General features: G+C 34.7%; 38 protein-coding genes, 1 tRNA gene, 1 pseudogene and 1 riboswitch (1 of these 41 running past the window's edge). Of the genes and pseudogenes, 29 read left to right on the forward strand and 11 right to left on the reverse strand.

The window, feature by feature from the left end; all coding sequences use genetic code 11:
* On the reverse strand, positions 1 to 258 hold the beginning of the coding sequence (locus JOC59_RS03260) for an ECF transporter S component (RefSeq protein ID WP_205143373.1). It extends 300 nt beyond the left edge of the window; only the first 258 of its 558 coding nucleotides appear in the window; it begins with the start codon at positions 256 to 258; its stop codon lies off the left edge, out of view.
* Positions 259 to 375: 117 nt separating this feature from the next.
* Positions 376 to 464: riboswitch (TPP riboswitch) on the reverse strand.
* 144 nt (positions 465 to 608) lie between these two features.
* On the opposite strand from JOC59_RS03260, the gene JOC59_RS03265 reads away from it, so the two are divergent.
* From JOC59_RS03265 to JOC59_RS03305, 9 genes are all read left to right on the forward strand, one after another.
* Complete coding sequence (locus tag JOC59_RS03265) at positions 609 to 1,511, forward strand: RluA family pseudouridine synthase (RefSeq protein ID WP_205143374.1); 903 nt, start codon at positions 609 to 611, stop codon at positions 1,509 to 1,511.
* The gene (trxA, locus tag JOC59_RS03270; protein ID WP_375792763.1) at positions 1,512 to 1,838 is read left to right on the forward strand and encodes a thioredoxin; all 327 of its coding nucleotides are present in this window, start codon (positions 1,512 to 1,514) and stop codon (positions 1,836 to 1,838) included.
* Positions 1,839 to 1,933: 95 nt separating this feature from the next.
* The gene (locus JOC59_RS03275) at positions 1,934 to 2,716 is read left to right on the forward strand and encodes an AzlC family ABC transporter permease (protein WP_205143376.1); all 783 of its coding nucleotides are present in this window, start codon (positions 1,934 to 1,936) and stop codon (positions 2,714 to 2,716) included.
* A 16-nt stretch (positions 2,717 to 2,732) separates the two neighbouring features.
* Positions 2,733 to 3,077 (forward strand): AzlD domain-containing protein, encoded by a 345-nt coding sequence (locus JOC59_RS03280; RefSeq protein ID WP_205143377.1) that lies wholly within the window; start codon positions 2,733 to 2,735, stop codon positions 3,075 to 3,077.
* A gap of 293 nt (positions 3,078 to 3,370) precedes the next feature.
* Complete coding sequence (locus JOC59_RS03285; RefSeq protein ID WP_205143378.1) at positions 3,371 to 4,072, forward strand: 2,3-diphosphoglycerate-dependent phosphoglycerate mutase; 702 nt, start codon at positions 3,371 to 3,373, stop codon at positions 4,070 to 4,072.
* A 295-nt stretch (positions 4,073 to 4,367) separates the two neighbouring features.
* Entirely contained in the window at positions 4,368 to 5,423 is a 1,056-nt protein-coding gene (gene adhP / locus JOC59_RS03290) for an alcohol dehydrogenase AdhP (protein WP_205143379.1), read from the forward strand.
* Between the two features lie 138 nt (positions 5,424 to 5,561).
* Positions 5,562 to 6,797, forward strand: a complete 1,236-nt coding sequence (locus JOC59_RS03295; RefSeq protein ID WP_239517003.1) for a hydroxymethylglutaryl-CoA reductase, degradative — start codon at positions 5,562 to 5,564, stop codon at positions 6,795 to 6,797.
* Positions 6,798 to 7,778 (forward strand): IpaB/EvcA family protein, encoded by a 981-nt coding sequence (locus JOC59_RS03300; RefSeq protein ID WP_205143380.1) that lies wholly within the window; start codon positions 6,798 to 6,800, stop codon positions 7,776 to 7,778. It abuts the gene before it with no gap.
* 20 nt (positions 7,779 to 7,798) lie between these two features.
* Complete coding sequence (locus tag JOC59_RS03305; protein ID WP_205143381.1) at positions 7,799 to 8,500, forward strand: NAD-dependent protein deacylase; 702 nt, start codon at positions 7,799 to 7,801, stop codon at positions 8,498 to 8,500.
* Positions 8,501 to 8,651: 151 nt separating this feature from the next.
* Here JOC59_RS03305 and JOC59_RS03310 read toward each other — a convergent pair whose 3' ends face one another.
* Positions 8,652 to 9,269, reverse strand: a complete 618-nt coding sequence (locus JOC59_RS03310) for a TetR/AcrR family transcriptional regulator (protein ID WP_205143382.1) — start codon at positions 9,267 to 9,269, stop codon at positions 8,652 to 8,654.
* A 112-nt stretch (positions 9,270 to 9,381) separates the two neighbouring features.
* Between JOC59_RS03310 and JOC59_RS03315 the strand changes: the two genes are divergently transcribed.
* From JOC59_RS03315 to JOC59_RS03335, 5 genes are all read left to right on the forward strand, one after another.
* Positions 9,382 to 12,468, forward strand: a complete 3,087-nt coding sequence (locus JOC59_RS03315; RefSeq protein ID WP_205143383.1) for a YhgE/Pip domain-containing protein — start codon at positions 9,382 to 9,384, stop codon at positions 12,466 to 12,468.
* A 156-nt stretch (positions 12,469 to 12,624) separates the two neighbouring features.
* Positions 12,625 to 13,749, forward strand: a complete 1,125-nt coding sequence (locus JOC59_RS03320; protein WP_205143384.1) for an AI-2E family transporter — start codon at positions 12,625 to 12,627, stop codon at positions 13,747 to 13,749.
* Between the two features lie 105 nt (positions 13,750 to 13,854).
* Complete coding sequence (locus JOC59_RS03325; RefSeq protein ID WP_205143385.1) at positions 13,855 to 15,039, forward strand: pyridoxal phosphate-dependent aminotransferase; 1,185 nt, start codon at positions 13,855 to 13,857, stop codon at positions 15,037 to 15,039.
* Positions 15,040 to 15,301: 262 nt separating this feature from the next.
* Positions 15,302 to 15,616 carry a hypothetical protein gene (locus tag JOC59_RS03330; protein WP_205143386.1) on the forward strand — a complete coding sequence of 105 codons (315 nt, stop codon included), beginning with the start codon at positions 15,302 to 15,304 and terminating at the stop codon, positions 15,614 to 15,616.
* A gap of 349 nt (positions 15,617 to 15,965) precedes the next feature.
* Entirely contained in the window at positions 15,966 to 20,828 is a 4,863-nt protein-coding gene (locus JOC59_RS03335) for a glycoside hydrolase family 70 protein (RefSeq protein WP_205143387.1), read from the forward strand.
* A gap of 124 nt (positions 20,829 to 20,952) precedes the next feature.
* Here JOC59_RS03335 and yidA read toward each other — a convergent pair whose 3' ends face one another.
* The 3 genes from yidA to JOC59_RS03350 are packed head-to-tail and all read right to left on the reverse strand — an operon-like array spanning position 20,953 to position 23,961.
* Complete coding sequence (gene yidA / locus JOC59_RS03340; protein ID WP_205143388.1) at positions 20,953 to 21,759, reverse strand: sugar-phosphatase; 807 nt, start codon at positions 21,757 to 21,759, stop codon at positions 20,953 to 20,955.
* Between the two features lie 16 nt (positions 21,760 to 21,775).
* A complete protein-coding gene (locus tag JOC59_RS03345) occupies positions 21,776 to 23,140 on the reverse strand; it encodes an HD domain-containing protein (protein WP_205143389.1) in 1,365 nt (454 codons plus the stop codon).
* Entirely contained in the window at positions 23,137 to 23,961 is an 825-nt protein-coding gene (locus JOC59_RS03350) for a lipoate--protein ligase family protein (protein WP_205143390.1), read from the reverse strand. The genes JOC59_RS03345 and JOC59_RS03350 overlap by 4 nt, the downstream gene beginning before the upstream one ends.
* A gap of 121 nt (positions 23,962 to 24,082) precedes the next feature.
* Here JOC59_RS03350 and JOC59_RS03355 point away from each other — a divergent pair, with 121 nt between their 5' ends.
* The 5 genes from JOC59_RS03355 to JOC59_RS03375 all read left to right on the forward strand — a co-directional run bounded on the left by JOC59_RS03355 (position 24,083) and on the right by JOC59_RS03375 (position 28,969).
* Positions 24,083 to 24,523 carry a YwiB family protein gene (locus tag JOC59_RS03355; protein WP_205143391.1) on the forward strand — a complete coding sequence of 147 codons (441 nt, stop codon included), beginning with the start codon at positions 24,083 to 24,085 and terminating at the stop codon, positions 24,521 to 24,523.
* A 46-nt stretch (positions 24,524 to 24,569) separates the two neighbouring features.
* A complete protein-coding gene (gene rpoE / locus JOC59_RS03360) occupies positions 24,570 to 25,175 on the forward strand; it encodes a DNA-directed RNA polymerase subunit delta (RefSeq protein WP_205143392.1) in 606 nt (201 codons plus the stop codon).
* A 195-nt stretch (positions 25,176 to 25,370) separates the two neighbouring features.
* Positions 25,371 to 26,981: a CTP synthase gene (locus JOC59_RS03365; protein WP_205143393.1), complete on the forward strand. Its 1,611-nt coding sequence runs from the start codon at positions 25,371 to 25,373 to the stop codon at positions 26,979 to 26,981.
* Positions 26,982 to 27,333: 352 nt separating this feature from the next.
* The gene (locus JOC59_RS03370; RefSeq protein WP_205143394.1) at positions 27,334 to 28,608 is read left to right on the forward strand and encodes a UDP-N-acetylglucosamine 1-carboxyvinyltransferase; all 1,275 of its coding nucleotides are present in this window, start codon (positions 27,334 to 27,336) and stop codon (positions 28,606 to 28,608) included.
* 118 nt (positions 28,609 to 28,726) lie between these two features.
* On the forward strand, positions 28,727 to 28,969 hold the full coding sequence (locus tag JOC59_RS03375) for a type B 50S ribosomal protein L31 (protein ID WP_205143395.1): 243 nt from the start codon (positions 28,727 to 28,729) through the stop codon (positions 28,967 to 28,969).
* 176 nt (positions 28,970 to 29,145) lie between these two features.
* Here the strand turns inward: JOC59_RS03375 and JOC59_RS03380 are convergent, their stop codons facing one another.
* A complete protein-coding gene (locus tag JOC59_RS03380) occupies positions 29,146 to 29,991 on the reverse strand; it encodes a MurR/RpiR family transcriptional regulator (protein ID WP_205143396.1) in 846 nt (281 codons plus the stop codon).
* A gap of 180 nt (positions 29,992 to 30,171) precedes the next feature.
* Here JOC59_RS03380 and gnd point away from each other — a divergent pair, with 180 nt between their 5' ends.
* On the forward strand, positions 30,172 to 31,080 hold the full coding sequence (gene gnd, locus JOC59_RS03385) for a phosphogluconate dehydrogenase (NAD(+)-dependent, decarboxylating) (RefSeq protein WP_205143397.1): 909 nt from the start codon (positions 30,172 to 30,174) through the stop codon (positions 31,078 to 31,080).
* Positions 31,081 to 31,570: 490 nt separating this feature from the next.
* On the opposite strand, the gene JOC59_RS03390 is transcribed toward gnd, so the two are convergent.
* From JOC59_RS03390 to JOC59_RS03405, 4 genes and pseudogenes are all read right to left on the reverse strand, one after another.
* On the reverse strand, positions 31,571 to 32,923 hold the full coding sequence (locus tag JOC59_RS03390; protein WP_205143398.1) for a hemolysin family protein: 1,353 nt from the start codon (positions 32,921 to 32,923) through the stop codon (positions 31,571 to 31,573).
* A 215-nt stretch (positions 32,924 to 33,138) separates the two neighbouring features.
* Positions 33,139 to 33,954: pseudogene (locus JOC59_RS03395) on the reverse strand (NAD(P)-dependent oxidoreductase); the annotation flags it as partial.
* A gap of 62 nt (positions 33,955 to 34,016) precedes the next feature.
* Positions 34,017 to 35,702 (reverse strand): adenine deaminase, encoded by a 1,686-nt coding sequence (gene ade / locus JOC59_RS03400; RefSeq protein ID WP_205143399.1) that lies wholly within the window; start codon positions 35,700 to 35,702, stop codon positions 34,017 to 34,019.
* Positions 35,703 to 35,778: 76 nt separating this feature from the next.
* Entirely contained in the window at positions 35,779 to 36,213 is a 435-nt protein-coding gene (locus JOC59_RS03405) for a GNAT family N-acetyltransferase (protein WP_205143400.1), read from the reverse strand.
* A gap of 95 nt (positions 36,214 to 36,308) precedes the next feature.
* Here JOC59_RS03405 and JOC59_RS03410 point away from each other — a divergent pair, with 95 nt between their 5' ends.
* The 4 genes from JOC59_RS03410 (at position 36,309) to JOC59_RS03425 (ending at position 41,204) form a co-directional block, all read left to right on the forward strand.
* A complete protein-coding gene (locus JOC59_RS03410; protein WP_205143401.1) occupies positions 36,309 to 38,474 on the forward strand; it encodes an LTA synthase family protein in 2,166 nt (721 codons plus the stop codon).
* 31 nt (positions 38,475 to 38,505) lie between these two features.
* Positions 38,506 to 40,617: a Tex-like N-terminal domain-containing protein gene (locus JOC59_RS03415; RefSeq protein WP_205143402.1), complete on the forward strand. Its 2,112-nt coding sequence runs from the start codon at positions 38,506 to 38,508 to the stop codon at positions 40,615 to 40,617.
* The gene (locus JOC59_RS03420; protein ID WP_205143403.1) at positions 40,617 to 41,051 is read left to right on the forward strand and encodes a SprT family protein; all 435 of its coding nucleotides are present in this window, start codon (positions 40,617 to 40,619) and stop codon (positions 41,049 to 41,051) included. The genes JOC59_RS03415 and JOC59_RS03420 overlap by 1 nt, the downstream gene beginning before the upstream one ends.
* Positions 41,052 to 41,120: 69 nt before the next feature.
* Positions 41,121 to 41,204: transfer RNA gene (locus tag JOC59_RS03425), tRNA-Leu, on the forward strand.
* Positions 41,205 to 41,311: 107 nt separating this feature from the next.
* Here JOC59_RS03425 and codA read toward each other — a convergent pair.
* Positions 41,312 to 42,556, reverse strand: coding sequence for a cytosine deaminase (gene codA, locus JOC59_RS03430; protein WP_205143404.1), 1,245 nt, complete (start codon positions 42,554 to 42,556; stop codon positions 41,312 to 41,314).
* Positions 42,557 to 42,675: 119 nt separating this feature from the next.
* Between codA and JOC59_RS03435 the strand changes: the two genes are divergently transcribed.
* The 5 genes from JOC59_RS03435 (at position 42,676) to JOC59_RS03455 (ending at position 47,165) form a co-directional block, all read left to right on the forward strand.
* Complete coding sequence (locus tag JOC59_RS03435; protein WP_205143405.1) at positions 42,676 to 43,902, forward strand: ABC transporter permease; 1,227 nt, start codon at positions 42,676 to 42,678, stop codon at positions 43,900 to 43,902.
* A gap of 19 nt (positions 43,903 to 43,921) precedes the next feature.
* A complete protein-coding gene (locus JOC59_RS03440) occupies positions 43,922 to 44,533 on the forward strand; it encodes an ATP-binding cassette domain-containing protein (RefSeq protein WP_205143406.1) in 612 nt (203 codons plus the stop codon).
* Between the two features lie 24 nt (positions 44,534 to 44,557).
* A complete protein-coding gene (locus JOC59_RS03445; protein ID WP_205143407.1) occupies positions 44,558 to 45,250 on the forward strand; it encodes a response regulator transcription factor in 693 nt (230 codons plus the stop codon).
* Positions 45,243 to 46,532: a sensor histidine kinase gene (locus JOC59_RS03450; protein ID WP_205143408.1), complete on the forward strand. Its 1,290-nt coding sequence runs from the start codon at positions 45,243 to 45,245 to the stop codon at positions 46,530 to 46,532. Before JOC59_RS03445 ends, JOC59_RS03450 begins: the two co-directional genes overlap by 8 nt.
* A 90-nt stretch (positions 46,533 to 46,622) precedes the next feature.
* Positions 46,623 to 47,165, forward strand: a complete 543-nt coding sequence (locus JOC59_RS03455) for a phosphatidylglycerophosphatase A family protein (protein ID WP_205143409.1) — start codon at positions 46,623 to 46,625, stop codon at positions 47,163 to 47,165.
* The last annotated feature ends 164 nt before the right edge of the window (positions 47,166 to 47,329 follow it).

Genomic DNA, 47,329 nt, shown 5'->3' on the forward strand with positions numbered 1-47,329 from the left:
CGCCATCTCGGCAACCGCAGCAAAAACTTCGCCTAATGTTGTTGCACCTGCTTTGCGGAGTAAAAAGCCAGCCATTGGACCAGCCATTAGCCAAGCGCCAATCGTTATGTCATTAGCAAAGGGTTTTAGTGGAGTTGCAGCAATTGCATTATAGACAAATGCCCAAGCCCAAAAAATGAAACCAAAGAAGATCCCGATTAACGTGAGTAAGATGACGTCACGTAAGCGCCATCCCCCTGGTTTTGATGTTGTTTGCATATTTAAAGCCTCCTATTATGATGTATGAATTAACAGTCAGTTTATTGGAATAAAAAAGCCGCCACTTCAGTTGAATACAATTGAAGAGGACGGCTAGCATATTATAAATTGCTAAATAAAAAAAGTGTCGTATCTCCCTTCGCTAGTATTAGCTAGATCAGGTTCAATGGGTAATATCTCAGCAAAAAGCACCCCAGATAACTTGGCTATTATTTCTAATGTATGATAGCAATATTGCTACAAAGTCAGTATAAACTAAAAAGTTATTTTTGTATAGAAATTTTTTTTATTATTAACTTTTTAAAAGTATGCTAAAATTTATAAGAATAATGAAAGAGATGGCGTTTTTAATGAATGAGTGGATATATAAAGTTGTACTACCAAAGAACCAAGCAGCAATATCAATTAAAAATCAATTAATTGCTTGGTATATACCGCGGCGCTTACGCGGCAGTTTACGTATGCGTAAAGCGATTCGCTTAAATGGTATTAATCAACCGGTATCAACAATTTTACAGCCCAATGATCAATTGGAACTTTTATTCATAGAAAGTGATTTTAAAGTACCTATATCTAACTATGTTATTGATAATGCCGTTAAAGTAGATGTTTTGTATGAAAATAACGATTTATTAGTAATTAATAAACCAGCCGGGTATAAAACACATCCTAATTTTACTGGTGAAACAGGGACAGTGATGAATTTTGTTGCCGCTTATTTAGCCCATAAACAGCAGGTACCCTACATGGTTCATCGGCTAGATTTGCCGACCTCGGGAGCCTTAATTGTGGCTAAAAATCCGATTGTTGTTCCAATTTTGAATCAAATGATTGCGGCTAAAATTATTGAAAGAACATACCTGGCATGGGTTAATGGGGTGGTTCGGGCCCCTAGCGGAGTATTAAGCCAACCAATTGGTCATGATCCAGCTGATCAAAGAAAACGTAAAGTGAATGGCGTTGATGCCCAACCAGCTATTACCTATTGGTATCAGGTGCAACAAACATATCAAAAAACCTTATTACGGTTGCAATTAGCAACGGGACGGACCCATCAATTACGAGTCCATTTACAAAATTGGGGTCATCCAATTATCGGCGATCCACTATATGAAAAAACCCTTAGTTATCAAAGAATGCTGTTGCATAGTGTAACAGTTAAACTTTATATACCATTTTCAAACAATCTACAATTTGTTAGCGCACCATTACCACACGACTTTCCAATAAATATATCGGTTAAACTGGAGTGAATCATGAAAATTATTAATGATACAAATTTAAATTCAAGCGTTGCAGAGGGGTTGACTCTAGTTGATTTTTGGGCTGATTGGTGTGCACCATGTAAAATGATGAATCCGATTTTAGAACAATTAGCAAAAGACTATGATGGACAAATTAATTTTGGTAAAATTGATGTTGAGAAATATCCACATTTGGCAGAAAATTATAAAGTAATGAGTATTCCATCACTTGTGTTATTTAAAGATGGTCACGCTTTGGAAAAGGTGTCAGGTGTATATCCAAAAGGCAAACTGACACAATATCTAAATAAAAAATTGGCTGAGTATCAAAATTAAAATAATAAATAATATTTTAAGCTTATTTGCATGTAAATGATGTGTTACAATTATAGTGCTGTTTTTAATAACGAAATGGAGTTTTTTACTGAAAAATGAAGGAACAAAAGAATGAACCGAGATGGTTCACGGTTATGAAGGTTACAGCCCCATTAATGCTTAGCTATTTACCTATTGGAATTGCGGCGGGGATCTTATTAAAATCCGGTGGTTTTGCTATTTGGATGATTGTTTTATTATCAATTGCTGTTTTTTCAGGGGGCGCTCAGTTCATGATTGCATCAATGCTCATGACATCTACCCCCGTATGGACAATAACGATAATGCTATTTTTCCTAGAATTACGGTATGTGCTCTTAGGTACGAGTTTGTCGAAATACTTAAAGAAAGCAAAGCAACCATTTATTTTACAGTTTTCGGCATCAATGAATGATGAAAACTATGCGGTGAATTATTTGAAATTCTCAACCGATAAATATTGGACACCAAAAGATGCCCTCGGTGTTGAGTACTATTCCTTAGCTGCATGGACAATTGGTAATATTATTGGTGGTATATTAGGTTCAACAATTACAATTGACTTACCGATTGTGCATTTTGCATTAACTGCAATGTTTTTATACATGGTGACAATGCAAATTAAGCGCAGAATTTTATTCTTCCCAGTTATTATTTCAGCAATTTTATCAATTACGATAGTAGTTGCCTTAAAGAGTACGTTGGGCTTGATTATTGCAACCCTTTTAGCTGCCACAGCCGGCTACATGTTAGAAAAAAGTATCAAAAAACGTAATGTTAAAAGCCCGATGTTATCAAAAATTAAAGGGCCTAAAAATACACATGAGAAATTACATTCTGTAAAGAACGTTAAGGACTAATTGAGGAATTTTTAAAATGGATACAGAGTTAAAACGGCATTTAATGATAGTTGGTTTTGGGGCAATTGCAGCGTTTATTCCGCGCTATTTTCCAATGCTATTTTTTACGACACGAAAAGTACCAGCATGGTTTAATGAATGGATGAATTTTGTGCCAGTTTCGTTGTTTACAGCTTTAATTGCAAAAGATATTTTTGTAACTCATGATTATCAAATGACTTTTAGCAACTTTAATATGATGTTAGCAGCCATAATTGTGGTGATTGTCGCGTACTATACCCATTCAATGCTATTATCTGTTTTGTCAGGTTTAGTTAGTGTTTGGGGTTTTGCCCTGTTATTAGCAACATTTGGGCTTTAAACAGTTAGTAAGTGCTGATGGATGGCTTTTTAGCCAATAGGATGGCCGAATACGTTTAAGTGAAAATAAATTTAAAAATAACTATCACTAATCGAATTTAGGGGTAGTTATTTTTTGCTAGCGACAAAAATTGATGATAATTGCTTGCATAAATTAGGTATTGGTTACTGCTAGAGATGGTAGCGTAATGCTATGTTGTTTTATTCTCTTTTTATTTTGATGTGCGTAATTGTCAAAAATTATGTATAATGAAGAAGAATAAATCTATCAAAATAAAAGAGGTAATTATCCGCATGGCTAAATTAGTGTTAATTCGTCACGGTCAAAGTGAATGGAACTTAGAAAACTTGTTTACTGGTTGGGTTGATGTTAACTTATCAGAAAAAGGTGTTGAAGAAGCAAAGAATGCTGGTCGGTCATTAAAGGCTGAAGGGCTAGAATTTGATTACGCATATACTTCAGTATTGAAGCGTGCCATCAAGACTTTGCATTTTGCATTGGAAGAATCTGACCAACTTTGGGTACCAGAAACTAAAACATGGCGTTTAAATGAACGGCACTATGGTGCATTGCAAGGCCAAAATAAAGCTGAAGCTGCTGAAAAATGGGGTGCTGATCAAGTTCATATCTGGCGTCGTTCATACGATGTGTTACCTCCTCTTCAAGCCGCTGATGCAGAAGGTTCGATTGCTAATGATCGACGCTATGCTGATTTGGATGCACGGACTGTACCAGCTGGTGAAAACCTAAAGGTGACATTAGAACGGGTAATTCCATTTTGGCAAGACGAAGTTGCACCTAAGTTAAAAGATGGTAAAAACATTGTGATTGCGGCGCACGGAAACTCATTGCGGGCCCTAAGCAAGTATATTGAAAATATTTCAGATGATGATATTTTAAATCTTGAAATGGCTACTGGGGAACCAGTTGTGTATACATTCAATGAAGCACTAGAAGTGACTGATAAAAAGATTCTTACAAAAAATAAGGATTAATAATAACGTAACAATAATGCGTTATTATTAATTGAGCCATAGTTAATTTATAGCTAGCCAAGGTAATTTATTGGGTAGAATTATAGATTGATTATGGCTTTTTATGTCATATTGAGTTATTTTAGGGCCCTTTTATTCATATTATGTGAATAAAAAAATAATAAAAATGTTATTAAATCAAAGTAGTTACTTAAAAAAAAGTAAAATTGTGATAAATTGAGCTTTATTTTTTTGATAAAGTGGCATACAATTAAGCGTGTTAAGAAAAATACTTAAATAATGTGAGGAATTTAAAATGAAAGCAGCTGTTGTTCGTGAAACTCCAGATGGATATGTAGACTTAATTGATGATTGGAAGCCAGCTACATTAGGCTTTGGTGATGCCCTTGTCGATGTTGAATACTGTGGTCTTTGTCACACTGATTTACATTGTGCTAATGGTGATTTTGGTAATCCTAACGAGATGGGAACACGTAATGGGGCTTTCCGCCGCGTAATTGGTCATGAAGGAGTAGGTCGCGTTGCTAAACTAGGTGAAGGTGCATCTGACTATCTAAAAGTTGGTGATCGCGTTTCAATCGCTTGGTTCTATGATGCTTGTGGTGTTTGTGATTTCTGTGTATCAGGTAATGAAACATTTTGTCGTAAAGTACGTAATGCAGGATATACTGTCGATGGTGCAATGGCTCAACAAGTGATTGTTAACTCAAAATATGCAGTTAAAGTACCAGAAGATTTAGATCCTGTTGAAGCATCTTCAATTACTTGTGCTGGTGTCACAATGTATAAATCATTGAAGACTGGGGAAGCGAAACCAGGTGAATGGGTATCTGTACATGGTGCTGGTGGTTTAGGTAACCTAGCTGTTCAATATGCACACAACGTTTTTGGTGCCCATGTGGCTGTTATTGATGGTAATGATGATAAATTAGCTGCTGCTAAGGCTAATGGTGCTGAAGTTTTAATTAACCGTAAAAAAGTTGATGATGTAGCTGCTGAAGTGCAAAAAGCCACTGGTGGTGTACATACTGCGCAAGTTACAGCAGTTAACGCAGCGGCTTTCAATCAAGCGGTAAATTCACTTCGCCCAATGGGTAAATTGGTTGCTGTAGCGCTACCACAAGGTGATATGGCGTTAAATATTGCTAAAACGGTACTTGATGGAATTGAAGTGCGTGGATCATTAGTTGGAACACGTGCTGACCTTAAAGAAGCATTCCAATTTGGAGCTGAAGGTAAAGTTAAGCCAATTGTTGAAACAGTACAATTAACTGACATTAATGATGTGATTGACGAAATGAAAGCCGGTAAAATTACTGGTCGTAAAGTTTTTGATTTTACAACTCTTTAAGATTAATAATAAGCGTATCGTTAAAAAAGAGTCTCGGCTAAATGTTCGAGACTCTTTTTTGGGTTCAAAAAGACAGTTTTTGCTTATCGAAAATAGTATGCTAAAATTAACTTGAATAGAGAGAATGGAAGGATAATTATGAAATTTCATCAATTGACTAGTCATGAACGGCTAGCCCAGTTAGTAGATAAGCATTTAATCGATGAAAATGATGCGACATTATTAAATACTAGTTACAGTTCAATTCATGAAAAAATGATTGAAAATTATATTGGTAACTACGCGATTCCTTTAGGTCTATTACCTAAAATAACTGTTAATGGAACGGATTATGTTATCCCGATGGCGACAGAAGAACCTTCCGTGATTGCAGCAGCAGCAAATGGAGCCAGAATGTTTAGCTATGGCACAGTTACAGCTCAAGCGATAAATCGCGAAATGATTGGCCAAGTATTAATGCATGATATCGAATTTGTGGAATTTGAACAGTATGTCATTAAACACGAATCATTACTAATTGCATTGGGGAATGCAGCCCATCCAAGCATGCAAAAGCGCGGTGGGGGGCTTAAAAAAATTACCGTTCGTAATTTAGGTGATAAAATGGTTTCGTTGGACCTACTTGTTGATGCACAAGAAGCGATGGGTGCTAATACGGTTAATACCATGGCTGAAGCGATCGCCGTCTACTTACGGGATAACGGGTTTAGCCAACAAGTTGATTTAGCAATTCTATCTAATTTAGCGACACAAGCGTTAGTTGAAGTTCGAGTTTCATTACCATTTAACGCCGTAGAAAAAGTCGGATTTAGGAATGTAGAAATTGCGCAAAAAATTGCTCAAGCTAACTTATATAGTCATATTGATCCATATCGAGCGACAACCGAAAATAAAGGAATTATGAATGGAATTGATGCAGTGGTGATGGCATCAGGTAATGACTGGCGTGCGATTGCGGCTGGTGCCCATGCATATGCGAGTTATGATGGTAAATATACTAGCTTAAGTAAGTGGCAAGTGATCGATGATCGGCTAGAGGGTAGTTTAACAATACCATTGCCGGTTGGAATTGTAGGTGGTTCGATTGGAATCGTTCCGTTAGCTAAGGTTAATCAAAAATTATTAAAAGTTACTACAGCTAAAGAACTAGCCTGTGTGATTGCAACGGTTGGGTTAGCACAAAATTTAGCAGCGCTTAGAGCATTAGTAACAAATGGTATCCAAGCAGGGCATATGCAATTACAATTAAAGTCGTTAGCCTTGGCTGTGGGGGCAAAACCGACCGAAGTAACTGAATTAGTACAAAGGTTAGCCAAAATGCCCTTAAGAAATACAGAAACAGCGCTAAAATTATTAAAAGAAATGAGAAATTAAATGAGTGATATTCGATTAGGGACAGCAGCTAAAGAACTATTAGATCAAATTAATCAAATGTATCCAGGGGAAGTTTTAGTGCGCTTTGGAGATACAAAAAGTGGCTATGTACGCCACGATCAAGCGACTAGAGATGCTCTTGGTTCAAGGATAGTAGTGCAAGTTACCGATGTGACGGCACCAGATTATACGGCGACGCATGAATTAATGCATATCTTATTGCCTTTAGTGGGCTTTCCGCAAATCTTTTTCCACGGTTCATTTGGAGATGAAAAACTGGATGAACAATTAATGATTATGACTACAAGTTTGTATAATGTTATTGCACATGAAGTTGTGGTTACTGAACAACGTAGGCATCATTTAATTAATGAAACAGTAGCAAAACAGTATGCATTAGGCGTAGCGACAACATTAACTAAAGAAGATAACGGAAATGATGATGAAGCAGCCTTACGGTTATTGATATTACTAGATGCGTTGGTTTTTTATGCTGATGATATGCATAAAACTAAATATTTAAAACAATTTAAAAATGATTATCCGATTGCGTTTAAGGCAGCTACGGCAATTTATAAAGATGTCTTAGGGAGCACAATTGATTCACCATTTACGATGCACCGCGCAATTGTCAAATTATTTAAGGCCTTTGATAAGCAAATGCTAGAATGGGACATGCCTAAATTACACAGTACTGAATTTGTTACGGTTTCAAGTGTGCTTTCACAAAGACAGCTACGGATGCAAGTCCGGCAAATATTTGAAGTATTCCACTCAGAAATGCTTGATAAGCAAACGGGTGAACGAGCATATGTTGGTTTAAATCGAACAACCCGGCAAAACTCATTTGTATTATCAGTTCCAGATGAAGCAACTGGGGGCTCGACTGAATGGTTTAAGCAACTATATGATATGTCGGTTGAAGAATTATTTGATAGTTTGGCATTACCATATACGATCCGGGAAGTAGCAGAAAGTTAACGCAAGGGAGTTTAGTTAAGATGATAAATGATACGGTACAAAGTTTATTTGATAATGCTAAAAAGATAGTATTTTTAACAGGTGCAGGTGTGTCAACTGCATCGGGAATTCCTGATTATCGATCAAAAGGTGGTTTATACGATCAGAAAGTCCGGCCAGAGTATTTACTAAGTACCGAGGCACTAGCTAATGAACCAGCTAAAATGTATCAATTCATCATGACAAATATGTACTATCCAGAGGCCAAACCCAATGTTATTCACGAAAAAATGGCTGCTTTAACTAAGCAAAAACGTGCTAAAATTATTACGCAAAATATTGATGGATTACACCAAAAGGCCGGTGTTTCACCGACCGATTTAATTGAATTTCATGGCAATATCTATGATTTGTATACGATCAAAAGTCATCAGAAAGTTGATTATAAAACATATCAACAGAGTATGGTTAGTCAAAATGGTGAATTAATTAGGCCTAATATTACTTTGTACGGTGAGATTCCGTTTATGGTTGAAAGCGCCATAAAAGTAATGCAAACAGCGGACTTAGTGGTTATCGTAGGAACGAGCTTTGTAGTCTATCCATTTGCCGGTTTAATAGATTATGTGAAGGGAGATGTGCCCATTATGGCAATTAATCAAGAATACATTACGACTGCACATCATATCGAACAAATTATTGGAGATGCTAGTCAATTTTTTACGGAATTAAAAATTAAGTAAGTAATTATATTTTCAATATTAAAAAAAGAGGGTGTTCCATACCAAGCTAAGTAAAGCTGGTATGAAATGCTCTCTTTTTAAAGCAGTTTGGTGGTATTAAATGCCTTAATTAAGAGGCCGTTCAATATATATTACATGTGTCTAAAATTTATTAAAAGTTATGATTAACAATCAAATCTTTGGGAGCTAAAAGCCGACTTTTAGCGATAATTATTGCGACCTCTTCAGGTGATTCAGGATTTTCCTTTTTAACCCAATGAATTACGATACTAAATAAGCAATCAACTAATAATTGAATGGTATAGTCCGTCGGAAGTGCGTTATTAAATTGACCATGGTTGGCCGTGATGGTAGTAATAAAGACATTTTCAACTAATTTTTTAATTTTAGCTAACAATTCAGGGTTTTCAGAACTTAGGATTAGAACCCGAATAGTTCGAATATTTTGATAAATATAGTTAAGGACATTTGAAAATGACAAATAAACATTATCAAGGGAATCACTTTTAAAAAATATTTCATTGTAAATAGAAGTATCACTAATTTTACTTTGAAAATCATTCAGGATATTAGTATACAGTTCAGTTTCAATTTCAACTAATAACGCATTTAAGTCTTTATAGTTAATATAAAAAGTTCCACGACTCAAATTAGCATGTTTAACTAATTGGCTAATTGATACATTCTTAAGGCCATTTTCCTCAATTAATGTGATAAAAGAATTTTTTAATTTTTGCTTAGTTTCTAGAACCCGTTCACTTTGTTTCATAAAAATAGCTCCTCGTTAAAAAAATAAACACATTGTTCAATAATATATATTGCGTTCATTAAATAAATATTATAAACTATTTTATAGATTAATCAAAGGATGGCAGAGCGAAATGGGAATGATTAAAAGCGAATTTAGATCAATTAAGTCTAATCGCATAATCATGATGTCATTATTAGCAATTGCGTTTATTCCCTTTTTATATAGTATTTTCTTCCTAAAGTCAGTTTGGGATCCATATGGAAGTACTGGGGATTTACCAGTTGCGGTAGTGAATAATGATAAGAGTGTAAAGTTTAACGGTAAAGAAATTACAGCTGGTAAAGATTTAGTTAAGCAATTAAAAACAAATAATAAATTGGATTGGCATTTTGTATCAGCAGCAAAAGCTAAGCAAGGCATTGAGAATAAAAAGTATTACGCGGTGATTACAATTCCAAGTAACTTTTCAAAAAATGCGGCAACAGTTTTAGACAAAACGCCTAAGAAAATGTCGTTAGATTACAAAACCAATGATTCTTTAAATTATATTGGTAGTGTTATTTCGCAATCTGCAGCTAAAGAGGTTAATACACGAGTTAGAGCAGCGATTACTAAGTCGTATGCGAAAGTAATGTTTGCTCAAATTGAAACTGCTGGTAAGGGATTTGATACGGCCGCTAAAGGTTCGAAAAAGTTAAATAAAGGTTCAAATAAGTTAACAACGGGCTTAAAAACATATACAGCTGGCGTTTCGAAGGTAAATAAAGGTGTGATAACTTTATCGGCTGGTGTGAAACCATTGAGTACGGGTGTTGCAAAACTTTCAAATGGTTCAGTCCAATTAACGAATGGTCTCGCGACGTTAAATCAAAGTACGGGAACTTTAGCAACTGGGGTAAACAAATTAGCAACTGGCTCAAGTACACTAAGTAGTGGAGTAAAAACGTATACTAATGGTGTAGCAAGCGCTAATACGGGAGCACAACAATTAAATAGTGGTTTATCAACCCTAAACCAAAGTACCGGGACATTGGCAACCGGCGTTAATAAATTAACAAGTGGTTCAAACACATTAAGTAGCGGGGTAAAAACGTATACTAATGGTGTAGCAAGCGCTAATACGGGAGCACAACAATTAAATAGTGGTTTATCAACCCTAAACCAAAGTACCGGGACGTTGGCAACTGGCGTTAATAAATTAACAAGTGGTTCAAACACATTAAGTAGCGGGGTAAAAACGTACACTAATGGTGTAGCAAGTGCTTATAAAGGAAGCCAACAATTAAATGCCGGATTACAAAAAATGCAAGCCGCAGTACAAGCTAGTGACACTAAAGATAAAAAGAGTCAATTAGCACAATTACAAGCTGGGGCAAAACAAATAGATACTGGATTAAGTACCTTGAAAACTGAAGTTGCTGGTGGAAATGCTGAAGTTACAGCTAAGCTGACTGATATTGGGACAGAACTTGAAAGTATTAAAAGCGATTTGACAGATGTGCAAACTAAGATATCTAAAAGTTTAGCGACAACATTACCGGCTGATTTGAAAGCTTCATTGGTAAAAATCAATAATGATAAAAAATTAAATTTAACAAGTGACCAACTAGCAGCTATTTCGGCATATATAGCTGGCGGTGTCGCTACTGATGTTAATAAGGCGATTACAAATGCATTAGATGCTGCGGTTATCAAAGACTTAACTACTAGGCTGACAAACATTGGCAATGATGCAGCAAGTACTGGTGCGAGCCTAAAAACAGCTAATGCAAAACTAAGTTCAGGTGTTGATAACTTATATACTGGTTATCATGATCAGTTATATCCAGGTATTACTAGTTTAACGACTCAGGTGGGGGCGATGTCTACCTCTGTAACGGCCTTGGCAACTGGTGCTAGTCAATTGAATGCTGGCTTGGCACAATTAACGGCTAATAGCAGTCAATTAACAAGCGGTGCAAGCCAACTTTCAAGTGGCTTAAATCAAGTTAATAGTAAAGTGCCAACATTGACTAGTGGGGTTGCTAAATTAGCAAGTGGTAGTTCACAACTAGCAAGTGGTACAGCTAAACTAACAGCTAATAATGATCAATTAACAAGTGGTGCTAGTCAACTTTCAACTGGGTTAGGACAGTTAAATAGTAAAGTGCCAACATTGACTAGTGGTGTTGCTAAATTAGCAAGTGGTAGCTCACAACTAGCTAATGGGACAGCTAAATTAACAGCTAATAATAATCAATTAACAAGTGGTGCTAGTCAACTTTCAACTGGCCTAGGACAGTTGAATAGTAAAGTACCAACATTGACTAGTGGTGTTAACAAGTTATATAGTGGGTCAACGAGCTTATCAAATGGTTTGAGTCAATTAAATAGTAAAGTGCCTACGTTAAGTTCAGGGATCACTCAATTAGCAAGTGGAACTAATCAATTGAGTGATAATTCAGCAACGCTTGTTAATGGTTCAAGTAAAATTACTAAGGGGACGAAGCAATTAAGTTCAGCCCTAGCAACTGGTGCAGCTAAAGTTAATGGGATTAAGTTAACTAATAAAACAGCTGATATGTTCTCTTCACCAACCAAGCTCCACCATTCATATTATTCTTACGTTAAAAACTATGGGCTTGCTTTAGCACCATATGTTCTTTCGTTAGCCTTGTATGTTGGAGCCTTGGTCTTTAACTTTATTTACCCAATACGACGCATAAATATGTTAGGTCAATCAGCAACTGCTTGGTTCCTAAGTAAAGTGTTAATTGGTGGGGTGATGGCTGTTGTAATGGCTGTTGTTCAAGTTGGTTTAATGTTTGTTGGTGGAATTGAAGCACAACATCCAATTCAAACTTTCTTAGTGGCAATTGTCTTTGCCCTTACATCAATTTATATTGTCATGTTCTTATCAATGACGTTTGATAATCCAGGACGATTCTTAGGAATGGTATTGTTAATGTTACAACTTGGTGGTTCAGGTGGGACATTCCCAATGCAACTAACCAATGGTTTCTTTAATGCAATCCATCCATTCTTACCAATGACATATTCAATTTTAGCATTGCGGCAAACGTTAACTGGTGGACTAGGCGGTCAACAAATCGAACAATCAATCATAATAATGTTTGTATTTATGATTGTTGCGCTTGGATTACTATGGTTGGGGATGCATCATCTTCAAGCCAAACGTTTAAAAAATGATTGGGAAGAAACACCTAAAGAAGCATAATAGCGATTGATAGTTCTATTAATTAGCACCTCACACAGGGATATAGCAATATATCTTGTGTGGGGTGCTATTTTTACGAAATAATGATGGTGTATAATGGGTCTTAGTTGTTGAAAATTATTTTTGTTATAATAATCTTTAGTAAGGAAGCTCGCTATGTTTGAAAAATCAAAATATTCGCAAATATTTTTTTGGTCGCTAGAGGTATTAATAGTTGCGCTGTTTATTTTTGTATGTACAAAAATTTCATTTTTATTTTCACCCATTGGCATATTTATTCAAACAGTATTTATGCCAATTTTAATTTCAGGATTTTTATTTTATTTATTAAACCCGATCGTTGGGTTAATTAAAAAAATTAAAATAAAGAATTTTAAAATGCCACATACATTAGCTGTCGCAATTGTCTTATTAGTAATGTTCTTAGGTTTAACAATTGTAGTCTTAGCCGTTGTCCCTAACTTAGTGACGCAAGTAAGCCGTTTGTTAGTAAATTTACCAAATTTTACCACTGATTTACAAAAGCAAATGGATGTAATTACTAGCAGTAAATGGATTAAACAGGCCGGTGTTAAGATTGATCTTAAATCATTAGAGGGTTCTTTTGGTAAATACGCACAATTATTTCTCTTAGGTACAGCCAATGGCCTAGGCACTGTGATAGCTAAAATCACAAGTTTCACTGTGACAGCAATAACGGTACCGGTAATGTTGTTTTATATGTTAAATGATGGGCATAAGTTAATGCCTACCATTAAAAAGTTATTTCAAAAAGATAAAGCCGATAAGGTTGAAGAATTATTAGGCCAAATGTCTAAAACTATTTCACAATATATCGACGGTCAAGTGATTGAATGTTTGTTTGTGGGTGTATTTACAAGCATTGGTTATTTTATTATTAATCAACCGTATGCATTACTTTTAGGAGTGATTGCTGGGATTGCCAATATTATCCCATATGTCGGACCGTATATCGGTATCTTTCCAGCATTAATCGTAGCGATAACAATTAATAATTGGCAAATATTATGGGTGATTATCGTAGTGATTGTGGTACAACAAGTCGACGGTAACCTAATTTATCCGAACATTATTGGTAAGACTTTGAAAATCCATCCGCTTACGATTATCATTATTTTATTAGCGGCCGGTAATATTGCGGGAATTGGGGGAATGATCCTTGCAATTCCGTTTTATGCAGTTATCAGAACAGTAGTGGCTTATGCGTGGCATATTTGGCAAGTCCAACAAATTACAAATGATACGGAACCTAAAATTTAATGAATTAAAAACGAATTATTTTTTATTTATTGTAGAAAATAATTCGTTTTTTTGATAAGTTATAAGTGTTATTTAACGTAAACTAAATAAAATGTGGAGGAAAACATGACAAAATTTTCAAAAAAAGCATTAACAGTAGCGCCTTCAGCAACAATGCAAATGACAGCTTTAGCTAAAAAGATGCAGCATGAAGGACAAAATGTAATTAATTTAAGTGTCGGCCAACCTGATTTCACAACACCCAAGGAAATCCAAAAAGCAGCGATAACAAGTATTGAAACGGGTCAAGCAAGTTTTTATACAGCCGTAGACGGATTACTAGAATTGAAAAATGCAATTAGCAAACGGGTGTTTGAAGATACCCACTTTAGCTTAGCTTCTGATAATATCACGACCACAACTGGTGCGAAAATGGCTTTGTATGTCTTATTTCAAGCATTATTAGAAGAGCAAGATGAAGTTTTATTATTAGCACCTTATTGGGTCAGTTATGAAGAACAAATAAAATTAAGTGGTGCTAAGGCAATTGTTGTGAAACCAAGTGCAAGGGATTTCAAAGTAACAATTGCAGAGTTGGAAGCTAAACGCACCATCAAAACACGCATGTTAATCATTAATTCACCACAAAATCCAAATGGAACAGTATATACAGCAACTGAACTTAGCAATATTTTAAAATGGGCCCGCAAGAATGATATTATCTTAGTAGCTGATGAAATTTATAAGAATTTAGTTTTCAATGGTACGAAAATGACGTCAATTCTTAATAATGTTGATAATTTAAAAAATCTGGTAGTTATTGATGGGGTTTCAAAGACATATGCAATGACAGGATGGCGTTTAGGCTATTTAATTGCAGATACCGAAATTATTCAACATGTTAGGGCGTTATTAGGGCATATGACCTCAAATCCAGCGACTGTAACACAATATGCAGCAATTGCAGCCCTAAGTGAAAAGCAAACGTCGGTGGCTGAAATGCGACGGGTATTTGAAAAACGGTTAAATTTGGTATTTGATCGATTGGCGAAAATACCAGAAGTTGAAATCAGTGAACGACCAAGTGGAGCGTTTTACTTATTCCCGAAGGTGACCAAACTAATGAAGCTAGTTGGTGTAACAACTAGTAATGAATTAGCAGTTAAGTTGCTTAAAGAAGCTTTTGTCGCAACTGTACCTGGTGAGGCGTTTGGGCTACCTGGCTACATACGGTTGTCATATGCGGCTAGTGAAAATGATTTAGAGACAGCTTTAGCAAGAATTGAAACATTTATAGAGCATTATCGTTAAAGTAAGTGGACACCCAAATTATTAAAATGGCTCAAGACAGGATAAAGGATAATTAAATTTGAAAAAGGACTGAATTGTAGAAATTCGGCCCTTTTTTGTTTGGATTACCATGATATTGATTAAGAATAAATAAAAACAAGTGGTTGGCAGCCAGGTTTATTTAGTTTTTTGTAATTTCAATAAAATGTTTTTGTAAGCATATTGTAATATAAGAAACGTTAATGTTATAATTTAGAAAAGAAAGTAAAAGGGGATTAAGGCTATGAAATTATCAAATAAACTTGTTAAAAAAATACTAGTTGGTATCGTGGTAGTGTTAACTTTAAGCCTTGGGGGGGCAAACATTAGCGCAGCCCAAAATCAAAAAATTATAAATGCTAAGCAAGCTTTGCAAATTGTGTTAGTAAATAAACATGTGCGTAAAAATCAACGTAATATCTATTTGGTTGACAAAATTAATAAAAATCAATATCAAGTTGAAATACGAAACCAATATCATGGTAATACGAATTTAATTGGCTTATACCGAATTAATACTAACACGCATCGGATTATAACTTTTCGATTTAACGAATAGCTAAAAAATTTAGTAGTAATACTAATAAATGGCATAGGTAAATTAAGTTTAGTGAGATCTTTATCGAATTTTAGTCAAATGATTAGCTTCTAAGGGAAGCTAATCATTTTTTTGTGTTTTAAATATTAATAAAAAATACTAAACATAATAAGAATTATTATTCAGTATTTTAACAATACTTATATAAAATAAATATTATTTAAAAACAGATATAATATAACTATAATTTTAAAAAACATTTAAGATAAGCTTGTTATTATGCATTTATTCAAGCTATACTCTTTGATGTTGATTAATAATAATGAATTAATCTTGGGAAAATTAAAGATTTTATTTGGGGGATAATAATATGGGTGATAAGATTTGCCGCAAAAAAATGCATAAATCGGGAAAGCAATGGCTTGTAGTAGGATTAACGGTAGCAAGTGTTGTGATGGGTGTTACGACACAAACTAATATTTTAGCAGATAGTAAAGCTAGTGATACTACAGATATAGCAGAAAAAACTACAGCAAAAATTGGAACCGATACCATAAAGAGTATCACTGATAATAGTGGCGTAACTAGTACAGAAAATTCGAGCAGTAGTGCAGCCAGTGCCAGCAGTAGCGCAGCCGATGCCAGTAGTAGCGCAGCAGTGAGTAGTGCAGCCAGTGCCAGCAGTAGTGCAGCAGTGAGTAGTGCAGCCGATGCCAGTAGTAGCGCAGCAGTGAGTAGTGCAGCCAGTGCCAGCAGTAGTGCAGCAGTGAGTAGTGCAGCCGATGCCAGCAGTAGCGTAGCAGTGAGTAGTGCAGCCAGTGCTAGCAGTAGTGCAGCCGATGCCAGCAGTAGCGTAGCAGTGAGTAGCGCAGCCAGTGCTAGCAGTACTGCCACCAGTAATAATAAAGATAATCTGAATGCTAAATTACCTGATAATCAAGTAATTAAGCAAAAAGATACGGTTCAACTCAAGAAGTTAAAAAATCTTAAAAGTGGAAGATATATTACTACAAAAAACGGGCTAATTAATTATCGGCAAACTAATGGAAAATTGGTTAAAGGTTTAGTAAAAATAAATGGACATGTGCAATACTTTGATCAAAAGGGAAACCAAGTAAAAAATAAAATTATTAAGATTAAAGGTGTTAGTTTGTTTTTTGATAAAAAAAGCGGTAATTTAACTACTGGTGTTATTAAAATTGCCCAAAAAATAAAGGCATTTAATTCTAGCACAGGACAACAAGTAGTTAGTGCATTTTATAAGGATATAAAAAGGAATAAGTATTATTTTGATACAAAAGGTGATGCTAAGATTGGGTTAACAAAAATTAATGGTGCGCTTTATTATTTTGATAAGAGCGCCCATTTACGGACTAATTATAGTGCTGTGCTAAATGGCCAAGTGTTGTATTTTAACAAGGCTGGTAAAGCAATTGATGATAATACGTTGACAATTAAGCAAGGACTAACAGTTAATAATAGTGATTATACGCAACATAACCAAGTGTTTGATACTACAAAGGCATCAGTTGAAAATGTTGATACATACCTAACTGCAGCGGCTTGGTATCGGCCAAAAGAAATTTTAAATGATGGAACAACTTGGACAGCATCGAATAGTAATGATTACCGTCCAATTTTGATGAGTTGGTGGCCAGATACGCAAACCAAAGTCAATTATTTGAACTATATGAAAGACTTAGGGTTTATTAATAACAATACAGATTTTAAAACCGGTGATACCGAGGATTTATTAAGGCAAGCAACTGAAAGTGTGCAAGCAAACATTGAAAAAAAAATAACAAAAGATAAATCGGTAACTTGGTTACGTAGTGTTATGGATACTTTTGTTAAAACCCAAGTACAGTGGAATAGTGATAGTGAGGACTTAAATGATGATCATTTACAAGGAGGGGCCCTATCGTATATTAACAGCCCCTTAACGCTTGATGCTAATTCTGATTTTCGATTAATGAATCGGACCCCCACTAATCAAACAGGTAAACAAGCATATACAACTGATAATTCTTTAGGAGGCTACGAATTATTATTAGCCAATGATGTTGATAATTCTAATCCAGTGGTACAAGCTGAAGATTTAAATTGGTTATATTATTTGTTAAATCTAGGTACTATTTTAAAAGGTGATAGTGATGCTAACTTTGATAGTGTGCGAGTCGATGCAGTTGATAATGTTGATGCAGATTTATTACAGATTGTTTCCCAATATATGGCGGATGCGTATAAAACAAATGAAAGTGATGCTAATGCCAATGCTCATTTATCTATCTTAGAAGATTGGTCTTACAATGATGCGCAATACCAAAAAGATAATGGGGCAAGTCAACTGACAATTAATAATCATATGCATACGCAGATGATTTATTCTTTAACTAAAGATCCTAGTACACGCTCTTCAATGAAACGCTTTTTAGAGTTTACTGACTATGATCGGTCCAATGATAGTACTGAAAATATCGCAATTCCCAACTATGCATTTGTACGGGCTCATGATTCGGAAGTACAAACGGTGATTGCGCAAATAATTAAGGATTTGTATCCTAATTCAGGATCAGGCTTAATTCCGACTACTGAGGAAATCGCTAAAGCATTTGAAGTGTATAATAAGGATGAAAAATCAGTTAATAAAAAATATACTCATTATAATATACCAAGTTCTTATGCATATATGCTAACATCTAAGGATACTGTGCCACGTGTATATTATGGTGATTTATATACTGATAATGGTCAATATATGGAGACCCAAACACCTTATTTTAAAGCAATTTCTAACTTATTAAAATTACGGGTTAAATATGTTAGTGGCGGTGAAACACAAAATGTTGATGGTAATGATATCTTAACTCAAGTTCGCTTTGGTAATGGGGCGATGAAAGTTACTGATAAAGGGACCAAGGCGACCCGTACCCAAGGAGTTGGGGTAATTATTGCTAACAATCCTAAGTTAATTTTAAAAAAGGGCCAAACAGTTGTGTTACATATGGGAACTGCGCATAAAAACCAATTGTTTAGAGCGGCTATTTTAACAACTAAAAATGGTCTTAAGGTGTATGCATCTGATCAAAATGCACCAACCATGAGAACCAATAGTAAGGGTGATTTAATATTTAATAGTTCAAGCATTTACGGTGTTGCGCAAGTTGAGGTATCAGGTTATTTAGCTGTCTGGGTACCAGTTGGTGCTAGTGAAAAGCAAGATGCGCGGACCAAAGCGACACAGGCTAAAAATAAAGATGGACAAGTACTACACTCAAATGCTGCCTTAGATTCAAATCTAATTTATGAAGGCTTTTCTAATTTTCAAGCATTTGCTAGTAAAAAAAGTGAGTACACTAATGTTAAAATTGCTAAAAATGCGCAACTCTTTAAGTCATGGGGAGTAACTAGTTTTCAACTAGCACCACAGTATAAAAGTTCAACCGATACTAGTTTTTTAGATTCAATTATTGCTAATGGATACGCATTTACTGATAGATATAATGTTGGGCAAGATGGGGCTACTAAATATGGTGATTTAGATGATTTAGTTAACGCAATTAAGGCTTTACATGGTAGTGGCATTCAAGTGATGGCTGATTTTGTGCCGGATCAAATTTATAATTTACCTAATCAACAAGTCGTAGCTGTAAATCGAACGAATGCAATGGGAGATGTTGATCAAAACTCTGATTTACAAAACGTATTATATGCTAGCAATACACAAAGTTCTGGTAAAGATTATCAGAGTATTTATGGTGGTGCATTTTTAACAAAAATTAAAAAGCTTTATCCTGATTTATTTACAACTAAACAAGTTTCGACTGGTAAATCAATTGATGCATCACAAGTGATAAAGCAATGGGAGGCCAAGTATTTTAATGGTTCAAATGTACAAGGTAAGGGGATCGGTTATGTTTTAAAAGATAGTGCCACTGGGCAGTATTTCAAGGTCACTGCAAATTCCGCAGAAACAGCGTTTTTACCATTACAATTGACAAATGAATTATCAAATACGGGTTTTTATAGTAATAGTACGGGGATTGCCTACTATGATACGTCAGGGTATCGTGCTAAAAATGCCTTTATTGAAGGAGTTAATGGTAATTGGTATTATTTTGATAAAGATGGGTATATGATTTTTGGTAGCCATAAAATTAAAGAAAATTATTACTATTTCCTACCAAATGGGCATGAATTACGAAGTTCATTTTTAACTGATGAAAAAAATAACACATACTATTATAATGCAAAAGGGAAACGAGTTGTAAATCAGTATGTAAGTGATGACCAAGGGAATTATTATTATTTTGGTAGTAACGGTAAAATGGTACAAGGGCTAGTAGCGATTAACGATAGCTATCATAAGACACAATATTTTTATGCATCGGGAATTCAGGCAAAAGATGCCTTTATTAAAGATAAAAAAGGCAACATTCGTTATTTTGATAGCGGATCGGGTAATATGCTAGTGGCGCAATTTAAGCAAACGCCGGCTGGTAAATGGATGTACTTTAAAAATAATGGAGTAGCAGCAAAGGGTTACTTAAAATTAGGCAACACCACTTACTATTTTGATCAAAATGGATTCCAGAAGAAGGATTATTATACTGGCAAATTTTATTTTGACAAAAAGTTGGGTAAAAAGGTTGTTAGTAGTTATGTATATACAAATAAACTGACTAGCAAGCACCAATATCATTGGTATTACTTGAATGCACAGGGGGTAGCTAAAGTCTTACAATCAGTAACTAAAAAAGAATTAGTGAATGTGAAAAATAATGCCCGGCAAGTTAAAGTAAGCCGTGATAATTTAAACAAATTATTGCAAAAACTGACCCAAAATTCAGTAAAGAATCATAAAAAAATAAAACTTACTAAGCAACAATTAAGTAAGTTTAAGTTGAAATATCAACGATTAGTGCACCAAAACAAAATTTTAAATAAGCTTTACAAAATAAATACAACAAAACTTACTTTAAAAAATACCAATCGATTAGCTAAAATATCAAAAAAGAAACTTGATACCTTAGCAAAAAAAATTAAGCAAGAACAAAAAAGCTTGCGGAACTTAACTAGTAAGGCGAAGAAAGCTAAATTGAGACTGGTAATCAAAAAGAATCAAAAAGTATTTCAAAAAGAACGTAAAGTGTATGTTAGATTAAAGCAAAAGGCAGTTAGGGTTAATGCCAGTTATAAGCGATTATTGGTAAAAAAGACATATAACCTTTAGAGCATATTAAAAAGAGGCTACGATAAACTAGGAGTTACTTCAAAGAAAAAACTTTGGAATAACTATCGAGTTCATACGGCCTCTTTTTTTATAAAAATTAAGAAGATGCTTGTATAGGGATGAGTTAGGCTAAAACATATTTCTCAACTGCTTGAGCAACACCATCTTCAGCATTAGTTGCAGTAATTACATTAGCGGCTGCTTTAGCCTCACTAGTACCGTTACCCATAGCAACGCCTAAACCAGCCCATTCAAGCATGGTTAAATCGTTGTTTTGATCGCCAAGGGCCATAACTTCTGCTTGTTGAAGACCAAGTTTGGTAGCCAAAGCATTAAGCGCATTACCCTTAGAAGCATTTTTGTTAATAAATTCGAGGAAATAAGGAGTAGAACGAACGACATAAAAGCGATCGTGAAATGATGTTGGGATAGCCTTAATAACCCGGTCAATAACCTCAGGTTCATCAATCATCATGCCTTTAGAATAATCTTTTACTTCCATATCAGCCACGGGTACATATTTAATTTGCATATTTACTAAGAAAGATTCACCAATTGAATATTTAGGAATTAATTGATGAGCAGTATAAATTAAGTGATCATCTTCAACATGGAAATGGACAGCTAATTTATGGCTAAGAGCTTCAATATCACGGTAATCATCATAAGAAATAGTTTCTTTGGTTAGAATATTACCACTGACAGTTTGAGCGAGAGCGCCATTAAACGTAATAACGTATTGATCATCCCCATGTAAACCTAGTTTGTCCAAGTAAGGTGTAACTCCAGTCAAGGGGCGTCCAGTAGTTAAAACAACTTTGACACCACGAGCGCTAGCAGCTTGTAGTGTTTTGATTGTCCGTGGTGCCAATTCATTATTCTCATTTAATAGGGTACCATCGATATCGATGGCAATTAATTTGATACTCATAAAAATCTCCTGTAAGTTAAGAATTAGGTCCAATAAGGTAATTATTGTTGATATAGTGTTGAAAGTCAACGTAGATAGGATTAAATAAATCATTTGTTCCAGTTTCAAGCATTTCTTTTGGGAAAAAGAAGCGGCGATCTCCCGATTGACGCCCGCTAATTGATTTAACTAGGGGACTGACTGTTGATAATTCAACAGTTGATTGATCAGGTAATAGCAATTCAATTTGCGTTTGTGGATTTTTAGCATGCGGATTATAAGCATCGTATGGCAAGTTGAAGCTATCATTTTCCGCAGTGTAGTATTGCGCATTAAACCCAGCTTGTTGGATTAACTTACGGACGAGAGGTAAAGTATCAGTTGAGGCTTGCGTTAAGATGACTGATTTTAATGGTTTACGATCTAAAAAACGAATAGCTAAATCACTTAAAATAGTGTCATCACTAGTCCGCCATTTACCAAAATATGTCATTAAAACACCATCATCTAAGGCAAGATAATCTGTTAATGTTGGTTGCCCTTTTAAAAATGGCAATAATGCTTCAGGAATAAAACTAGTATCGATGGTAACATCAGATAATGAACGATGATATAAATCATAAGCGCGTTTCAAAAGATTAGTTAAAATTACCTCCATCGCACGTGAGGCTGGATGAAAATAAACTTGAAGATACATTTGATACCGGCTAACAACGTAGTCTTCAATGGCATGCATGCCGGTTATGGAGAATACTAAATTACCTTGAAAAGGCCGAATTAGGCGTAAAATACGGGACAAATCAAAAGTACCATAATTGGCACCGGTGAAGTAAGCATCGCGTAGTAAGTAATCCATGCGATCAGCATCAATTTGACTGGCAATAATTTGAATAACTTGTTGATTAGGATAGGTTTTATTTAAAATACTAGCTACTTTTTTGGGAAAATCCGGACTAACCCGACTTAAGACCGTGTTTATTTCTGTCCCAGCCGTGGTGATGATTAAGCGTGTGAATTTTTCATGATTAGTATTAAAAATATGTTCAAAGGTATGTGAATAGGGTCCATGGCCAACGTCATGTAATAAGGCCGCAATTAGCGTAATCATTTGTTCTTCGGGATGCCACTGGCCATCATTAGCCGTGGTACTTGAGTAACGCGCGTTGAGATGTGTTGTAATTTGGCGAGCAATTTCATAGACACCTAATGAGTGCGTGAAGCGTGAATGTTCCGCACCTGGAAATACTAATGACGATATGCCTAGTTGTTTGATTCGCCGAAGCCGTTGAAATTCAGTTGTATTAATTAAATCAAGAATTATTTGATGCTGAACATAAATATAAGTATGAACAGGATCGCGAAAGACAGTTTCTTTAGACAAGGTTTGGGTTAGATAACTCATATAAAAGTTCCCTTCGTGTGTAAAATATTGAGATTAGCCGGTTGACGGGCGATTAATTTTGTTTTTATCGCAAAAACTTGGTCATTAATATCATCGGTAACTATTAATCGACTTTTAGGAATGTTTGGCCAAATGCTTTGAAATTCTTTAATGATGTTAGCAACTTTAATTTGTGGCTTAAGTGTTGCTAAGGTTGTCATACAGGCAGGATCAACATTTGGATAAGGTGGCATAATATCGGCTTTACCAGTGCCAATTTGATACATTTGACGAACTAACTGACCACGTTCGAGTTGATTACCAGCAACGCTTAAATAAAATGATACTAGAACTTTATTACGATGGCGATATTGGGCTAAACCAGCAATTTTTAGGCCATTAATACTAACATCAAAATCACCAGGACAATATGATTGCTTAATTTCACCAACAACTAACGGTAGCGGAGATAAGGTCTCTTTTAGTAGCTTAATGGCTAGTTGATAGGTGCTTTCAATGCTTAAGGGGCTATCTAGCGGTTGCTCAAAGATTAATGCGCCATTTAGAATATTAGGATCGCTAATAACAGCTAAACCACCTGCTGACCGAACATAGGGAATATAACCATGAGCAAGCAAAAAATCAGTTGCTTTGTTAAAAAAGGGTAGTTGTTTATCACGATGACCTAAGGCAATGGCTGGTGGTGTTATCCATAAGTGTAAGAACCCCGTTGTTGCATTAGTATAATCAAATAAGGCAGTGTTAAAGGCGGTACTGGTTAATGGTGAATCTGTGTTAAATTCATTAGTAATTAATTTGAGACTTGTAAATGGTAAATCCATAATATTGACCTCACAAATTATTTTCTGAATAAATATTGGAATTAAGCAGTGCTTCTCTATCATTATACCGAATGCTTGCCGTATAATAAATGAATAGCATAGTGATTGAGAGGTAAGTAAAATGGTAGTTAGGCAATCAACAGGGGTACCAATAAAAATAAATTTGACGACAACAATTAAACAACCTGAACAATCAGAAAAATTTACATTTAGTGAAAACGGTCAAGCAGTCTATATTGGCGATACATTGTATTTAAGATATCAAGAAAGTGCTGAAAATGGAACTAAGGTACCGGTAACTATGAAGATAAAGACAGATAATACAATTCAATTGCGTCGTCATGGACAAGCCGACTTGCGGTTGCTTTTTGATGTGAACAACAAAGGTTTATCAAAATATCGAACGCCAGCAGGGTTGCTGGATATTATGGTTAGTACTAAACGATTAATATCAAAAATTGAACAAAAACCATTAAATGGGCAAGTTATAATTGATTATGATCTGGCGGTTGGTGGTCAATATGTTGGAAACTACAACATTCAATTGCAATTTGCTAACTAAAATAGTAAAATACATATAGTATAAACTCTGAAAGGACGTGCTAATTTTGGAACTTACAAAATTTGAAGGCCAAAACAAAGACGAACTATCACTTATTGAGGTTGCCCATGGCGTTTTATCATTACACGGTGAAACAATGGGATTTGCTGATTTGGTAAATGAAGTTCAACAATTTTTAGGCAAGAGCGATGAAGAAATTCGTGAGCGGTTGTCACAATTTTATACAGATTTGAATATTGATGGTAGTTTTATCTCCTTAGGGGATAACATGTGGGGACTTCGTTCATGGTATGCAATTGATTCAATCGATGAAGCCGTCCATTTAGATGAAGATGATGACGCACCTGTTCGTAAAAAGAAACGCAAGAAAGTTAATGCTTTCTTAGATGATTCAGCAGACGACGATGACGTTATTGACTACAACGATGATGATCCTGAGGATGATGACTTCGATCAAGTTGATGATGTAGAAGATGATGATGATGACGATGAAGAAGATGATGCAACATTAGATGATGATGTTAAAGCAGCTAGTGATTTTGATGATGTTGACGACGATGATGATGCCTTAGATGATGGTATCGAAGGTCAATTAACAGAATTTTCAGATGACGATGATGATTTTGACCAAGAAGAAGACAAGGAAAATTAATTTTAAAGATTAATTTCTTAAAGTCCTTGACTATTGTAAATGACTTGTGTAGTATATTTTAGGGCTCCTTACTTTAAGGACGATCAACTACGTAAGTTATTTAGCTCCCAATTCATAATTGAGTTGGGGGCTCTTTTTTTATTTTTACGATCATAGGTAACCCAATGTAAAGTTAACCCATAGGAGGAAGTTAGAATGACGACTAAATATATTTTTGTCACAGGTGGTGTTGTTTCATCACTCGGAAAAGGAATTGTTGCAGCATCATTAGGTCGCTTATTAAAAAATCGTGGCTTTAAAATTGCCGTTCAAAAATTTGATCCATACATTAATGTTGATCCTGGGACAATGAGTCCATATCAACACGGTGAAACTTTTGTTACAGATGATGGGTTAGAAACTGATTTAGATTTGGGACACTATGAACGTTTTATTGATATTAACTTAAATAAATATTCAAATGTTACAACTGGCCGAATCTATTCTGAAGTGTTAGCCAAGGAACGTCGTGGTGACTATCAAGGAGCAACCGTGCAAGTGATACCACATATTACAGGCGCCTTGAAAGAAAAAATGATGCGGGCAGCACAAACTACCGATGCTGATATTGTGATCACTGAGGTTGGTGGGACAGTTGGTGATATTGAATCGATGCCATTTATGGAAGCATTACGCCAAATGAAGTCAGAAGTTGGTGCGGAAAATGTTTTCTATATTCATACTTCATTAGTACCATATTTGCGTGCCGCAGGTGAAATGAAAACAAAACCAACACAACAATCTGTTCAACAACTGCGTTCTCTTGGGATTCAACCAGATATGTTGGTGCTGAGAACAGAACAACCAATCTCTGATGCTATGCGAGAAAAATTAGCATTATTTACCGATGTTAAACCGGAAGCGGTGATTGAATCAATGGATGTGGATTCTTTGTACCAAATTCCGTTGAATTTACAGGCACAACATATGGATGATGTTGTCTTACAAAAACTAGGTTTGGATGCACCAAAAGCTGACATGGCTGATTGGCAAGCATTAGTTGAACATGTTAAAAACCTGCACAAGCAAGTTAACGTAACACTAGTAGGAAAGTATGCTGATTTACAAGATGCCTATATCTCAGTTAACGAAGCTTTAAAGCATGGTGGATATGCTGTTGATGCGGAAGTGAAAATCAATCATATTAATGCTGAAACAGTTAATGATGATAATTATCAACAATTATTAGCACAGGCTGATGGTATTATTGTACCAGGTGGTTTTGGCCCACGCGGTATTGAAGGTAAGATTTTAGCTATCAAATATGCTCGGGAAAATAATGTGCCATATCTAGGAATTTGTTTAGGAATGCAGTTAGCATCTGTTGAATTTGCACGCCATGTTTTAGGTTATCAAGATGCTAATTCAACTGAACTAGATCCAACTACATCAACACCGATTATTCATTTAATGGCTGATCAAGCAGGTGTCGAAGATTTAGGTGGGACGCTTAGATTAGGACTTTATCCAGCTAAGTTAACGCCAGCCACTAAGACGGCAGCCGCATATGGCAATGTTATGGAAATTCAAGAACGTCATCGGCATCGTTTTGAATTTAATACAGATTACCGAAAAGAATTTGAAGATGCCGGTATGGTATTTTCAGGAGTATCACCAGATAATCGGTTAATGGAAATTATTGAATTACCAGAAAATGATTTCTTCATCGCTGCGCAATACCACCCAGAATTTTTATCACGACCACAGCGACCAGAACCACTATTTGGGGCTTTTGTAGCAGCCGCACTGAAAAATTCAGAAAAGTAGAATTAATTGAGTAAACAAATGATTAATGGAGAAATTAACACTCTATAATTAAATTTAACTTGGTCTAACAGCTGTTAAAATGACTAAACACAAATTGTTGAATAAATAGGTACCGTAAAAGATGGTCGGGATATTGGTCCTAGCCATCTTTTTTTGCTAGAAATAAGCAAAAATCGTTAAATTAATTAAAATTAAAGTTGTGTGCAAACATGGCAAACTGATGAGAAAATTACTAGGAGTATTGTTATTTTTGAAAAACATCTGTAAAATTTAAAGATGTATGTAGCCATGCATATGAGTGTGTATAAAATTTACGCAACACACATTTTTTAAGAGTATAAAGGTGTATATAATGAATAAAAAAATGATTATTAATGGCGGTCGTCGTTTAGCAGGAGATGTGACGATCGGCGGTGCAAAAAATTCTACAGTAGCACTAATTCCTGCAACAATTCTAGCAGATACACCGGTTCGTTTTGATAGTGTACCAGATATTGCCGATGTATATAATTTACAAATAATTTTGAATTCAATGAATGTAAAGTCAAAATTTCAACATAGTATCTTAGACGTTGATCCAACAGAAATTAAAGAAGCAGCTTTACCTAGTACTGCCATCAAAAGCTTACGTGCATCGTATTATTTTATGGGGGCACTTTTAGGACGCTTTGGTCGGGCAACGGTGACTTTTCCCGGTGGTGATAATATTGGACCTCGCCCAATTGATCAACATATAAAAGGGTTTAAGGCACTAGGGGCTGAAGTACATGAAGAAAATGATACAATTTATATTACAACTGGGATAAATGGGTTGCATGGTGCGCGGATTTTTCTAGACATGGTTTCAGTTGGGGCGACGATTAATATTATTTTAGCAGCGGTTAAAGCACCCGGCCAAACTATCATTGAAAATGCGGCGCGTGAACCAGAAATTATTGATTTGGCAACCTTTTTGAATAATATGGGAGCTAAAGTTCGTGGTGCTGGGACTGATGTCATTAGAATTGAAGGTGTTTTGGAATTAAATTCGCGTGCAACGCATACAATTATTCCAGACAGAATTGAAGCTGGAACTTATTTATCATTAGCTGCAGCTGTTGGGGATGGGATAATGATTCATAATATTATTCCAGAACATTTGGAGTCTTTTACATCTAAAATGATTGAGATGGGTGTAGATTTACAAATTGATGGTGATCAAATTTATGTCCCAAAAACTACCCAAATTACCCCAATTAGTATAAAAACTTCACCATATCCTGGTTTTGCCACTGATTTACAGCAACCAATTACCCCAGTTTTGATGCTGGCTGATGGTGAAAGTAAGATTTTAGACACGATTTATCCTAAACGCGTCCGACATATTGTTGAACTACGTCGCTTAGGAGCGGATATTGCTTCAGCTGTGGAAGGTGTTATTACAGTAAATCAAAGTACCAATTTAGTTGGTTCAGTTGTCCAAGCAGCCGAAATTAGAGCAGGCGCCGCTTTGATGATTGCGGGTATGATGGCGGATGGCCAAACGGTTATTAAAGCAGCCGATCATATTTTAAGAGGATATGATCGAGTTGTTTGGAAACTAACACAGTTAGGCGCAGATGTTGAAATTATCGCTGAAGATAACTAATTTTTGTATTTTTATATTGTACGTTTTTTTTAAACGTGATAAGATGTATGAGTTAGTTACATAACAAGGAAACTGACTCTGATGCAGGCAATGCATCAGGGCAATAAGGAGAGTTATTATGAAAAACGGAATTCATCCAGAATACCACAAAGTTGTTTTTGTTGATTCAACAACTGGTTTTAAGTTTTTATCAGGTTCAACTAAGACTTCAGACCAAACTATCGAATTTGAAGGGGCAACGTACCCAATGATTCGTGTTGAAATTACTTCAGATTCACACCCATTCTACACTGGTAAACAAAAGTTTACACAAGCAGATGGTGCAGTCGACAAGTTCAACAAGAAGTATGGTTTAAAATAAGGTTGTTACTTATTTTTAAGAGACGTTCTCAATTTGAGAACGTCTCTTTGTGTTTTATGTCCTTTTTTGAGTACATAAAAGGTTTTAGTAAATAAAAAGCGTTAATAAGGATGGTTAACATGATGGCTAACGATCTTTATTAACGCTTTTTAGGCTTGAAATTCTTTAGTAAGGGGCTATTTTGAAACACGTGTTTTTTCGATGGCATTACGAATATTATCAACCACAACTTGTGTTTTTGAACCTAATTGAAAGCCAACTGCTGTAAATAGTGAATCCATAATTGTTAGTTGAGCAATTAGGGAACTCATTGATTCAGCTCGAAAATTAACCTCCTCAGCTATTGAAACTAATGAAATATCAGCTAATTTTGCTAAGGGTGACTGAGCAAAGGATGTAATCGCAATTGTTTTGACATTATTTTCTTTTAATTTTTCGGCGATGGTTAAGGTATCATGGTTACGGCCAGAGTGGGAGATAACGATACCAACATCTTGTTTAGTCATACGGACTGCTTGCATTAACTGAATATCATAATCGGGATGTTGTTGAACATTAATTGATGTTCTAAGTAGTTTATGATAGCCATTAAACGCAACCAATGATGACCCACCAATGCCAAATAAGCCGACTGTTTTAGCATTACAAATTAAATCTACGGCGGCAGTAAAGGTTGTTGTATCTAACATTTCTAGTGTTGTTGTAAGTGCATTAGTGGCACCACTAAAAACCTTTTGAATAATGTCTTTAGTGCTGTCAGTTTCGGCAATTTCACCAAAAAAAACGTTACTATCTTCATGTGATGCAAGTGCAACACTAAAGTCACGATATGAATCCCAACCAATATGCTTAACAAAGCGTGATACGGATGCACTAGAAACATTTGATGCCACAGCCAGTTCTTGAATCGTAAAATCATGCGCAATTGTTGGATTTGCAATAATTGTGTCGGCAATGCGTTTTTCAGTGTTGTTTAAATTATCGTAGTTACTTTTAATTGAACTAATTGCTGTTTGTGCCATAAAAACCTCTTATTTGATTAGACCTAAAATTAATATATTATCTCAATTATACTTTAAAAATAAGGAGATACTAGTTAAAAATATAAAAAAGTGAAAAAATATTACAAGTTTTTACTTGCATTTTGAAAATTTTTTTCTTAAAATAAGAATATACAAAAAATATAAGAGGTATTTATCATTATGAAATTTGCGATGATTGGTTTAGGTAAGATGGGTCTTAACTTGGTTAAGAATGCTGCAGATAATAAGCATGAAGTTGTTGCTTTTGATTTGAATGCAGATTTTGTTAAGGAAGCAGCTGATTACTCACAATTAGTAACACCAGCAACTGATTTAGATGATATGCTAGCTAAGTTACCAAGTCCTAAGGTTGTTTGGGTAATGGTTCCAGCTGGGGCACCAACTAACTCAACCATTGATGCTTTGATTGAAAAAATGGATGAAGGTGATGTTATCATTGATGGTGGTAACTCAAATTACAAAGATAACTTAGAACAAAACATCCGTACAACTGCAGCTGGTATTAAGTTCTTTGATGCCGGTACATCAGGTGGTATGGAAGGTGCTCGTTCACATGGTAACTTTATGATTGGTGGCGATGATGCTGATGCCTTTAAGATTATTGAACCATTATTTGCCTCAATTTCAGAAAAAGATGGTTATCTCTACACTGGTAAGCTAGGTTCAGGTCACTACTTGAAAATGGTTCATAACGGAATTGAATATGGTCAAATGCAAGCGATTGCCGAAGGATTTGAAATTTTGGAAGCATCTGATTTTGATTATGACTATGAAGCTGTTGCCAAACTTTGGAACCATGGATCTGTTATTCGTGGTTGGTTGATGGAATTGATGGAAGATGCCTTTTCTAAAGATCCACGTCTTGATAAATTAGCTGGTCGGATGCAATCTTCTGGTGAAGGTAAGTGGACCATTGAAGAATCATTAGATCTTCAAGTACCAGCACCAGTAATTGCCTTATCATTAATGATGCGTTACCGTTCATTACAAGACGATACCTTTACAGGTAAAGTTGTTGCTGCCTTACGTAATGAATTCGGTGGTCATGCTGTCGAATCAAAAGATTAATTGATTAATGAAAAATCTAACTAAAACTCTAAGTTAATAGAATTTTAGTTAGATTTTTTTGCATAATTAAATTTAATAAAGGTGGATTACTGTGACTTGTTACTAATATGGTTAGTGACATTTTAAAATAGTTATAAGTATTAAACAACACAAAAAAACCACCGCGCAAGAGGGGGAGCGACGGTGGTAGCCCTAGGATTAAACTAGGTGATGGCCAACCAATATTGGGGGGAGGTTGGTCATCAAATTCATTACCTTGGGGGAAGTTAATGAATTGTTCAACTTGTGAACTCAATTATCTTATCTTTATTTTGTGAAGAAATCGTGAATTTTATATGAAAAAATCATGAAATGCTATAAAAAAGTGAAAAAAGTTGTAATTATGGAGTTTTATTAAAAAAATTTAATTAAGAAAACTGTTACATTTAGGATAACCAATATAAAAAACACATTTATTGAACAAAATTACAATAAATGTTTTTTTTTATATTTAATTATTTTCAGGTTCTTGGGACGTTGTAAGAGGTCTAATTGTAACTTCAAAATTATTAATTAACGCATCAGTGTAGTCTAAAATTTTAAAGTCGAATTGGCTGATACTGATAATATCACCAACGCGGATATTCTTATGTTCATCAATCATAAAACCGGAAATAGTAACCATATCTGATTTTTTAAATTCAGGAATATTAACTTGGAAATATCTTTCAAAATCATACATAGTCATTTTGCCGGGAACTTTAAATTGATTATTACCTAATTTTTCAATCGCGTCCTCAGCAACATCATCAATTTCATCACGTACTGTGCCAAAGAGTTCTTCATAAATATCTTTATCGGTAATAATCCCTGCTGTACCACCATATTCATCAGCAACAGCAACAATTGGCTTACGTTTAGCAATCATTTTTTTAAGAACATCTTGAATTTCCATATTTTCAGTAACTGTGACGATACTACGTAGCAATTTGGAAATCAAAATTGAATCATCAACTTGGCTTTGCCGAACCAAATCATATGAATAGACATAACCAAGAATTTTATCTTTATCATTATTAGCAACGACAGGAAAACGTGAGTATTGTTCTTTAATATACGTAGCTAATGCCTCTTTGACCGTGGTGGTAATGTCTAATACTTCTAACTGGGTACGATCAATCATAATGTCTTCGGCGACCTTGTCATTCATAGCAAAAGCACGCTGCATAAAAACAAAATCTTCTTCAGCTAGTTGACCACCATGAACGGCATTACGGGAAAGATTTAAAATTTCAGCTTCAGAAAAGGTTTCATCGGTTTCTGAAGCTGGTTTTAAACCAAAAAGCTTAACTGCCCTATTAGCTGAAACATTTAAAAACCAGACAAATGGATAAAAAATAACATGGAAAAAGTGTAAAGGACCAGTAACGAACATGAGGACCTTCATAGGCATATCAATTGCCACATTTTTGGGTACTAGTTCCGTAAATACGACCTCAACGTATGTTAGTAAAACCATCGCTAATAATGATGCGATTGCTTGGGTTGAACCATTTTGCGGCAGATGCGCAATAAGCCCAACGTTTAAGAGTAAGTGTGAGATTGTTTCCTCACCTAACCATCCTAAAATTAGTCCAGCTAGGGTAATTCCGACCTGTGTAGTTGAAAGATATTCATTTAAGTTTTCCACCATATGAATAGCTCGAGCAATTTTTTTAGATGGACGTTCGCGTTTTTCTTGCGCGTCTTTTAGAGAACTTGGTCGGATTTTAACCAAAGCAAATTCACTAGCAACAAATAGAGTTGCTAATAATAAAATAAAAACAATAACGACTAAATTAATTATGATACGACTGTCACTCACAGGATAAATTTCCTCATTTCTAGGTAGTTTAATTAATGCTTATTATAACGTATTTTTAAATGAAATCTCGTTAAAAGTATTAAAAAAGCAATTTAAGGAGTGGATGCTAACAAAGTGCGTAATAAAAAAGCGTGACTAGTATTATTACGCTGAAGGAATAACCGGAAATTATTCGATAAGGTAATAATACTAGTCACAAAAGGGTTAGCACAATATTAGGCACGGTCCCACCAAAGCTTAATTAAGGCTTGAGTACCCTCATTGCCGAGATTGTGATCATCAACTAATTTTGTATACAACTGTTCGGCTAATTCGGTGCCAGGCAATGATAAGCCCATTTTTTGCGTTTCATTGAGGACAATTCGTAAATCTTTTAAGAGATGTTTAGCATAAAAGCCAGGTGCAAAATCATTTGCTAAGATGCGAGGGGCATAGTTTGTTAAACTCCAGTTGGCGGCACTACCACTACCAACAGTTTGTAAGATCTTTGGTATATCCAGCTTAGCGGCGTGGGCATAAACTAACATTTCGCTCAGACCAACCATTGTGGCGGCAATCATAATTTGATTAGCCATTTTGGCATGCTGACCATTACCATTGGTACCAAAATAATTAATTTTTTGGCCAATAATCTTTAAAATCGGCAATGCAGCTTGGAAAGCTTGTTCATGCCCACCAACCATGATTGTCAAGGTACCATCTCTAGCACCAATATCACCACCAGAAACTGGTGCATCAAGGGCTAGCACATTTAAGCGAGTTGCTTGGTTAGCAATTTTTTGCGCTAATGAGGGTGTTGAGGTTGTCAAATCAATGAGTAATTGATTAGGAGCGATATGCGCTAAAATACCATCTTGGTCAAAATACAATTGTTCAACATCTTGTGGATAGCCAACCATAGTCATGATGATATCTGATCTTTTAGTGATGTCACTAGGAGTATTTAACCAATTAGCACCAGCGGTAATAGCATTAATGGCATGCTCTTTGGTTCGATTATAGACGTTAACCTGATATCCAGCTTTTAGTAGTTACTAAACTGAATTTTATTATTTTAAATAACTGTAGTTTACCACTTTATTAAGTTGTTTGATTAAATAATAGTTGATGATGATGCATTAATATCAATAAAACTAAATTTAGTAAAATCAAAAAGTCCTTGGTCAGTAATTTTTAAAGTTGGAATAACAGGTAATGCTAAAAATGATAATGTTAAGAATGGATCATAACTAACCGCACTGATTTTTTTAAAACTATTGAGTAAGTTTTGATAATCAGCGTTAACAGTCAGATAATCTTGATCTGACATTAGCCCAGCAATTGATAGTGGTAAAATTGTCACATGATAATCAGCAGAAACCACAGCTAAACCACCATTGGTTTTAGCAATTGCTTCAATCGCTAATTTAATAGCTTGGTCATCCATACCTGCAGCGATTAAATTATGTGAATCATGGCTAATACTACTAGCAATTGCACCACCGGTAAGACCTAAACCTTTAACAATACCAAGTCCCATTGTACCTAAATTTTTATGGCGCTCAACGACAACAATTTTGGCTAAATCATGCTTGGTACTTGGTAAAAATACATGATTAGCTGATGGAACAGGCAAAACTAAGTGTTCCGTATCAATATGCCCCGGCTTGATGCCAATCACATGCGCATATTCGCCAGATAAGGTTAATTTTAAATCACCTAAAGTATAATTCATACATGGGTAGTTCCATGCTTTGCTTTTAGTATCAGTATGTTTAGTGAAATGCCCATTCTTCATGACATTTAAAACATGCACAGTTTCAAGATTATCAATAATTAACAAGTCAGCAATGAAGCCTGGGGCAATGGCCCCTAAGTCATTAATTAAGTGAGATTGTGCTGCATTTAAAGAAGCCATTGTATAGGCCATAGCAGGTTTGAGACCAAGTTTGATCGCCTTAGCGATATTAAAGTCAACTCCGCCTTCAGCTAGGATATCACTGACTGTTTTATCATCAGTTGCAAAGGCAAATCGCGTATAATTGTGGGCATTGACGGCAGGTAAAAGATGTTGTAAGTCCCGTTCAACCGTTCCTTCACGTAAGTAAACATAAAAGCCAGCTCGAATTCGTGCTAAGGCTTCTTGGGCATTTCTTGATTCATGATCAGTTGCAATTCCATAGTACCGATAGATATCTAACTGTGAATTTAAAAGGCCGGCAGTATGGCCATCAACTTGCTTATTAGCTTGTAGAGCATCATTAATTTTAGTAAGCATATCCGGATTAGCACTTTCAACAGCTGGAAAGTCCATTACCTCAGCTAAACCACCAACTTGTTGATATTGATAATAGGGTTTGAGATCAGAAGCGGTCAAAGTAGCACCGGCATGTTCAAAGCTGACTGCGGGAACAGATGATGGTAACATATATTGGATTGTAATCGGACTATCATTACCAGCTGCTAACATATAGTCGAGGCCAATGGTTCCTTTTACGTTAGCGATTTCATGTGGGTCAGCAAAAACAGTTGTGATACCACGTGTTAAAGCCAGTTTGCCAAATTCAACTGGATTGAGGAGCGAACTCTCAATATGCATATGGGCATCAATGATTCCTGGGACAACATAATTATTTTTAGCATCAAAAATCTGGTGAGCTAATAGGGTGGGTTGTGATCCTAATGCATATATTTTATTATCTTTTATCCAAATAGTTGTTGTTTCAAAAGTTAAGTTAAAAACATCGAGAACCTGTGCGTTAATAATTTGTATATCAACGTTGGTAATGGTTGTACTCATGGGAAGCCTCCGCTAGCTAAAATAATATTTAGTTAGAGATTATAGCTAATCTTAGCTGATAAAACAATATAATACGTTATAAAAACTTACACATAGTTATATGCTGGATACCAGCATATAAAAAAATGGAACCTTGAGCAATAAAACCAAGTTTTTGATAAAAATCTTTTGCTTGTAATTGGGCTCCTAAAGTTAAATAAGTAATACCTAATGTAGAAGCATTGCTTTCAATGTTATGCATTAGCATGCTAGCGACACCTTGATGACGAAAAGACTTTAGTGTAGCCACACGTTGTAGATGCCAACCATTGTCATTGGTTCGATGAATGCGAGCAGTAGCGATTGGTTGTTTGTTAAGATAGACGACAAAATGTGTTGCAACGTCATCTAAATTATCAAGTTCTAGGCTGATATCAATATTTTGCTCAGCTACAAACACGCTTTTTCGAATGGCTAAAGCATCTGCTTTAATTTGTTCAAAATTATTTTGAAGACTATTTTTTATTTCCATATTGTGCATCCTTAACATTGATTTAAAAAATATTTTACCAGTTTAATGGTAAAATTGATAAGATATTAAATTTTAAAATGAGGTTTATAAAAAATATGCGCAAGCTTGGTAAACAACTCAATACACGAAAAGGTTTTTTTTGGTGGCTAATTGGTTTCTTTTGGATAAAAACACTCATAGCTTATTTTTTAGATTTTGGAATGTTAGGTGTGCAAACCCCATTTCAATTTTTCATTATGCTAATAAATCCATTTGCAACCACCATTTTAATTTATGGAATTGCTTGGTTTTTTAAAAAAGCTCGCTTTTTTTATGCCTATTTAGCAATTATTAATTTAATTAATACAATATTATTGTATTTAAACGTGATTTATTTTCGCGAATTTACAGATTTTGTAACGATTAATGCCATGCTTGGTTACAACAAAGTTAATCAGGGTTTAGGTGGAGCCGGTTTTGAATTAATGGAGCCCCATGATGTTATCTTTTGGTTAGATTTCATCATTTTAATTGCTTTATTCTTATTTAAAAAAATTAAATTCGATATGAATAAACCAAAAAAATGGGCTGGTCTAGCTACTTTTTGTGGTGCAACTGTCCTATGTTTAATGAATATTGCTTTAGCTGATATGAGTCGCCCACAACTTTTAACGCGACAGTTTGATCGGACGTATTTTGTCAAATATCTAGGGTTAGATGCATTTACAGTTTATGATGGTATCAGTTCAAGAAAAACAGCTGAATTACGCGAAAATGCTAAAAGTTCCGAAATAAAGGGAATTTTAAAGTATGTTCAAAAAAACTACGCTGAACCAAATAAGAAATACTATGGTATTGCTAAAGGCCGGAATGTCATTATAATTCATTTGGAAAGTTTTCAGCAATTTGTCATTAACCGTAAAATTAATGGGCAAGAAGTAACGCCATTTTTAAACTCCCTTTATAATTCAAAAAGTAGTTTGTCATTTGCTAATTTGTTTAATCAAGTTGGCCAAGGAAAAACTTCTGATGCGGAAAATATGCTAGAAACATCAACGTATGGGCTACCGCAAGGATCATTATTTGCACAATTAGGTAGTGATGAAACATTTCAAGCAATGCCACAAATATTAAAGCAACATGGTGATTATACCTCAGCTGTTTTTCATGGAAATAATGCTGCTTTTTGGAATCGAAATAACGTTTATAAAAACATGGGCTATAATTATTTTTATGATGCAAGTTATTTTGATACAACTGGCGATCGCGCAACCGGATATGGCTTAAAGGATAAGTTACTATTTCATGACTCAATTAAGTATTTACAACATTTACAGCAACCATTTTATGCTAAATATATTACTGTGACTAATCATTTTCCGTATTCATTGGATACTGAAGATAAGGATAAAACATTTACCACGACGGATACTGATTCTAGTATTGTGAACAATTATTTTGTAACTAATCGTTATTTAGATCAATCAATCAAGGAATTTTTTACGTACCTTAAAAAGTCAGAGCTCTACAAAAACTCAGTAATATTGTTATATGGTGATCACTATGGTATTTCTGATACAGAAAATACTAATTTAGCCTCAGTTCTTGGTAAGAATGCTGATGATTGGAATGCCAATGATAATGCTGAATTACAAAGAGTACCATTAATTATTCATATTCCAGGTTTAAAAAATGGTGGTATTCAAAAGCAATATGGTGGTGAAATCGATGTCCTACCAACGTTGGAACATTTATTAGGTATAAATAGTAAGGAATATGTTCAATTTGGAACAGATTTGATGAGTAAGCAGCATAACCAAGTTGTCGCTTTTCGTAATGGCGATTTTGTTTCACCTACATATAACTTTATCAATAATAATGTTTATTCAGCTAAAACAGGTAAGCAATTAACTGCAACAACTAGTTTAATGAAAACCATTAATAAGATGGATAGTAAAGTTAAAAAAACGTTGAGCTTATCAGACTCATTGAATCAGAAAAACTTATTAAGATTTTATACACCTAAAGGTTTTACTAAAGTTAACTCAAGTAAGTATAACTATGTTTATCCAGCGGGAATTAAGCAAGCATTAGCAATTGAAAAAAAGCTGCACTTAAAATCAACTAGTTTATTTTCACAAAATAATAATAAGTCGACAACAAAGTTATATAAAACTGATGCTCCAGAAGTTAATCATAAGAACATGAGTGGCTCTCGTATTCAGCAGACTCGTAAAACAGATACGACTGATGGAACAAGTTCGTCAAGTACCGATAAGTAGCTAAAAAATAAGTTTTAAGAGGAGTCAGGGTATGACAATAGCTAAAGTGATTAGTCAAAAACTAAATTATAATGAAAAGCAAATTTCTCAAGTTTTAGCACTTACAGATGCAGGGAACACAGTCCCATTTATTGCCCGCTACCGAAAAGAAATGACTGGTAACCTTGACGAGGTGGCGATTCGGGAAATTATTGAAAAAGCAAATGCGTATTTAGAGCTATCAAAGCGAAAAACAGCAATTTTAGCTTCGATTGAAAAACAAGATATGTTGACAATTGCTTTAGCCAATAAAATAAAAGGCATTGATAATTTACAAAAACTAGAAGATGTTTACTTACCATATAAACCGAAAAAGCAAACACGCGCAATGCTTGCTCGGCAAAATGGCTTAACTGACTTAGCTACTTGCTTATCAAAGTTAGATGAGCAACAAATTAAAAAGATGACTAGTCAGTTTGTTAATAAACAAGTAAAGACGAGTGCAGAAGCACTAGGTGGGGCGCAAGCGATTGTGGCGGAACTGGTTAGTGAAAGTGAACAGATTCGGGAATACGTACGCCACTTTATCGAAAATAAAGGGCAATTAATAACTACCTTGAAGAAAAATGCTGCACAATTTGATGAAAAACAAATTTTCAAAACTTATTATCAATTTGAACATAACATAAATCAATTGCAAAATTATCAAATTTTGGCTATTAATCGAGGTGAGAGTGAAAAAATTCTTAGTGTAAAAATCAGTTTAGCGGATGACATAATTGTTAATTGGATTATCAACATATTAAAAAAAAAGCCCCAACCTAGTCAATATTTCCAAGAAGCAGTTAGAGATGGTTATCAACGTTTGTTAAAACCAGTTTTAGAAAGACAGATTCGTAGTCAGTTAACTGAACGGGCTCAAACAGCAGCTAGCAAAATTTTTGGTAGTAATTTATATCATTTATTAATGCAAGCGCCCTTAAAAGGGCAAGTAATCATGGGTTTTGATCCGGGGTATCGTACAGGCTGTAAGTTAGCAATTATTGATGCTCAAGGTAAATTTTTAGATAAGGAAGTTATTTATCCGCATAAACCAGCTAGTGCCACCAAACAAAAAACAGCTAGTGCGATATTTAATGCTTTAATAAAAAAGTATCAGGTAAAGTTGATTGCAATTGGGAATGGCACAGCAAGCCGGGAATCAGTCGAATTTGTGGTTGCACAAGGATTGCACAAAGTGGCCTATGCAATTGTTAATGAAGCTGGTGCTTCTGTTTATTCAGCTAGTGATATCGCTCGTAGTGAATTTCCACAATTACATGTGGAGGAACGATCAGCAATTTCAATTGCACGTCGCTTGCAGGATCCATTAGCTGAACTAATAAAAATTGATCCAAAAGCAATTGGTGTTGGTCAGTATCAGCATGATATTAATGGCAAAATACTAGATCAAGAGGTTGATACAGTGATTGAACGAGCTGTTAATGAAGTAGGAATTAATGTTAATACCGCTAGTGAGCCCTTATTACAACATGTTTCAGGGTTAAATAAAACAACCGCGCATAATATAGTATCTTTTAGAAATACACAAGGACCGTTTACGAAACGGAGTGATTTAAAAAGTGTACCAAGACTTGGGCCAAAAGCTTATCAACAAGCAATCGGGTTTTTAAGGATTATTGAAGGACAAGAGCCACTTGATAATACAGATATTCATCCGGAAAGCTATAAGTTAGCAACTCAATTATTAGCAATTGGTGCTACTGAAATAGATCCGACAGATGATATTAAAATTAATAAGTTAGCCATGCAATATCAAGTAAATCCCCTGACAGTAGTTGATGTTATCAAAGGTTTACAACAAGCAGGGCGTGATATTCGGGATACATTACCGGGGGCACTATTAAGAAATGATGTTTTGAAAATTAATGATTTAAAACAAGGAATGCAATTGGAGGGAACCGTTAGAAACGTGACAGATTTTGGGGCGTTTATTGATTTGGGTGTGAAGCAAGATGGATTAATTCATATTTCAGAATTATCAGAAAAACGAGTTAAGCATCCTAGTGAAATTCTCAATGTTGGTCAAATTATTACCGTTCGTGTTAAAAATGTTGATATTGATCGACAAAGAATTGAATTATCATTGAAACTAGGTGTGTAATGACTACACAAGAGTTACAAAAATTAGTTGAAACGATATCATTGATGGCATTTAATAAACCGTTTAGTGATCAAGCTAGCTTTAATGTACGCTTAAAAACGACCGGGGGCCGTTATTTATTGCAAAGCCACAATATTGAAATCAATCCTAGGATTGTAGAATTAGATGATAGTAGTGTCTTAGTGGGGATTATTAAACATGAACTAGTGCATTATCATCTTCATCAATTGGGGGTAATGCATACACATGCTTCAGTTGAGTTTAAAGCATTACTTAATGAAGTTGATGGCTTAAGGTATACACCAGTAATGCACCCCGTTAAACGATATCAATATCAGTGTGGCAAATGTGGTTTAAAGTATTTTCGACAACGTAAAATTGATCTTAATAAGTATCATTGTGGCAAATGTTTAGGAGCCTTAAAAAAGATTTAAATTATTATTGCAAAGCTAAAATCTTTCTGGTATAGTTATTCTTGTTGTTATGATAACAATAAGAATGTTGCGGGCGTGGCGGAATTGGCAGACGCGCAGGATTAAGGATCCTGTGGTAGCAATACCATGGAGGTTCGAGCCCTCTCGCCCGCAGATAGAAAAAACTCCACTTTTAGTGGAGTTTTTTTGTTGCCCATAAGTTGAAATTAAATGCTTAAGAACAAGCCAAACTTATTTAGGAACATTATAAACGACAACTGCTAAAAATCTTCTAAATAGGTACTAGTAGTTGCTGGTGTTGTAGCAACAATTATTTTACCATTGTGAATTGAATATAATAGTTCTGCACGCGTATTGATAACCTCATAAAAATTGGGTGCATTAAAAATTAAAAAATTAGCGGGATTACCAACTTGAATCCCATATTTATCACTAAGATGCATCGCTTTAGCACCGTTAGCGGTAACAAAACGGTACGAGTGCATAATTTCACTATAGCCCATTATTTGTGTTGCATGTAAGCCCATGTGTAAAACATCAAGCATATTCCCATTTCCCATTGGATACCAAGGATCTTTGATATCATCTTCACCAAAGGCAACATTAATACCATTTGCATCCAATTCTTTAACACGGGTTAAGCCACGACGTTTAGGATAAGTGTCAAAACGCCCACCGAGATACATATTAATTAATGGGTTAGCAATAAAGTTAATATCGGCCATTTTTAAAAGACGCATTAATTTATAAACATAAGCATCATTATAAGAACCCATGGCAGTTGTATGTGAAGCAGTTACTTTATCTTTTAAGCCAGTTTCAAAGGCTAATGTTGCCAATGTTTCTAACCCTCGAGATGCAGGATCATCAATTTCGTCTGTGTGGGCATCTACTAAGAGATTATATTCTTTAGCTAAATTAACAGCGAATTTTAAAGACGCGACACTATATTCATGGGTAAATTCAAAATGAGGAATGGCACCAATGGCATCTACTCCTAATTGAGCCGCTTTTATCATTAATTCTTTACCATTTGGAAATGATAGAATACCTTCTTGCGGAAATGCGACTAATTGTAAGGTCATCCACTCTTTAACTTCTTCACGAACTTCAATGAGCGCCTTTAATGCAACTAAGTCAGGATCGGTAACGTCAACATGCGAACGAACATACTGTAGGCCATGCTGTGCTTGCAGTTTTAACGCAGCAATTGCACGATCTTTAACATCTTGTTTTGTCAGAGTTTTTTTTCTTTCAGACCAGATTCTAATACCGTCAAAAAGAGTGCCAGTTTCATTCCATTCAGGTTGACCAGCTGTCATTGTTGAGTCTAAGTGGACATGAGGATCAACAAATGGTGGGATGATTAATTTATTATGACCATCAATAGTTTGTTCATTAGGTAAAGCCGTTAAATACGGAGAAATTGCACTTATTTTACCATCCAAAATTCTAAGATCATTAGGTACCGATTCATTTTCAATGTGAATTTGCTTAATTAACATCTTGTCCTCCAAAAGATAAATATTATTAAAATTTGCGAAAATTTAATCTTCAATTTATATCAATTTATTTTAATTGAGTATATCTTAAGACTAACAAAAGAAAATATGGGGGACAAGCTATGAATTTTATGTATCGTACGCAGCTTAACTTATTAAAGAAAAAAGGGCGTACGTTAAGCATGATCTTGATGGGCATACTTTTTTTAATAATAATATTTGGCAGTGCAATTATTAAAAATCAAGCTGATCAGCTTTTTACAAAAACGAAGCAACAAGCAACACAGTATCTCGTTTTATCTTCTACTAAAACGTTTTTGCCCCAAGACAAAAAGTTAGTGACAGCAAATTTAGCAACAATTAAGCGAATTAGCAAAATGAGTGGAATCGCAACTTATACAAAGTCCTTAGCAATTTCAGCAAAGATTACGGTGAAGCAAAAAAAACAAGTAGTATCGGTTTTAGGAACTAGTAATGGCCTCCAATTTAGTGAAAAAATACCGTTAAAAACGGGACACTTAATAACTAGTAAACAACAAGCAAAAAAAGTAATTTTAATTAGTGATAAATTAGCAAATAAGATAAAAGTTAAAGTTGGTAGTTGGTTAATTTTTACTACCAAACATCAACAAAAGATAAAGGTTAAAGTTATTGGTATTTATAAAGATAATAAGCAAGATAATCAGATGATTTATACTAATTATCATACGGCTAATCTATTAAACGATAATAAACAAGTCGTAACAAATGCCATTTTTAAGACAGATAGATTAAGTTATCGACAAAGACAGATTATTTTGACCAAAATTAATAAACTTTTAGGAAAACAAAAAATTAGTGCGAAAGAAAGCAATGTAGCTAGCCAGTTAACCAAGCTTAAGCAACTTAAAAATAGTGCAGATTTGATTTATCAAATAGCACTTATCACAATGATTATAATGATGATGTGTGGTGTTTTAATAGTATTTTGGCAACGAAGATTTGAAATAAAACAATTGACACTATTAGGTGCTAGCCGCAGGAATATTTTTTTACAATTCAGCAGTGAGTTAACAATCATATTGTTATTAGCCGGCTACATTGCCTTTTTCGTAGTCAATATGTTAAAAGGGAGTTTGTTAACTAGCCTAAACCTCAATAGTAGTACTGTTGTGTTGAATAATACATTTAGCAATGTCATTATATCCCGAACTTTAATGATGAATATGATAAAAATATCACTTGATAAGCAACTTATAATTGAAGACACATTTATAAATGCATTTAAAATTATTGGCATACTATGGTTTTGTGGCATAAGTGTATTTAAGTTACGGTTTTTAAGTTATCGTGTGAAGAAGATTTTTTAAGATAAAAAGTAGGTGAGATATGTTAGAAGTAGCCTTTAAGAGTGAGAAACATGCTAATATTGATTTAGTGTTTAAGCGCCTACATATTTATATGTTACGGCCAACATTGGCCCATAAAAGGAATATTTTAAATACAATTAGTGGTTTTATGGAATCATCAAATACGATGTTATCATTTGATGGGCAACAAATTAATAATGACATTGATCTAGTGCAGTATCGTCGAGAAAATGTGCGCGTTATTTTGAAAAATGATCAGTTAATTGAATATTTAACACCTGTTGAATATGTTAAAATTGCCTTGGACTTAGATCAGCAACAACGGCGGGTTGATTATCCATATATGCGTGATGCATTAAAAAAAATGGGCATTAATCAGGAACTGGCGCATGAACGAATCAGTAAATTAAATGAAAAAAAACGCTATGCAGTTGCACTAGCTGGTGCTTTAACTGTTAAAGCGCCAGTTGTAATTATTGATGATATTACCCAAAAATTAAGTTTATCGGAATTAAATGATTTGTTACAAACCTTACGTTGGCTGATGAGCGAACTCGATAAAATTATCATTTTAAATAGTAATGACAATCGAATCTTAAACATTGATCATGAAATAATTAGTTTAGCTTAATATGAATTAAATGAGGAAAAAAATATGGCACAACAAGCAATCAAAATTTTATTAATTGAAGATGAACACGATTTATCAGATAACATTAAGGAAATGTTGGCTGGATTTGCCGATGTTGATCAGGCATTTGATGGGGATGAAGGTGAATATCAAGCCAGTGAGGCACCATATGATTTAATTTTATGTGATTTAATGTTACCAATGCAAAATGGCTTAGATGTCATTAAGAATTTACGAATTAATGAAATAAAAACACCAGTCCTTATTCTAACCGCGAAGGATAGTTTGGATGATAAAATTACTGGTTTTAATGTTGGAGCTGATGATTATTTGACTAAACCCTTTCATCGGGAAGAATTAATTGTGCGAGTACAAGCTTTATTACGACGAACAGGGGTGTACGCTGATGATCACACCTTGCATGCTGGCAATGTGAAAATTAATTTGGAAAATCGCAGTGTTGAGATCAAGGGTGAATTACTAAAATTAATTGGTAAAGAATTTGATATTTTAGTTTATTTAATCCAAAATAAAAATATTATTGTAACGCGAGAACAAATTTTTGATCGCGTTTGGGGAATTGATTCAGATACGACAATTAATGTTGTTAATATCTACATTAATAACTTAAGACGTAAATTAGAAACAGTCGGCGAAGATGATTTGATTAAAACTTTACGTAATATTGGATTTATTTTAGAGGTTGGAGATGAATGAAATTGTAACAAAAAAGCAAAGACTAAAGATGTTTTTGACGGAAGCGTTTAGTTTTTCATTAATTTTTGCGATTTTAGGAGTAATTATTTTTTGGACATTCCAGCATACACTATTTTCATCTGTGAATCAAAATTTGGAGCATCAAGCTAGTCAGGTTAAAAAAAATGGCATGATTCCTAATCCAGGGGATTTTAAAACAATGACACTATTGTTTAATAAATCTGGAGAAATTGTTAACTATACTGCATTAGGTGATCGTGGAACAACCTTATCCAAAATCCAACTTAAAACCAATCAATTAAATGTAATGCAGACAATTGATTTGAGCAACGGTGTGTCATTTAAAACGATGCTCATAAAATTACCTAAACAGCAAAGTCAGACAAATCAAAATATTCAAGGGGATCAAGGGCAAAAAAATAGTGGCGATATACCCAAATATGCCTTATTAATGGAGAATATTACGGCTGAAAAACAAAGTGTATCAAGTTTCTTAAAAGTGTTATTGGTATCGTTTTTTGTCTTTGCGGTTTTGGCCATAACTATTAGTTGGTGGTTGGTAAAAAGAAACATGCAGCCAGTTTTAAAATCTTGGCAACAACAACAAGATTTTGTTGATAGTGCCGCGCATGAATTAAAAACGCCATTGACGATTATTCAAAATAAATTAGAGTTACTCTTAACTAAGCCAAATGCCAAAATTAAGGATGAATACGATCCAATTATTTTGTCATTGTCTGAAATTAGAAGACTAACGAGTTTATCGGCTGATTTATTAACACTAGCGAAAGCTAATTCTAATATGACGGTTATCAATACTGAAAATATCGATATTAGTAGTTTTTTAGCAAAAATTGTTGAACCATATCAGGAAATTGCCCAATTAGATAATAAAAAATTTACTATTGATTTATTAGCAAGTGGGAAGATTATACTTGATCCACAACGAATTCATCAATTATTAGTCATTTTGTTAGACAATGCTTTAAAATACACTGATGAAAATGCGCAAATTGAAGTAAAAAGTGAAATTGTAAACCGGCAATTAGTGATTGAAGTGACAGATAATGGGCGTGGAATCTCTGAAAAAGGTAAGCAACATGTTTTTGATCGCTTTTATCGCGATGATAAATCAGGAGCACGTGAAACTGGTGGAACCGGCTTAGGATTAGCAATTGCCAAGTGGATTGTTGATATGCATAAAGGCAAGATTTCGGTGCACGATGCTTTTCCACATGGTAGTAAATTTATTGTGAATTTACCAATCAAAAACAAAATTTGATTTTATTGATGAAGTAAGTAACTTTATTTTCTTAATTAAGTTCGCTAGAATGGTATTTGTTAGTATTATGCTAGAAAGGAACTTAGTAATATGTCCAAAGAAAATCCATATCATAATATGAATCAAATTATTTTAGAACAGTTAAGGCAACACGAAATAACGGTTAACGAAATAGGCGAGATTGTATATGATTTACAAAAAGATTATATTCCTGAATTGACGCAAAAAATTGCGAATGATTCAGTTATGCACGTGTTAGCAAAGCGTGAAGTACAAAATGCAATTCTAACAGGTTTGGCATTAGATGAATTAGCAAATCAAAAGAAATTACCGCAACCACTTCAACAAATTGTTGAAAATGATGAAGGGTTGTATGGTATTGATGAACAAATTGCAATGGGCATTACTGCGGTTTATGGATCAATTGGAATTACAAATTACGGCTATGTAGATAAATTAAAGCCAAAATTAATTGGTCGATTAAATGCGCATAAAGGTGGAGTTGTGAATACTTTTGCTGATGATTTAGTAGGAGCAATTGCGGCTGCGGCTGCGGCCCGTATAGCGCATGATCACCCACAAGCAGTACATGATAATTTTGGCATAAAAGAAAACGTACCAAAGTTTGCATAACAGTTCTCTTTCTGTGATTTAGTGGGTTAAGCCGAAGGTTGGGTTAGTTAAGTAATAAAAAACCATGTTTGAACTGACCCCCATAAATTGGAGTGATGTTTTAAGCGATTAATTGGATGGCATGTTTCCGGAATTCAACCGGAGTCATGCCGTCCAATTTTTGT

The sequence above is a fragment of the Periweissella beninensis genome, assembly GCF_016908275.1.
Taxonomy (GTDB): Bacteria; Bacillota; Bacilli; order Lactobacillales; family Lactobacillaceae; genus Periweissella; species Periweissella beninensis.

Coding starts and splice junctions, on each gene's coding strand:
- JOC59_RS03375 (WP_205143395.1), top strand. CDS start 28,727: ATGAAAAACGGAATTCATCCAGAATACCACAAAGTTGTTTTTGTTGAT.
- JOC59_RS03410 (WP_205143401.1), top strand. CDS start 36,309: ATGCGCAAGCTTGGTAAACAACTCAATACACGAAAAGGTTTTTTTTGG.
- JOC59_RS03315 (WP_205143383.1), top strand. CDS start 9,382: ATGGGAATGATTAAAAGCGAATTTAGATCAATTAAGTCTAATCGCATA.
- JOC59_RS03325 (WP_205143385.1), top strand. CDS start 13,855: ATGACAAAATTTTCAAAAAAAGCATTAACAGTAGCGCCTTCAGCAACA.
- JOC59_RS03285 (WP_205143378.1), top strand. CDS start 3,371: ATGGCTAAATTAGTGTTAATTCGTCACGGTCAAAGTGAATGGAACTTA.
- JOC59_RS03310 (WP_205143382.1), bottom strand. CDS start 9,269: ATGAAACAAAGTGAACGGGTTCTAGAAACTAAGCAAAAATTAAAAAAT.
- JOC59_RS03420 (WP_205143403.1), top strand. CDS start 40,617: ATGACTACACAAGAGTTACAAAAATTAGTTGAAACGATATCATTGATG.
- JOC59_RS03330 (WP_205143386.1), top strand. CDS start 15,302: ATGAAATTATCAAATAAACTTGTTAAAAAAATACTAGTTGGTATCGTG.
- JOC59_RS03275 (WP_205143376.1), top strand. CDS start 1,934: ATGAAGGAACAAAAGAATGAACCGAGATGGTTCACGGTTATGAAGGTT.
- JOC59_RS03450 (WP_205143408.1), top strand. CDS start 45,243: ATGAATGAAATTGTAACAAAAAAGCAAAGACTAAAGATGTTTTTGACG.
- JOC59_RS03380 (WP_205143396.1), bottom strand. CDS start 29,991: ATGGCACAAACAGCAATTAGTTCAATTAAAAGTAACTACGATAATTTA.
- yidA (WP_205143388.1), bottom strand. CDS start 21,759: ATGAGTATCAAATTAATTGCCATCGATATCGATGGTACCCTATTAAAT.
- JOC59_RS03295 (WP_239517003.1), top strand. CDS start 5,562: ATGAAATTTCATCAATTGACTAGTCATGAACGGCTAGCCCAGTTAGTA.
- JOC59_RS03320 (WP_205143384.1), top strand. CDS start 12,625: ATGTTTGAAAAATCAAAATATTCGCAAATATTTTTTTGGTCGCTAGAG.
- JOC59_RS03355 (WP_205143391.1), top strand. CDS start 24,083: ATGGTAGTTAGGCAATCAACAGGGGTACCAATAAAAATAAATTTGACG.
- JOC59_RS03455 (WP_205143409.1), top strand. CDS start 46,623: ATGTCCAAAGAAAATCCATATCATAATATGAATCAAATTATTTTAGAA.
- JOC59_RS03435 (WP_205143405.1), top strand. CDS start 42,676: ATGAATTTTATGTATCGTACGCAGCTTAACTTATTAAAGAAAAAAGGG.
- JOC59_RS03350 (WP_205143390.1), bottom strand. CDS start 23,961: ATGGATTTACCATTTACAAGTCTCAAATTAATTACTAATGAATTTAAC.
- JOC59_RS03415 (WP_205143402.1), top strand. CDS start 38,506: ATGACAATAGCTAAAGTGATTAGTCAAAAACTAAATTATAATGAAAAG.
- JOC59_RS03305 (WP_205143381.1), top strand. CDS start 7,799: ATGATAAATGATACGGTACAAAGTTTATTTGATAATGCTAAAAAGATA.
- JOC59_RS03300 (WP_205143380.1), top strand. CDS start 6,798: ATGAGTGATATTCGATTAGGGACAGCAGCTAAAGAACTATTAGATCAA.
- JOC59_RS03445 (WP_205143407.1), top strand. CDS start 44,558: ATGGCACAACAAGCAATCAAAATTTTATTAATTGAAGATGAACACGAT.
- adhP (WP_205143379.1), top strand. CDS start 4,368: ATGAAAGCAGCTGTTGTTCGTGAAACTCCAGATGGATATGTAGACTTA.
- JOC59_RS03365 (WP_205143393.1), top strand. CDS start 25,371: ATGACGACTAAATATATTTTTGTCACAGGTGGTGTTGTTTCATCACTC.
- JOC59_RS03405 (WP_205143400.1), bottom strand. CDS start 36,213: ATGGAAATAAAAAATAGTCTTCAAAATAATTTTGAACAAATTAAAGCA.
- JOC59_RS03265 (WP_205143374.1), top strand. CDS start 609: ATGAATGAGTGGATATATAAAGTTGTACTACCAAAGAACCAAGCAGCA.
- JOC59_RS03280 (WP_205143377.1), top strand. CDS start 2,733: ATGGATACAGAGTTAAAACGGCATTTAATGATAGTTGGTTTTGGGGCA.
- ade (WP_205143399.1), bottom strand. CDS start 35,702: ATGAGTACAACCATTACCAACGTTGATATACAAATTATTAACGCACAG.
- codA (WP_205143404.1), bottom strand. CDS start 42,556: ATGTTAATTAAGCAAATTCACATTGAAAATGAATCGGTACCTAATGAT.
- JOC59_RS03345 (WP_205143389.1), bottom strand. CDS start 23,140: ATGAGTTATCTAACCCAAACCTTGTCTAAAGAAACTGTCTTTCGCGAT.
- gnd (WP_205143397.1), top strand. CDS start 30,172: ATGAAATTTGCGATGATTGGTTTAGGTAAGATGGGTCTTAACTTGGTT.
- JOC59_RS03370 (WP_205143394.1), top strand. CDS start 27,334: ATGAATAAAAAAATGATTATTAATGGCGGTCGTCGTTTAGCAGGAGAT.
- JOC59_RS03440 (WP_205143406.1), top strand. CDS start 43,922: ATGTTAGAAGTAGCCTTTAAGAGTGAGAAACATGCTAATATTGATTTA.
- JOC59_RS03335 (WP_205143387.1), top strand. CDS start 15,966: ATGGGTGATAAGATTTGCCGCAAAAAAATGCATAAATCGGGAAAGCAA.